A 57,671-nucleotide genomic window follows, 5' to 3' on the forward strand; every position below is an offset into this window, starting at 1 on the left:
GTCATCACCGGTTTATGGGCCTGCAAAAACAAGTATGATATTATCGGCATGGTCCTTCTTGACCCAGCTTTAGGCGATTGCGCCAGCTTTACCTTTATACCCGAAGAAATGCACAAATCACATACGAGAAAGATGATGCTTGAGGGCACACATGCAGAGTTTTCAAAAAGTCTGCAGGAGCTCAAAAAGCGGCAAGTCCACTTAGGAAACATGCCTCTCCTTGTGTTGTCATCAGGAGAACGGACTGAGAAATTCGCTGCTGAACAGGAGTGGCAAAACTTGCACAGCAGCATATTGTCTCTATCTAACCAAAGCGGCTGGATTCAAGCTAAAAACAGCTCCCACAACATCCATCATGATGAACCTCATATCGTTCACTTGGCTATTTATGACGTATGGTGCGCAGCGTGCCAGCAGGCCGCTCCTCTTTACCAGGCAGTCAATTAACGTAAAAAAAGACCGGGCCGTAAGGGATTCCCGGTCTTTAATATTATTTTGTTTCACGGTGAAGGGTATATTTCTTTAAACGCGGTGAATATTTTTTCAGCTCCAAACGGTCTGGATTGGTGCGTTTATTTTTTGTTGTGATGTAATTTCGGTCTCCCGTTTCAGTGCAGGCTAAAGTAACATTTACTCTCATAATTAACGTCTCCTTATAAAGCGTAATGATTACGTTTTATTATACAACATCATCACAAATTGTCAAATAAGAGCTCCGCCTTCAGCCTCGCGTGACATTTACCTCTAAGAAATCATATGCCGCCACGCTATTGGGGAAAACGTCAACCGCTTCTTTTTGAAGCTCCAAAGAAGCATCTCCCTGGTATCTTGCGCTGATATGGGTTAAAATGAGCTGCTTCGCTCTTGCTTCTTTCGCTGTTACAGCCGCTTGTTCCGTTGTACTGTGATAATAATCATAAGCAAGTTTACGGTCTTCCTTAGCAAAGGTTGCTTCATGAACAAGCACATCACAATCCCTCGCAAGCTCTTTTAGTTTGTCACTTACTCTCGTATCACCGGAGAACACAACAGATCTTCCCTTTTTGGGAGGCTCCAGAAAATCATTCCCATTGATGATTCGTCCGTCTTCAAGCGTTACCGTTTCGCCTTTTTTGATTTTCTGATATACAGGTCCGGGCGGGATGTTCATTTCTTTTAATACATCAGCCTTCAAGGAACCCGGTACGTCTTTTTCCTGCACACGGTACCCAAAGGCTTCCACTCCATGAATAACAGATACCGCTGTGACAATAAACTGATCGTCCTCAAACACGATTCCTTCTTCAATTTCCTGGATCGCAAGCGGATATGTCAAATGGGTCTTCGTGACGGCAAGGCTTGTTTCAATAAACGCCTTGATCCCTTTAGGTCCGTACACTGTCAGCTCGTCCTCTCCGCCTTGAAAGGAACGGCTCCCCAGAAGCCCCGGAAGTCCGTATACATGATCGCCGTGCATGTGTGTAATAAAGATTTTCTCTATTTTACGAGGTTTAATCGTTGTATGTAAAATTTGATGCTGTGTGGCTTCCCCGCAGTCAAAAAGCCATACCGAACGCCTTTCTTCAAGCAATTTTAATGCCACCGACGTTACATTTCTCGCCTTGGCGGGAATGCCGGCTCCCGTCCCTAAAAAAAGTAATTCCACGTTTCCTTCCTCCTACTAGAACCAGATACCTACAAGAATACAGGATCAAGCTCAAAATGTGAATCTTGCCTCTGAAAAGAACAATCCTTTCGTGCTAGAAACATTTTTTCAGCATTCTGCTTAAAAAAGGGCTTAAATGTTTGCTTTCGTTGAATTTTAGATTTAAAATGAAGGAAATATACGGGGTGTACTAAAATAAAGCTTCGAATAAAGTGAGGTACTTTTAGTGAAAACAAACCAACAACCAAAAGCAGTAATTGTCATATTCGGTGCAACTGGAGATTTAGCAAAACGAAAATTGTATCCGTCTATTCACCGTTTATATCAAAACGGACAAATCGGAGAAGAGTTTGCAGTAGTAGGAGTTGGAAGAAGACCTTGGTCTAATGAGGATCTTCGCCAAACTGTTAAAACATCCATTTCCTCATCTGCAGATAAGCATATAGATGATTTCACGTCTCATTTTTACTATCACCCGTTTGACGTGACAAACCCTGGTTCTTATCAAGAGCTTAACGTATTGCTTAACCAGCTGGAAGATACATATCAAATTCCTAACAACAGAATGTTCTACTTGGCAATGGCTCCTGAATTCTTCGGAACAATTGCAAAAACATTAAAATCAGAGGGTGTAACAGCTACAACCGGCTGGTCCCGCCTTGTCATCGAAAAACCGTTCGGCCATGATCTGCCAAGCGCACAGGCATTGAATAAAGAAATCCGCGAAGCATTTACGGAAGATCAAATTTACAGAATCGACCATTATCTAGGCAAACAAATGGTTCAGAACATTGAAGTGATTCGATTTGCCAATGCGATTTTCGAACCGCTTTGGACAAACCGTTACATTTCAAACATTCAAATCACATCTAGCGAATCACTAGGCGTTGAAGACCGCGCAAGATATTACGAAAAATCAGGCGCCCTTCGCGACATGGTGCAAAACCATATTATGCAGATGGTTGCCCTTCTTGCAATGGAGCCGCCTATCAAATTGAACACAGAAGAAATCCGCAGCGAAAAAGTGAAGGTGCTGAGAGCACTGCGTCCTATAGCAAAAGACGAAGTGGATGAATACTTTGTTCGCGGACAATATCAAGCTGGTGAAATTGACGGTGTACCGGTTCCTGCTTATAACGATGAGGATAATGTCGCTCCTGACTCCAATACAGAAACCTTTGTTGCCGGCAAGCTCTTGATCGACAACTTCAGATGGGCTGGTGTTCCATTCTACATCAGAACCGGAAAACGAATGAAAGAAAAGTCCACAAAAATTGTCGTTCAATTTAAGGACATTCCGATGAACCTGTACTACGGTAATGAAAACAACATGAATCCGAACTTGCTTGTCATTCATATTCAGCCTGACGAAGGCATTACGCTTTACTTAAATGCTAAAAAGCTTGGCGGAGCAGCACACGCACAGCCAATCAAACTCGATTATTGCAGCAATTGCAATGACGAGTTGAACACCCCTGAAGCATATGAAAAACTAATTCACGACTGTCTTCTTGGCGATGCAACAAACTTTGCACACTGGGATGAAGTTGCCCTTTCTTGGAGCTTTGTCGACTCTATTTCTGAAACATGGGCAGCAAACAAAACCTTATCTCCTAACTACGAATCAGGCTCGATGGGACCGAAAGAATCTGATGATCTTTTGGCGAAAGACGGCTTACACTGGTGGAATATATAAGAAAAAAAGCCGAAAATGCTTGTAAGCATTTTCGGCTTTTTTGCAGTTGCCACAAAGGTATAACAATCTTTTTAATAACAAAACCCCCAAAGCTCTAGAGCTTCGGGGGTTTCTATTGATTACTTCATCCATTCAGTGTGGAAGATGCCTTCTTTGTCAGTACGCTCATAAGTATGAGCACCAAAGTAGTCGCGCTGTGCTTGGATTAAGTTTGCAGGCAGTACGGCTGTGCGGTAGCTGTCATAGTAGGCTAATGCGCTTGAGAATGATGGCACCGGCACACCTTGGGCAACTGCAAGTGAAATCACTTGGCGAAGCGCTCCTTGGTAGCTTTCTACAATATTCTTGAAATAGCTGTCAAGAAGCAGGTTGTCAAGCTCAGGCTCGCGATCGTAAGCTTCTTTGATCTTCTGAAGGAATGCCGCGCGAATGATGCAGCCACCGCGGAAGATCATAGCGATTTCACCATATTTCAGATCCCAGTTGTATTCTTCAGAAGCAGCTTTCATTTGGGCAAATCCTTGCGCGTATGAGCAGATTTTACTCATGAACAACGCTTTTCTGACCGCTTCAATCAGCTCTTCTTTATTTTCTGTAACAGGCTTCACTTCTGGTCCTGAAAGAAGTCCGCTCGCTTTCACACGCTCTTCCTTCATAGCTGAGATAAAGCGTGCGAATACAGATTCAGTAATAATCGGAAGCGGAACGCCTAAGTCAAGTGCGCTTTGGCTAGTCCATTTTCCTGTTCCTTTTTGCCCTGCTTTATCAAGAATCACATCAACAAGCGGCTTGCCTGTCTCTTCGTCTTTTTTTGTGAAGATGTCAGCCGTAATCTCAATCAGGTAGCTGTCAAGCTCGCCTTTATTCCATTCAGCGAAAACTTCATGAAGCTCATCAGCAGAAAGGCCCAGCACCTGTTTCAGAATGAAATATGATTCAGAGATCAGCTGCATATCTCCGTATTCAATTCCGTTGTGCACCATTTTTACGTAATGGCCGGCGCCGTCCGGACCGATATATGTCGTACAAGGTTCTCCGTCAACTTTTGCAGAAATGGCTTCAAGAATCGGTTTTACAAGCTCATGTGCTTCTTTTTGTCCGCCAGGCATGATAGAAGGCCCTTTAAGCGCCCCTTCTTCTCCGCCGGAAACGCCTGTTCCGATAAAATGAATGCCGCTTTCAGCGAGTTCTTTGTTACGGCGCTGTGTATCTTTATAGTATGTATTACCGCCGTCAATTAAAATATCATCCTTCTCTAGATGAGGAAGAAGAGATTGAATTGTCGCATCTGTTGCAGTTCCCGCTTTAACCATTAATAAGATTTTGCGCGGTGTTTCCAAGGATTGGACAAATTCTTCAATGCTGTATGTGCCAACAACATTTTTTCCTTTTGCCTCCTGTAAAAACTCCTCAGTTTTACTGCTTGATCTGTTGTAAACAGAAACAGAAAATCCCCGGCTTTCGATATTTAAAGCCAGATTTTTACCCATGACCGCAAGTCCGATAACGCCGATTTGTTGTTTTGACATATTCTAACGTCCCTTCTGCAAACGTTTAATCATTTTAAAATTTAAATTAAAATAAAATGATATTTATAATAAAGAAATTACCATACATTCACCCTTTTTTTCAAGCGATTCAGCTTTTCTTTTCATCTTGAAAAAAATCTTTATTAAAGCTTGTTCCCTTTGTTTTGCTCTCCTCTTTTTTTAACGTTGCCCCTTTTCTGATCAGTTTGGTACCGTACTTTTTATTCAGCTTTTCCATCATCTGCTGAATGGGCTCATCCTTCGCATCTTCATTAAAGCTGAACAAATCGAGCTGTTTATAGGCCTGCTCTTTTTCTACTAAATCCGTTCCGGTAATGCCAAGCAGCCTGACAGGATTTTTATTCCAATGTTTAAAAAAGAGGTGCTCCGCTTCTTTCAAAATGTCATTTTTTTGATCAATCGGGTTTCTCAGCGTGGTGCTTCTTGTGATGGTTTTCCAATCCGCATATCTAATCATAATAAAAAGCTTCGAAGCCATGACTTCCTTGCGCTGTAAACGGGCACTCACAGAAGCGGCAAGCTTTCTAAAGACGCCCAACAGCTCTTCTTCATCACTGGAATCATGGGAAAGTGTCGATGAGTTGCCGACGCTTTTAAATTCGTAAATGCGCTCCGGGTCAACCGGCGCATGGTGAATGCCATTTGCTTTATTTTTAAGGCGCGGACCGTTGATGCCAAGCAGGCGTTTCAGCGAGTGTTCATCAGCTGCAGCAAGCTCTCCGATTGTATGGATGCCGAGTCCCTTCAGTTTTTCCGCTGTCTTTTTGCCGACTCCGTGCATCTCTCCAACAGGAAGCGGCCACAGGATATCAGGCACTTGCCTCTTTCTTAAAATCGTAATTCCAAGCGGTTTTTTCATATCAGACGCCATCTTAGCGAGAAATTTATTCGGTGCGATCCCTATGCTTGACGGGAGCAGCAGCTCTTTTTGCAGCCTGCTTTGGATTTCTTTTGCCGTCTCTAGAGCGCGGCTGCTGTATGGTGTATCGGTCATGTCCATATAGCCTTCGTCGATGGAGACAGGCTCTACCAGGTCAGTATATTCACGAAGAATGGTAAACATCGCTCGTGAAGAGTTTCTATAGCGGTCAAAGTTCGGCGGAAGAACGATGAGCTCAGGGCAATGGCGCTTCGCTTGCCAAACCGGCATCGTTGTTTTGACGCCGCGCGCTCTTGCTTCGTAGCTGCATGTTACCACAATGCCCTTTCGCTCCTTTACGTTTCCGGCAACTGCGACCGGCTTTCCCCGGAGAGCCGGATCATATGCCATTTCAACCGACGCATAAAAGCTATTCATATCAATATGGAAAATAATTCGGCTCTTTCCCGGCATAAACAAATCTCCTTTTCGGTCATTAGACAACAGCTTGTACATATAGTAAAATGAAGCTATTGAATGGATGTGATGACAATGTTTGTGGAATCGATAAATGACGTTTTATTCTTAGTCGATTTTTTCACAATTATTCTTCCTGCTCTAACGGCAATCGGGATTGCATTCCTCTTACGAGAGTGCCGTGCCGGCGAGCACTGGAAATCTAAACGAACAGATGAACATCAGACGGTCTTTCACATTAACCGAACAGACTTTCTTATTATTATATATCATCGCATTACAACTTGGATACGTAAAGTCTTCCGCATGAATTCGCCTGTGAACGATGAGGAAGACGCCGGTTCTCTTCTTTTATAAACCGCATTTATAAAAAGGAGGAGAACAAAATTGTTAAAAACATATCAAAAACTTTTGGCTATGGGTATCTTTTTGATCGTATTATGCTCGGGCAATGCTGCATTTGCAGCGACTAATCAGGTGGGAGGCCTCAGCAACGTAGGTTTTTTCCACGATTATTTAATCGAACCGTTTTCCGCTCTGCTTAAGGGTGTTGCCGGGCTGTTTCACGGAGAATACGGACTCTCTATTATCCTCGTAACCATTATTGTGCGTATGGTTGTACTGCCTTTGTTTGTTAATCAGTTCAAAAAACAGCGCGTGTTCCAAGAGAAAATGGCCGTTATTAAACCTCAGGTTGACAGCATTCAGGCCAAATTGAAAAAAACGAAGGACCCTGAAAAACAAAAAGAACTGCAAATGGAAATGATGAAGCTGTATCAAGAGAACAACATCAATCCGCTTGCTATGGGATGCCTCCCAATGCTGATTCAGTTTCCTATTGTGATTGGGTTTTATTACGCGATTCGCTCTACACCTGAAATTGCGTCACACTCGTTTTTATGGTTCAGTTTAGGACAATCTGACATTCTCGTGTCTCTTAGCGCGGGAGCAATGTACTTTATCCAGGCCTATGTCGCTCAAAAACTGAGCGCGAAATATTCCGCTGTCCCGCAAAACCCTGCGGCACAGCAATCCGCAAAATTGATGGTGTTCATCTTCCCTGTGATGATGACGATTTTCTCGCTTAATGTTCCGGCAGCCCTTCCGCTGTACTGGTTTACAAGCGGACTGTTTTTGACAGTGCAAAACATCGTCCTTCAGATGACGCATCATAAAAGTAAAAAAACAGCCGCTCTTACTGAGTCTGTGAAATAAAAAAGCAACCCCGCGCGAAAAGCCGGGGTTGTTTTTTTGTTACTTGCAAAGCATACCGCACCAAACAGTCTTGTTTATCATGGCTGAAGCAGAAATGGCTATCCTAAAAAAACAGCCGTACCGTTTAAAAAGAAGGAGATCGGGAATACCTTTACTCACCTCCATATGAAAGGAGCATGTACGTTGACGGAACGCTTTCAGCAAAAAAATATTTCTGTACCTGAAGGAATCTGGATTATGAGACAAACCTGGAATGATGTCTTATTTGCCCACTGGCCTGTTGATGTTTCTATCCTTCGCGCTTTGGTACCGTCCGTTTTAGAATTAGATACATATAACGGGCAAGCTTGGATCAGCATGCTTCCCTTTATGCTCACGAACCTGAGGGCGCGTTATCTTCCTGCCATTCCCGGTGCGCGTGCATTTCCTGAGCTTAACCTCCGCACCTATGTCACGTATAAAGGCAAGCCCGGCATTTATTTTTTTAGCTTAGATGCCGATCATCGGCTGGCCGTCCTTGGCGCTCGCACATTCTTTCATCTGCCTTATTTTTACGCGGATATGAAAGCCGAAAAAAACGGTGATGGCATTGACTATGTCAGCAAGCGGAAAGATGACAAAGAAGCAGCATTCCACGCCGCATACCGGCCCGTTTCAGCTCCTTTTACAGCAGAAAAGGATTCGCTCGATTACTGGCTGACAGAACGGTATAGACTCTATACTACCAATCAAAACAAACTCTATTACGAAGACATCCATCATCATCCATGGCTGCTGCAAAACGCTGAAGCGGAAATTTCAGTCAATACGGTGACTGATGCTCACGGCATTACATTGCCAAAGTCAGACCCCTTGCTTCATTACGCTAAAAAACAGGACGTGTTATTTTGGCCGCTTAGGAAATGGAGCTAAAAAAACCCGATGCGGGAAATCGCACTCGGGTTTTCTTTTTTTATTTTGCCGCCTCTTCAATAATGGCAACAACCATTTCTGCCGTTTTAACGAGCTCTTCGATCGGCATTTTTTCATTTTTTGTATGGATTTGCTCATAACCGACAGCAAGATTGACCGTCGGGATGCCATGACCAGCGATTACGTTCGCGTCGCTTCCGCCGCCGCTCGTTTGCAGCTCGCTTGGACGTCCGATTTTAGCAACCGCTTTTTTCGCGATTTCAACAACTTGGTCGCCGTCTTGATATTTAAAGCCCGGATACATAACCTCAATTTCGACTTCTGCGCGTCCGCCCATATCAGCAGCTGCCTCTTCAAAAGCAGCTTTCATTTTTTGAACCTGAGCTTCCATTTTCTCAGGAACTAAAGAGCGCGCTTCAGCAAGAATATGAACTTCGTCGCACACAATATTTGTTTGTGTGCCGCCTTCAAACCGGCCGATATTAGCTGTTGTTTCTTCATCGATACGGCCCAATGGCATTTTTGAAATGGCTTTGCTAGCGATTGTAATCGCTGAAATGCCTTTTTCAGGTTCAACCCCGGCGTGCGCGGTTTTCCCGAAAATTGCCGCTCTTACCTTCGCCTGTGTCGGCGCGGCCACAATAATATTTCCGACTTTTCCGTCTGAATCAAGAGCATAGCCGTAGGATGCAGTGATCATAGAACGGTCAAGAGCCTTCGCTCCGATCAGACCCGATTCTTCCCCTACTGTGATGATGAATTCAATCGTGCCGTGTTCAATGTTTTCTTCTTTCAGCACCTTAATCGCCTCAAACATTGCAGCCAGCCCCGCTTTATCATCAGCGCCTAAAATCGTCGTGCCGTCAGTTTTGACGTAACCGTTCTCTACAAGTGGTTTTACGCCGTTTCCGGGTACAACTGTGTCCATATGAGATGTAAAATAGATCGTATCTGTTTGTTTTGTCCCTTTTAGCGTGCAAATCAGGTTACCGGCTCCGTGGCCCGTGATATCCATTGTATCGTCTTCTTTAACGTCCACACCTAAATCAGAAAATTTTCGTTTCAGCACTTTGCAGATTTCAGCTTCGTGCTTTGTTTCTGAGTCAATTTGGACAAGCTCTAAAAATTCTTCCAGCAGGCGTTTTTCATTCACCATTTGTAAGTCCCTCCATATTAAAGCGGTATGTTACCGTGCTTTTTTTTCGGTCTCTCTTCTGTCTTATGTGTAAGCATATGAAAAGCTTGAATCAGTCTTCCCCTTGATTCTTCCGGCAAAATGATGTCATCGACCATTCCACAAGCGGCCGCTTTGTATGGGCCGGCGTTTTGCTTTTTGTATTCAGCTGTTTTTTCGCGTTTCGTCTTTTGCGGGTCAGCTGAAGCTTTGATTTCCTTTTCATACAAAATCGATGCCGCACCTTCTGGACCCATCACTGCGATTTCAGCATTCGGCCATGCAAACACAAGGTCCGCTCCGATCGCTTTGCTGTTCATGGCCACATAGGCGCCGCCGTACGCTTTTCTAATGATGAGTGTGACTTTTGGGACAGTCGCTTCAGCATAAGCAAACAATAATTTTGCTCCATGCCTGATGATTCCGTTGTGCTCTTGCTGAATACCCGGCAGAAACCCCGGGACATCTTCGACAGTCAACAGCGGGATATCAAATGCGTCACAAAAACGGATGAACCTTGCTGCTTTATCAGCAGCGTCAATCGTCAGGCTTCCCGCCAGATGCTTCGGCTGGCTCGCCACGATGCCGATTGCTTTTTCACCCAGCCTTGCAAACCCAATGACAATGTTCTTCGCAAAAAATGGCTGAATCTCAAAAAAAGACTGCGGGTCGGCCAGCTCCCTGATCACCTTCCGAACATCATAAGGCTTTGTCGTGTCAGCAGGGACAAGACGGTTTAATAACGGTCTGGACGCCTCTTTCTCTGGCTTCGGCTCTGTTGTCCGGCCATTCAGCGGCAAATAAGACAGCAGTTTTCTCACCCCTGTCAGAACCTCCTTCTCCGTATGTCCGGAAAAGTGCGCGTTTCCGCTGACGGCATTATGTATCCCCGCTCCGCCTAAGCTCTCCGCATCAACCTGTTCCCCTGTCACTTTTTCAATCACCTTCGGGCCGGTAATAAACATCCGGCCGGTCTGTTCAGCCATAAATATAAAATCTGTGAGTGCCGGAGAATATACAGCGCCTCCAGCGCACGGCCCTAAAATAACCGATATTTGCGGAATGACTCCGGAATATAAGACGTTTCGGTAAAATATGTGACCGTATCCATCTAATGATACCACACCCTCTTGAATTCTCGCACCACCTGAGTCATTCAGCCCGATAATCGGCGCCTTATTTTTTGCTGCCAGATCCATCAAAGCGCAGATTTTCCTGGCATGGGTTTCGCCAAGCGCCCCTCCGAACACTGTGAAGTCTTGCGCAAATACATAAACTGAGCGGCCGTCAATTGTGCCGTACCCTGTCACGACCCCATCCCCTAACATGCGCTGTTCTCTTGTTAACACTTGACTTTCCATGAAGGGGTGTAATTCGATAAAGCTGTCCTGATCTAGAAGAAATATGATCCTTTCCCGAGCAGTGAGCTTGCCCTTTTGCCGCTGCTGAGCCAGCTTTTCCCGTCCTCCGCCTTCTTCTGCCTGCTTGCGTTTCGTGTATAAATGATCTATGTGCTCATTCATATTCATTGTGTTGGTCTCCTTTCGGTTCACAAAGCTCTACAAGAACACCGTTTGTTTCCCGAGGGGAAATAAACGCGATCTTTTTCCCGTTCGCTCCCTGTCTTGGAAACCTGTCAATCAATTGAACATGCCGGTCAGACAAGGCTTGAAGCTGTTCAGATAGGCCGTTGCACAAAAACGCAATATGATGCAGTCCCTGCCCTTTCTTCTCCAAAAATAAACGGACGGGGCTGTCAGCTGTCAACGGCTCTATCAGCTCAAGTTTGACGCTACCCGCTTGAAAAAAAGCAACATTCACCTTTTGCTCTTCAACCGTTTCTTGATGAAGAAATGCAAGCCCCAATACATTTTCATAAAAGCTTCTTGCATCTTTTATCGAAAAAACGGCTATCCCGATATGGTCAAGCCTATTCATTTGCATCCCTGCTTTCGCTAATAGATATCGCTTGTCCGCCCATTCAAAACACGCTAAAATATAGACAGATTGTTTAAGGAGTGAAAATCATGTCTCAAAAACTGATGAAAAGCGTTTTGATCGTGATTTTGGGAGTTTTTATTCTTTCAACTGTACTCTCAGGAATCGTCATGTTTTTATAACGATAAAAAAGCAGGCGCCTTATTCATTGGGAATATCCTGCTTTTTTATCAGAGCTTTATGCTCGATGGCAATCTCCTCAAAAGAGCGGTTGTCGTCCGTGATCAGCACTCTCGTTCCTACTGGTATCGTTTGAAACAAATGAACGACCTCATCGTTATACATACGTATACAGCCGTTAGACACAAATTTTCCTACTGATTCTTCTCGGTTTGTCCCATGAATTCCATAAATCCGCCCGTCCGTTCCTTTCGCGTCAAATCCGATCCATCTTGCCCCAAGCGGGTTATCAGGAGATCCCCCTTCAATATTTTTCTTTCTGTAGTAAGGATTTTCCGCTTTTACCGTTACCGAAAACTCTCCTTCAGGCGTCAAATCATCTGTTTTTCCAGTCGCCACACTATACACGCCTTCTACTTTGTTGTCGAGGATAACAGCAAGTTCATTTGTTCGCTTGTTGACAATAACATATGGATCACCCGGCAGCGGATTTTCGCCGAGAGGCCAAATCGGTGAAATCATCATAAAAATCGAACATAAGAAAAAACGCATAAGCTCCTCCTTTTTCATTAGGTTGACCAATGAAGGAAGAGCTCATGCGAATCATCCGAGTGATTTTTGCGCTTTTATTCCTTTAAAATAACTTTTAATCACTAAATATTGTTCCATTTCGCCGAGAAGGTGGAAGAGAGCGGCCCTCGCTTCAAATTCCTCTCTAGTCGCCGGAAGCGGCATCTCCTCAAATTCTTTTCTCATGTCAGCAAGTCTTTTCAGAAATTTGTACGCTGTATTCCCAGGGTGTATCGCCTCCCGCAAATCATGAATAAATTCAGCGATCATTTTTCCCTGATCTACCGTGATGGAGATCGATGTCACTTTAGGGAGAAGGCGTTCGATAATTTCAAATTGCTTTTCTCTCATTTTAAAATAATGATAATGCAGATTTTCGTAACGCAAAATGTGGTTTTGCACATCTCGATATGCCAGGTTTTTAGCCTCCGTAATGAGCTGGTGCGTTTCCGGAATTTCTTTTCCTGACCAATCTTGCTCACCAGTTAACAAATACCGTTCGATTTCTGCAAAAATGACAGCAAAGTTATCCTCTATCTTTTTGCGGTAGGCAATCAGTTTCCGATCAAGACTAGGCATATACAAGTTCATCAATAGAGCGACGCCGATGCCAACCGTAATCAGCTGAACTTCATTCCAGATGAAAGCAAGCGTAATGCCGCCGGACATGTATAAATGAAGGATAATAACGGAACTGGTGACGATACCCTCGTTAATTTTTAACAGAACCGTTATCGGAATGAATATCAAAAGAAGCGCTCCGATCACAAACGGGTGGTAGCCAATAAGCTCGAAAAAGAGATAAGAAAAAACAATTGCCAGACAGCATGCCGCAAAGCGGGCCCATGAGGCCTGAAGCGACCGTTTTTGTGTGATTTGTATGCACAAAATGGTGATGATTCCTGCTGATGCGAAGTTTTGCAAATGCAATAACTGGCTTATATAAATAGCCAAAGCTGTTCCAAGAGCGGTCTTTATTGTGCGGTAACCAATTTTAAACATGTCGGACTCCATTTCTATTTGTTTCTTCAATAAAAAAGAAGAGGCGGCCAGCCTTCTTCTTTTTTATATTCTATAATATTTTCTCTAAAAAGTCCTGCGCTCTTTTGGATTTTGGCGACATAAAAAATTCCTTCGGATTGCCGTCTTCGACAATCATTCCTTGGTCCATAAACAGCACACGGTCTGCCACTTCTTTTGCGAAGCCCATTTCATGTGTGACAATCACCATGGTCATGCCGGTTTCGACCAGCTCTTTCATCACCTGTAGCACTTCTTTGACCATCTCTGGATCAAGGGCGGAGGTCGGCTCGTCAAACAGCATGATGTCCGGATTCATCGCAAGAGCCCTGGCAATCGCGACACGCTGTTTTTGTCCGCCAGACAAACGGTTTGGATAGTCATTTCGCTTTTCAAACAAACCGACTTTGCGGAGCAGGTCCTCAGCTTTCTCCTGTGCAGCCTGTTTTGATTCTTTTTTTACATTGACAGGCGCGTACATGATGTTTTCGAGAACCGTTTTGTGCGGAAAGAGATGAAAATGCTGAAAAACCATCCCGATGTTTTCCCGGACCTTTAATGTGTTGGTTTTCGGCTTCGTAATCTCTGTGTCTTTTATTGTAATGGTTCCGCCGTTAGGCTTTTCCAACAGGTTTAAACAGCGTAGGAACGTTGATTTGCCTGAGCCTGAAGGGCCGATCACGGCAACAACCTCACCCTCAGCGATTGTTGTTGAAATGTTTTTTAATACTTCGTGTTTCCCAAATGATTTTGACAGCTTTTCAACCTTAATCATTGGATTTCAGCTTCCTTTCTACAGCCTTGCCGATAAACGTTAAAATCAGGACAAGCACATAATAAATCAATCCCGCGATAATGAGCGGCTCAAGGTAATTGTAAGTGGCGGCGCCAGCTTGATATGCGCGTCTCATGACATCACCAAGCCCGATGACGGTGACGATCGCCGATTCTTTTGTTAACGTAATTAATTCATTCACAATTGCAGGTGATATATTTTTGAAGGCCTGCGGCAGCAGCAGATCCTTCATCATTTTTCCATACGGGACACCGAGTGCAACAGCAGCTTCTTTTTGCCCTTTATCAATGGCATTGATTCCGGCTCTGATAATTTCCGATACATAAGCGGCGGAATTCAAAGACAATGCGACAACTGCAGCCCAAAACTGGTCAATTTGAAATCCGAGCAGCTGAGGAAGGCCAAAATAGACAATCATAAGCTGCAGCACTAAAGGCGTGCCTCGGAACACTGATGTATAAAAATCAGCGATCCAGATAAACGGGCGGAATGTGCTGATCTTGCATAAGCTTAGCACAATACCGAGTATAAGTCCGATAATAGCAGATACAACAACAATTTTTAATGTAATTGCCAAGCCTTCTAATATAAAAGGAATTTGGGGGATCGTTGCTGAAAAATCCAAATTCATAGCCTTTGTCTCCTTTTCTTACAGGAAAAAAGATTTCCTATTCAATAAAAAGGCTCAACGAAAAAGTTGAGCCGCTTTTTTACTTCTCGAACCATTTTTTCTTCAATTTCTCAAGCTCTCCGTTATCTTCCATTTCCTTGAGCGCTTTATTGAATTTGTCTGTCAGTTCACTGTCCTTTCTAAAAGCAATTGCTGAACCGGCTTCTTCCGCTTTCGCATCAGGAATCACAAAGCCTTGCAGGTCATCATTTGATTTGAAATACCCTTCTGCAACAATGTCTTCAATAATCGCGGCATCGAAGCGGTCAGATTTGATTTCCTGCACCAAATCAGAAATTCTGTTGCGGTCTTCTGTTTTAAAACCATATTCTGGAGAAAGCTCTTTCCCCTTCTCTTCCTGAATAGAGCCAAGCTGAACGCCAACTGTTTTTCCTTTCAGGTCTTTCAAAGATTGAATGCCGCTGTCTTTTTTGCTGACAATCATATGGTTCGCTGTGTAATACACATCGGAAAAATCAACTTGTTTTTTACGCTCAGGCGTTGGTGTCATTCCTGACAGAACGAGATCCACCTGTTTTGATTTGAGCGCTGTAATTAAGCTGTTGAAGTCCATATCCTGCACTTCAATTTCATAGCCTGCCTTCTTTGCCAGAGCTTTTGCCAACTCTACATCAAAGCCGACAATATTATCGCCTTCTTTATATTCAAACGGTTTGTAATCCGCCGAAGTACCCATAATTAATTTTTTCTTGCCGCCTTCTGAACCTGAATTGCTTGAGCCGCAAGCAGATAATGCAAAGGTAATGCAGGCAGCTACAAGTAATAAGAGCCATTTTTTCATGATCCATTTCCCCCGTATTCATTACTTTTGGTGTATTTGAATATTTATTCGTTAATTTGTATTTTAAACAGTTTCTTATTTTTATGCAATACTATTTTTAAAAATTATCTTCAAGCTTATCTTTCCAGTGATCTCTTTTTGATATTACTAGATAAAAATAAAATCACTGTACAATCCGATTGAATAATCCCTTAATATTTATTCATATACCCTTGGAAATTTATGCACAAAAAAACCCGGGCCGCTTGGGCATCCGGGTTGTTCGTCTTATACTTCTTCACAATATTCTTCAAAGGCTTCCTGCAGCTTTGCCACTACAGCCATCGGCTCGTGGCCTTCAATTTCATGGCGCTCTACCATTTTCATGATCTTTCCGTCTTTCAAAATCGCAAAGGACGGAGAAGATGGCGGATAACCTTCAAAATAGTCACGCGCACGCGCTGTCGCTTCTTTATCCTGTCCGGCAAAAACGGTGACGAGCTGATCAGGTCTTTTATCATAGTGAACGGAATGGTAGGCTGCCGGTCTTGCAATTCCTCCGGCGCATCCGCAAACAGAGTTTACCATGACGAGCGTCGTTCCTTTTTTCGTAAGTGCCTCATCCACCTCTTCGGCTGTTTTAAGCTCGGTGTATCCGGCAGCTGTTATTTCTTGTCTCGCTTGGCGGACAATATCATTCATAAATAAATTAAAGTCCATGTTCAATGAAGACCTCTCCTTTTTCATCATCTGTTCTTATGATAGCAAGGAAACGTCCATATCGGCAAATGACTTTGCTTCGCCGTGCACTTTTTTTGCTCTTCGTTTACTGCTTACAGAAAAAGGGGATTATATAACCAGAAGTAAAATAAAGGAGCAGTTGTATATGAGCCACCGGAAAGCGTTACTGATTCATAACGGAAATGCCGGCAACAAAAATATAGAAAAAGCACTTGGTGCTGTGGTGCCGGTTTTATCTCACCATTTAGATGAGGTGATTATTAAACAGACAAAGAAAAAGGATGATGCGTATCATTTTTGCCGATCCATTGATGATTCTGTCGACACCGTCTTCATTCTCGGCGGCGACGGCACGATCCATCAATGCATAAATGCTATCAGCGCTCTAGAAAGAAAACCCGCTGTCGGAATTTTGCCCGGCGGCACGTGCAACGACTTTTCAAGAGTGCTTGGCATCCCTCAAAATCTTGCAAAGGCTGCGGAAGCACTTATGGCAGGAAAAAAAACCAGCGTAGACGTATGTCAGATGAATGACCGTTATTTTTTGAATTTCTGGGGGATCGGCTTAATTGCAGAAACGTCGAATCAAATCAACGAAACGGAAAAAGCATTATTGGGAAAAATCAGCTATTTTACAAGTGCCTTGCGAACCGTCTCATCCGCTGCATCGTTTCCGATGACATTAAAAATTGATGGAGAAGAAATTAAAGAAGAAGCCGTTATGCTGCTTGTGATGAATGGCCAATACATTGGAACGAATCGAATTCCTCTGCCCGATGCCAGTATTGAAGACGGCTTACTTGATGTTCTCATATGCCGCAACACCAACCTCACCGCGCTGCGGGAGCTGATGAGCATGGAACAGGGCTCAATTGATCGTTTTACCGGAGAGCTGTCCTATGTCCAGGCCTCCCGTATCGAGATTGAAACAGACACTGCCAAAAAGGCGGATATGGATGGAGAAGTTTATACACATACACCCGCAGTCATTCAGGTCCTGCCGCAGCATATCGACATGCTTGTTCCCGCAAATGAATAACTGTCATAAGGCTTTAGAAAGATTTTGCAAATCCGTTGACTCTCCCCTAGGAGGAGGTCTTACAGTATAAGGGATACACACTTGAAAAAGGGGAAGTCATATGGAGAAGAAAAATATTACCTTAACTATATTATTAACCAATTTATTTATTGCTTTTTTGGGGATCGGGCTTGTGATTCCAGTAACGCCGACCATTATGAATGAATTGCATTTATCAGGGACTGCGGTCGGCTATATGGTTGCCTGCTTCGCTATTACACAGCTCATTGTCTCACCAATAGCCGGACGATGGGTTGATCGCTTCGGGCGCAAGATCATGATCGTGATCGGCCTATTGTTCTTTAGTGTGTCGGAGTTTTTATTCGGCATTGGAAAAACAGTTGAGATGTTATTTATCTCCCGTATGCTGGGCGGTATCAGCGCAGCCTTCATTATGCCTGGGGTCACGGCTTTTATCGCAGATATCACGACCATTAAAACACGGCCGAAAGCGCTCGGTTATATGTCAGCCGCTATTTCAACAGGATTTATTATCGGTCCCGGCATCGGGGGATTTTTAGCAGAAGTCCATTCCCGGCTGCCTTTTTTCTTTGCGGCAGCTTTTGCACTGTTAGCAGCCATTTTATCAATCCTCACGCTGCGCGAGCCGGAACGAAACCCTGAAAATCAGGAAATAAAAGGACAGAAGACAGGCTTTAAACGGATTTTTGCCCCCATGTATTTCATAGCTTTTCTCATTATCTTAATTTCGTCTTTTGGTTTAGCATCATTTGAATCTTTATTTGCATTATTCGTGGATCATAAATTCGGTTTTACGGCCAGCGACATTGCCATTATGATTACAGGAGGAGCGATTGTTGGCGCCATTACGCAAGTCGTCTTATTCGACCGCTTCACAAGATGGTTTGGCGAAATCCATTTAATTCGGTACAGCTTAATTCTCTCGACGAGTCTGGTATTCTTGCTGACAACGGTAAATTCATATGTTGCGATTTTGCTGGTGACAGTCACCGTATTTGTCGGATTTGATCTCATGCGGCCTGCGGTAACGACTTACCTGTCAAAGATTGCGGGAAATGAGCAGGGGTTTGCCGGCGGTATGAATTCAATGTTTACAAGTATCGGCAATGTATTCGGGCCTATTATCGGCGGAATGCTGTTCGATATAGATGTAAACTATCCTTTCTACTTTGCAACGGTCACCTTGGCTATAGGGATTGCACTGACCATTGCTTGGAAAGCGCCTGCACATCTTAAAGCCAGCACGTGATAAGAAGCGTATTCTTTGTGTACTGTAAAGAATGCGCTTCTTCTTTATACTGATGATAGAAGGAGTGATGGCATGAAGGAATCGTATTACTCAATTGGGGAAGTTTCAAAACTGGCAAATGTATCGATTAAAGCGCTCCGTTATTACGATAAAATTGATTTATTTAAACCCGCCTACGTCGACCCGGATACCAGCTACCGCTATTATACAGATTCTCAGCTCATTCATCTGGATTTGATCAAATCATTGAAATATATCGGCACACCTTTAGAAGAGATGAAAAAAGCACAGGACTTAGAGATGGAAGAACTGTTTGCTTTTTATACAGAGCAGGAGAGGCAAATCAGGGAGAAATTAGACTTTTTATCAGCACTGGAGCAAACCATTTCATTGGTGAAAAAGCGGATGAAACGGCAGATGGAATATCCCGCGCTCGGTGAGGTTTTTGTTTTAGATGAAGAAGAAATACGGATTATTCAGACAGAGGCAGAAGGAATCGGGCCTGAAAACGTGCTCAACGCCTCCTACAGCAAATTAAAAAAATTTATCGAGTCAGCAGATGGATTTACGAACAATAGCTACGGCGCTACTTTCTCTTTTCAGCCCTACACCAGCATTGATGAAATGACTTACCGTCATATTTTCACGCCTGTATTGACGAATAAACAGATTTCATCAATTACGCCGGATATGGAAATCACAACAATCCCTAAAGGGAGGTATGCGTGTATCGCGTATAATTTTTCGCCTGAACATTATTTTCTCAACTTACAGAAGCTTATCAAGTATATCGCAGACCGCCAATTAACAGTTGTCAGTGATGTATACGAGTTAATCATACCGATTCATTACTCCCCGAAAAAACAAGAAGAATATCGTGTCGAAATGAAAATACGAATCGCTGAATAATAGAAAAAGAGCATTTTTTGAAACAAAACTTCAAAAAATGCTCTTTTTGCTTATTTAGTAAACAGATGTCTTCTCATCAATCGATTCTAAAATTTGTTTCACACGTCCCAGGAATCGTCCGCACACGAGACCGTCAAGCACTCTGTGATCTAAGGACAGACACAGATTAACCATGTCTCTGACAGCAATCATGCCATTGTCCATGACAACCGGGCGTTTGACGATGGATTCTACTTGAAGTATCGCAGCCTGAGGGTAGTTGATAATGCCCATCGACTGAACAGAGCCGAACGAACCTGTGTTGTTGACGGTAAACGTGCCTCCCTGCATGTCATCTGCAGTGAGTTTTCCGTCTCTTACTTTTTTAGCTAGGCCGGTAATGTCTTTCGCAATGCCTTTAATTGTTTTTTCATCAGCGTTTTTAATCACCGGAACAAATAAAGAATCCTCTGTGGCAACTGCAATTGAAATATTGATATCCTTTTTCTGAATAATTTTGTCGCCCGCCCACATGCTATTCATTTGTGGGAATTCTTTTAACGCCTGAGCGACCGCTTTTACAAAAAAGGCGAAGAACGTTAAATTAAAGCCCTCTGTCTTCTTAAAGGAATCTTTTATACTGTTGCGATATGCAACCATATTTGTGACGTCGACTTCCATCATCGTCCAAGCATGCGGAATTTCTGTTTTGCTTCGCTTCATATTGGAAGCAATTGCTTTTCTTACACCTGTGACAGGGATTTCTTTATCACCGGCTGCAGACGCAGGATATGACGTCTCTTCTTTTGGCTCAGGTTTTGATGCAGACTTCGGTGCAGGAGCTGCTGTTTTCGGCTCCTCAGCCTTCTGTTCTTGTACGCCGCCTGTTTCAATTAAACGCTGAATATCTTTTCGTGTGATGCGCCCGCCAGCACCTGTTCCTGTTACTTGATCGAGGTCAATGCCGTGCTCTCCGGCCAAACGGAGTACAGCTGGCGAGTAGCGCTTTTTATTGGGCTGATCAGCTGCTTCGGCACTTTTTGCAGCAGGCGTCTCAGCGGCTTTTGAAGCAGCTGGCTGTTCTTGTTTTTGTTCAGCCGGATTCGCGCCTTCTGTTTCAATTTTGCAAATCACTTCTCCGACTTGCAAGGTTTGGCCTTCTTCTCCCACAAGCTCTGTTATCGTACCAGTAAAAGAAGACGGAACCTCTGCATTTACCTTATCTGTCATGACTTCCGCGATTGGATCGTATTTGTTCACTTTATCACCGGGGGCGACAAGCCATTTGCTGATCGTCCCCTCTGTTACGCTTTCTCCAAGCTGCGGCATCGTCATTTGTTCAATTGCCATGATTTTATCCTCCCTTACGTCTTTAAAACTCCGCTAATTCTCTCATCGCCGCTTCCACTTTATCAGGGTTGACCATAAAGTATTTTTCCATTGTCGGCGCATAAGGCATAGCCGGAATATCAGGACCTGCAAGCCGTTTGATTGGCGCGTCTAAGTCGAACAGACAATGCTCGGATATAATTGCGGCTACTTCGCTCATGATGCTGCCTTCTTTTGTATCTTCTGTGACCAAAAGAACCTTTCCAGTTTTGGACGCAGCTTCGATGATGGCTTCTTTATCAAGCGGGTAAACTGTTCTTAAATCCACCACATGCGCTGAAATGCCATCTTTTTCGAGACGTTCTGCAGCTTGTAAGGCGAAGTGGACACACAGACCGTATGTGATCACTGTGATGTCGTCGCCTTCCCTTTTTACGTCCGCCTTGCCGATTGGCAGGACATAATCATCAGCCGGAACCTCTCCCTTTATCAGACGGTACGCCCGCTTGTGCTCAAAAAACAGCACTGGGTCTTCGTCACGAACTGCGGCTTTTAAAAGCCCTTTCGCGTCATATGGTGTTGATGGCATGACAATTTTCAGTCCGGGCTGGTTGGCGAAAATTGCTTCGACTGATTGAGAATGATACAGGGCTCCGTGCACGCCTCCGCCGTATGGCGCTCTGACGACAATCGGACAGCTCCAGTCATTGTTGCTGCGGTAGCGGATTTTAGCCGCTTCAGAAATAATTTGGTTGACTGCCGGCATAATGAAATCAGCAAACTGCATTTCAGCAATCGGTCTCATTCCGTACATTGCCGCTCCGATACCGACTCCTGCGATCGCAGATTCAGCAAGCGGCGTATCCATAACGCGCTCTTCCCCAAATTGTTCATAGAGTCCCGCTGTCGCTTTAAACACACCGCCTTTTCTTCCTACATCTTCCCCAAGGACGAAAACGCGAGAATCTCGTTCCATTTCTTCTTTCATCGCCAAATTGATTGCATCAATATATGACATTACTGACATTTGTTCTTCCTCCCTACTTCGCATACACATAATCAAGCGCTGACTCAGGAGCTGCATATGGGGCGTTCTCCGCTTCATCCGTCGCTTCATTTACGATTGCCATAATTTCATCCAGCATGGTTTGTTCTATCTCATCGGACAACAGGCCTGTTTCCTTTAAGTAAGCTTGATAAGTAAGCAGGGGATCACTTTTTTTCGCTTCCTCTACTTCTTCACGGCCTCTGTAGCTGCTGTCATCGTCATCACTGGAATGTGGTGTAAGGCGGTAAGAAATCGTTTCAATTAATGTCGGGCCTTCTCCTCTGCGTGCTCTTTCGCGTGCTTCTTTAACCGCTTGATAAACTTCCAGCGGATCATTTCCATTCACAGTTACGCCAGGCATCCCATAGCCTATGGCACGGTCGGAAATGTTCTCACATGCGACTTGCTTATCGTAAGGCACTGAGATTGCGTATTTGTTGTTTTCACACATAAAAATAACCGGCAGCTTATGGACAGCGGCAAAGTTTGCCCCTTCATGGAAATCGCCTTGGTTTGAAGACCCTTCCCCGAATGTAACAAAGGCTGCGATATCCTTTTTCTCCATACGTCCCGCAAGCGCAATACCGACTGCGTGCGGCACTTGCGTTGTAACCGGAGATGATCCCGTCACAATGCGGTTTTTCTTTTGTCCGAAATGTCCTGGCATCTGGCGGCCTCCTGAGTTCGGATCTGCTGCTTTTGCAAACCCGGACATCATTAAGTCCTTTGCTGTCATGCCAAACGCGAGCACGACACCCATGTCTCTGTAGTACGGCAATACATAATCCATTTCACGGTCAAGTGCGAAAGCCGCTCCTACCTGTGCTGCCTCCTGTCCTTGACAAGAGATTACAAATGGAATTTTGCCAGAACGGTTTAACAGCCACATTCTTTCATCGATTTTTCTTGCTAACAGCATGGTTCTATACATATCAACGGCTTCCTGATCAGTCAGCCCTAGTGCTTGATGTCGGTTTGTACTCATTCAAGCCCCTCCTTTATGCTTTTAAAAATGAATGGCTTTGCCATCTGCGGCAAGCGCTGCTTCTCCAATTGCTTCAGAAAGCGTTGGATGCGGGTGAATCGTTTGCCCGACCTCCCACGGCGTTGCGTCCAGCACTTTGGCAAGACCCGCTTCAGAAATCATGTCGGTGACATGCGGGCCGATCATATGAACGCCGAGAATATCATCTGTATCTCGGTCCGCCACGATTTTGACAAAACCGTCGCTTTCACCGTATACAAGCGCTTTTCCAATCGCCATAAATGGGAACTTGCCGATTTTGACATTATGCCCGTTCGCCTTTGCTTCGTCTTCGGTTAAGCCGACACTGGCAGCTTCAGGGCTTGAGTAAATGCACTTCGGCACAAGCGTCGGATCAAGCGGATGCGGATTGAGACCTGCAAAATGCTCAACAGCAATAATTCCCTCATGTGAAGCAACATGAGCTAACTGCAGGCCACCGATTACGTCTCCGATTGCATAAATATGAGATTCCTTCGTTTGGCAGCTTTCATTGACTGAAATCATGCCATTTTCAGTAACAATATCGGTGTTCTCTAGGCCGATGCCTTCGATATTTGCCTGTCTGCCGATGGAAACAAGCATTTTCTCAGCAGAGTAGGTAACGGTTTCTCCGTCTTTTTCCGCTTGTATGCTGATATCGTCTGATGTTTTTGTCACTGTGTCAGGCAGCACTTTTGCCCCTGTTATGAACTGGATGCCTTTTTTCTTAAGAAGACTTTCCATTTCTTTTGAAATCTCTAGATCTTCAGTCGGCAATATGCGATCCGCGTATTCAATAACTGTTACCTTCACGCCAAAATCATGGAGCATAGACGCCCATTCGATACCGATAACCCCTCCGCCGACAATGATGATTGATTGTGGCAGCTCCTCCATTTGGAGCGCCTCATCTGAAGTCAGTACAGACTTACCGTCCGCTTCAAGACCCGGAAGCATTCTCGGTCTTGATCCTGTTGCAATGATCACTTGTTTCGGGATCAGCATGTCATTTTCTTCGCCATTTCCCCGCTCAACCGAAATTGTTCCCGGCAGCGGAGAGAAGATTGACGGTCCAAGGATACGTCCATATCCGGTGTACACGTCAATTTTTCCTTTTTTCATTAAATGATTTACACCCGCTGCAAGCTTATCAACAACGGCTTGCTTACGCTGCTGCACTTTTTCAAAGTTGAGGGACACGCCAGCCGTTTCCACTCCGAATTGATCGGCTTCACGAGCTGTCCGGTATACCTCTGCGCTTCTAAGCAGCGCTTTACTCGGGATACAGCCTTTATGCAGACATGTTCCCCCGAGTTTTTCCTTTTCCACAACGGCTGTTTTTAAGCCGAGCTGAGCGGCTCTGATGGCCGCAACATAACCGCCGGTACCGCCGCCCAGAATGACTACGTCATACTCAGTTGCCATGGTGACTCACTCCTGTCTGTCTATTCAATACGATATTGTTTGGATTGCTCTTCGCCCTGCAATACTCTTAGCGCCCCTTGGGCAAGAGACTGCAGTTCATTTTCACCCGGATAGACTAAAACGTCTGAAATCCAATCTATGTATGATCTGATAGCAGAAACAAAGCTTTTTCCGTACGCAAGGCCTCCCGTCAGCACAATCGCTTCAACTTCGCCTTTTAACGCCGCGCTGGCTGCCCCGATTTCCTTTGCTACCTGATATGCCATGGCATCATAAATGAAGCGGGCTTTTTCATCGCCCCCTTGAATCATCTGTTCCACTTTTACTGCATCATTTGTACCGAGATAGCCTAAAAGTCCGCCGGTGCCAACAAGCTTTTTCATGATTTCTTCTTTTGTATATTCCCCTGAAAAACATAGATCAACAAGATCTCCCGCAGGCACTGTTCCTGCTCGTTCAGGACTGAATGGTCCCTCGCCGTGCAGGCCGTTATTGACATCCACCACTCGCCCGCGGTCATGGACGCCAATTGTAATACCTCCGCCCATATGGGTAATAATCATTTTCATGTTCTCATATCGTTTGCCAAGAGAGGCTGCCGCTTTACGAGCGACAGCTTTTTGGTTTAACGCATGGAAAATGCTTTTCCGTTCAATTTCAGGCATGCCTGAAACTTTCGCAAGCACTGACATTTCGTCTACGACAACAGGGTCGACGATATACGAAGGGATATTCAGGCCGTCAGCGATTTCCCGCGCGATAATGCCGCCGAGATTAGAAGCATGCTGACCGGCGTAGCCGCTTTTCAAATCCTCAATCATCTCATCATTCACTACGTAGGTCCCGCCTTCAATTGGCCGGAGAAGGCCGCCTCTTGCGCAGACTGCATCAAACTTTGAAATATTGATTCCCTGTTCATGAAGCGTTTCGAGAATATGGTTTTTACGAAATTCATACTGATCAATAATTCGGTCAAATCGCTGCAGCTCTTCTATGTTGTGTCTCAATGTTTTTTCAAAAATGCTTCTTTCGTTATGAAAAACACCGATTTTCGTTGAAGTTGAGCCTGGATTAATTGTGAGAATGCGTTTTTCGTCATGTAGCACTTTCATAACCTCCAGATCAATTTCTTAACGTCTGCTTAATACACTGTGGCCGTTTTGCAAAAACTGGCTTCTTGAGCGGCGCATGCGTTCAATCCGTTCCTCTGCTAAGCGGTCAGCCGCTAAATATGCAGGAATGCCGTCACGCTGAGAAATCTCAAGTACACGCTCGATATTGCCGTAAATGCCTTCAACTTTTTTCAATGCACGTTCTGCATTATAGCCGTAAAGCTCATCTGCCACGTTGATGACACCGCCCGCGTTAATCACGTAATCCGGTGCATAAACGATGCCCATTTCGTGAATTTGATCACCATGGCGTGTCTCTTTTAATTGGTTGTTAGCCGCACCTGCGATCACTTTCGCCTTCAGCTGTTTAATGGTATCGTCGTTAATAGTCGCACCAAGGGCACACGGCGCATAAATATCGCAGTCTTGTGAATAAATGTCATCAGGATCTACCGCACGGGCGCCAAAATCTTCAACTGCACGCTGTACAGATTGTTTGTTGATATCCGTAACGATTAAGTTTGCTCCTTCTTCATGCAGGTGGCGGCAAAGGTTATAGGCTACGTTCCCAACACCCTGTACAGCAATGGTTTTCCCTTCAAGAGAGTCGGTTCCGAAAGCAGCTTTAGCTGCTGCCTTCATTCCTCTGTACACCCCGTACGCTGTGACTGGGGACGGATTTCCAGAAGAGCCGAAAGCAGGAGAAATCCCTGTGACATAGTCTGTCTCATCATGAATGATATCCATATCCTCGACCGTTGTACCCACATCTTCAGCCGTGATGTATCTGCCATTCAGCCCTTGAATATAGCGGCCAAACGCGCGGAACATTTCCTCATTTTTGTCTTTGCGCGGATCGCCGATAATGACTGTTTTTCCGCCGCCAAGGTTTAAGCCTGCCGCCGCGTTCTTATAGGTCATGCCTCTTGCCAATCTGAGCGCATCTTCAATTGCCGCTTCTTCATTTTCATATGTCCACATTCTCGTTCCGCCAAGCGCCGGACCAAGCGTTGTATCATGAATCGCGATAATCGCTTTTAATCCAGATTGTTCATCCTGGCAGAATACCAATTGTTCGTAATCGTATTTCTCCATATATTTAAAAAGTTCCATGTTCGTTCCTCCTAATGTGTGTATTCTTCAGATGCGCATATTGCCAGCGCAATGGAATACAGTTTATTTTCAGCAGAGTCCGCTCTGCTTGTTAAGGCAATCGGTGCTTTGGCTCCTGTAATGACAGCCGCCACGCTGGCCTTGGCAAAATAAATCAGTGATTTATATAAAATATTGCCGGCCTCAATTGTTGGGACGAGAAGGATATCAGCGTTGCCCGCTACGTCTCCCGAAATTTTTTTCTGGGCCGCGGCAATTTGTGAAACTGCGTTATCCAAAGCAAGCGGTCCATCAACAATGCAGCCTTTGATCTGGCCCCTTTTGTACATTTGAGCTAAAGCAGCTGCATTCACGGTCGCTTCCATTTTAGGGTTCACCGTTTCGACCGCTGCAAGGGCAGCTGCTTTTGGCATATTGTTCCCCACTGCATGGGCCACATGAACGGCATTTTGCAAAATCTGCCGGAGCTCTTCCAGCGAAGGAGCAATATTCATTGCCGAATCTGTCACAAACATCAGCCGGTCAAAATCCGGTATATCGAAGACAGCCACGTGGGAAAGGACACTTGCTGACCGAAGCCCCTCCTGTCTGTTCAATACCGCTTTAAGCAAAACAGAAGTCGGCACATTGCCTTTCATTAAAACGTCCGCTGTTTTATGATGCACAGCACGAACCGCTAATTTCGCCGATTCCTCAGGAGTATCGGCATGGACGATTTCCACTTGATGCCCTTGCATGGATGATGTCAGCTCGTTCAGTTTTGTGCTGTCGCCCGTTAACAAGAAACGGGCGGATAGGTGCTCGGCTGCCAGCTTTACAGCCCGGATCACTTCCTCATCCTCAGCATGAGCAACCGCAATGGTCTTATTTTTGTGTATCGACGCTTTGCCGATTAAATCTTTCAGCTTCATCTGTTACCACCTTTCTTGTTTCGACTCCGCCTTTTATTATGCAAGTTCCATGCCAGCTCTTAAGGGTGCTGTCATACCAGGTATATTGAAACATTCGTGCAGATGTTTGCGTTTATTCTGCAAATTATTGCATGCCTTCATTTGCAAGGCCATATTTATCCATTTTGTAATATAAGTTCCGAATGCTGACACCGAGAGCTTTTGCTGTTTTTGTCCGGTTAAAATGATGCTTTTCAAGCGTTTGCTGGATCAAATGTGCTTCAAATTTTTCTACTGCGACAGACAGCTTTTCGCCTTCAATATCCGGAAAATCAAAACCTGTTCCCTGGTCTGTGTCATTTTCTTTTTGCTCAAGTTCGAATACAGGCAAGTGATCTTTTTCAATCCATTCCATATGCGGATTCAGAAAAATCATGGCTCGTCCAAGGACATTTTCAAGCTCCCGGACATTCCCAGGCCAATGGTAGGCAGATAAGGCGCGCAAGGCTTGCTGTGAGAGCCCTTTTACATTCCTGCCGTAATCCCGGTTGATCTTTTGGATAAGTCTGACGCTCAGTGCTTCAATGTCCTCCAACCGCTGACGCAAAGGCGGGATGGAGATCGGATAGCGGTTGATCCGGTAATACAGGTCTTCCCGGAACGTTCCGTCCGCCATCGCCTTTTCAATATTTACATTTGTCGCCGCGATCACTCTGACGTTGACAGGGATCGCTTTCGTGCCGCCCACTCTGACGATTTCCTTTTCTTGAAGGACGCGTAGCAATTTGGCCTGCATATTTTGTGTCAGCTCACCGATTTCATCTAAGAAAATACTGCCGTTATTTGCTTCCTCAAATAAACCCTTTTTACCGCCGCGCTTCGCTCCTGAAAACGCGCCATCCTCATAGCCGAACAATTCTGATTCGAGCAGGTTTTCAGAAAGGGCTGCACAATTCACGCGAATAAATTTATTGTATTTCCGGTCACTTTCGTTATGGATGGCATGGGCGAACAGTTCTTTTCCTGTTCCTGATTCCCCGCGCAGCAAGATGGTTGCCGGTGTTTTCGCACCGAGCTTCGCCTGCTCAAGCGCAACCAGCATTTGCTCGCTTTTGCCGATAATGTCGTCAAACGTGTATTTCGCTTCAAGCGTGCGAATAATTTGTCTGGCGCGATTAAGCTCCGCTGTCAGCATTTTAATTTCGGAAACATCGTGAATCACGCCGACGCTGCCTTTCAAAATCCCGTCCACAATCACCGGTGCTACATTAACGATGACCTCTTTTTCATTCGGGCCGACCTTCATTCTGACACCGCGAACAGGACGTCTTGTTTCAAGCACCTTTAAATGCATGCTTTCGCCTTCGGAAATATCAGTGTTTGCAGGCTTGCCGATGACTTCTTTTTCAGAAAGCCCCGTCATTTTCGTATACGCTTTATTGATTAGCAGGCCGATGCCGTTTTCATCAACGACAGAAATCGCCTCATCGGAGGATTGAATAATTGCCTCCAGCATCGTACGGACCTGCTTTAAGTTGGTCACTTCCTCTGCCAGCTCGACCGCATCAGTGATATCTTTAAACACACAAAGAGCCCCGAGCAGACGTCCGCCTTCATCAATAATCGGCAGCCTTGTAGTCACAATTTGCAAATGATCGCCTAACAGCTGCTTCTGGTTGTATTCAGGCACTCTTGTTTTTAAGATCCGCGGCATCTTAGTGCTCGGAATCACTTCTTTTATTGGGCGCCCAATGACTTCCTCACGTTTTTTCCCAACCATTTTTTCGGCCATATGGTTAAAGAGAATGATTTCTTCATTGATATCAATAAAAATCATTCCATCATGGGTCGAATTAAAAATTCTGTCATATTTATAGGTTTGCTCTTTTAGCATTTGAATCAGGTGCTGCTTTTCTTCCATCAGCTGAAAAACGATGTATGCCATTTTTCCCGGCATGACAATGGTATCTTCATGCTTTCTTTGAAGGAGCTCGTCAAACACGGCTTGATCGCCGGTGGTATGAATGACGATATCCGGTTGTTGTTGTATGTAAGGTTTCCAATCAGATGAAACGGCAATCCCATACTGTTCTGCTTCTTTCAATCCCGGCGCCTCGGGGTCTTTGTCAACTACGGCAATGATATCTATGATGGCTGTTTTAATCAGAATATGTAATAACGCCGTTCCCCTTTTGCCGGCACCTACTATCAGTACCTTTTGCATCCCGATACCCCTTTGTATGAAAAAATTTGCACACCTATTTATTCCGTTGCAATAATTTGCACAACCCTATGTTACCACGTTTTCTTCTCTTGACAAAATATTTTTTCCGCTGGACAATAAAGGAAATGAAAAGATAAAGGGGTTTTCTGAAGATGAGCCGACTTCTTGCGCTTTTAATATTAGTCATCCCCGGGGCTATTTCTGCTTTAGGCATTAAACTGATGAGAGATACACTTTTCGGCCATACAATCAAGCCATTTTCAGCTCTTTGGCTCCAAGGGTTGTCAGGATTCATCTTTTTTGCGATCGGCCTCTATGTGCTGGCCGGGTTCATTTTATACAGAGACAGAAAACGCAATCAAGTCAGCCCGCGATTCAGAAAACGATAGCTGCAAAAAAGCCGGAGAATGCTCCGGCTTTTTTTTGTTGCATTATTCGTCAGGCAAAACGGTCTTGGCAATCGTTTTGTCTAACGCTTCATAGTCATAATAAGAAATCGTATCGTACAGTTCTTTTCGTGTCTGCATATCATGAAGTCCTTCTTTTTGTGAGCCGTGCTCCTTTATCAAACCAAACATCCGCTCATAAGCTTTTGCCGCCGCTCGAAGCGAGGTGACAGGATATATCACCATGTGAAACCCCATATCTTCGAATTCATCGGCACGATAATATGGCGTTTTCCCAAATTCAGTCATATTCGCAAGGAGCGGAACGGAGATACGCTCAGCAAACTGGCGGAATTCATTCTCCGCCTGTAGCGCTTCCGGGAAAATTGCGTCCGCCCCCGCCTCAATGTAAGCCTCTGAACGTTTTATTGCGGCATCAAGCCCTTCCTGCGCCCTGGCATCAGAACGGGCAACAACAATAAGGGAGGGAGCCGCTTGTTTAATGGCTTTTATTTTTTGCGCCATTTCCTTTATCGGAACTAGCTGTTTGCCATTTAAATGTCCGCATTTTTTTGGGAGCTGCTGGTCTTCTATTTGAACGGCTGCTACCCTGGCTTCAAGCATCTCCCGGGCTGTTCGGGCGGCATTTAAGACACCGCCAAATCCCGTATCGATATCCACAAGCAGAGGCAGATCAGCTGCACGCACAAGATCTTTGGCCCGTTCAGCTATCTCTGCCGATGTGATGATCCCTAGATCAGGCAGCCCCCTGCTAGCTGTATAGGCAGCACCGGACAAATAAATAGCAGAAAAACCGGCTTCTTTCGCAAGCAAAGCGGCCATCCCGTCATGGGCGCCGGGAATTTGAAGAATGTCCGGTGCTGACATCAGCTTGCGGAAACGCCCGGCAAGCTCCTCTTGTGACGATTGCTTATTGACGATCCACGACATGAAACAAATCCCCCTTTTACATGCAGAACATGTCTACGAATTCATTTACGCGCATCGTTTGTAATGTCTCATAGCTGGTACAGCGCTCATAAATGTGTTTGTGCTGTTTATCAGGAAAATGGGTTTTGAGATTGTCAGAAAACTTTTCAAGCAGTTTCGGCACTGCTTCCTCTCTTCGAAAACGATGGCCGAGGGGAAACTCACATTCCACCATTTCCGTGCTCGTTCCGTCTTTAAAATGAACCTGAACGGCATTTGAGATGGAACGTTTATCAGGTTTCAAATAATCCTCGGTATATGTTTTATTTTCAGTCACTTCCATTTTATCACGAAGTTTATCTATTCTCGGATCACTCGCTGTTTCAGCTTCATAATGCTGTGCGGTGATATCACCAAAAAGCAAACCGATTGCTGTAATGTATTGGAGACAGTGATCACGGTCTGCCGGATTATGGAGCGGGCCTTTTTTATCAATGATTCGGATAGCGGATTCATGCGTTCTGATGACAACACGGTCAATCTCGTCAATCCGGTTCTTTACCTGCGGGTGAAGAATGACGGCGCACTCCGCCGCTGTCTGGGCGTGAAATTCCGCAGGATAAGACACTTTAAATAACACATTTTCCATGACATAAGCGTCGAGCGGACGGGCAAGCTTGATCTCTTTCTTATTGAATAAAACGTCTTGGAACCCCCAACCCGGTGCACTCAGGGCTGTCGGATAACCCATTTCCCCTTTTAACGACATCAGCGCCAAATGAACACCTCTGCTCGTTGCATCTCCTGCCGCCCATGATTTGCGTGAGCCCGTATTCGGTGAATGGCGGTATGTCCTCAATGCTGCATTGTCAATCCATGCATTCGAAAGCGCATTTTTGATTTCTTCTCTTCCGCCGCCCAAAAGCTTTGCCGCAACAGCAGTAGTCGCAACTTTGACAAACAGCACATGGTCAAGGCCAACTCGATTTAAGCTGTTTTCTAACGCCAGCACACCTTGGATCTCGTGTGCTTTGATCATCATCTCAAGTACGTCGCGTACTGTTAACGGCTCTTTTCCTTCAGACAGCCTCACTCTTGATACATAATCAGCAGCGGCAAGGATTCCTCCCAAGTTATCGGATGGATGCCCCCACTCCGCCGCCAGCCACGTATCGTTGTAATCGAGCCAGCGAATCATGCAGCCGATATTAAACGCTGCCCTCACAGGATCGAGAACATATGACGTTCCCGGCACTTTGCTTCCATTCGGCACAGTCGTTCCTGGAACAATCGGGCCAAGCAGCTTTGTGCATTCCGGATACCGCAGCGCCAAGATCCCGCAGCCCAGGGTATCCAGCAATACATGCCCCGCTGTTGTATACGCTTCGGCACTTGTAATCTCTTTTTCAAGCACATAGTCTGTGATTTCTTCGATAACACGATCTGTTTTCGGCATTCTACCAGCTCCTTTCATGATTTTGTTTGATATCGCGGGCCCATGTAACTGACACGGGGACGGAAGAGCCGATTATTGGCATGCTGTTCGATCACATGGGCGCATAAACCGGACGTTCTTGCGCTGAAAAAGATCGGCGTATATAAAGGAATCGGTATGCCGAGCATCCAATACACTGGGGCAGCATAGTAATCCAAATTCGGGTAAAGCCCTTTTTCCTTCTCCATCAGCCGCTCACCCGCTTCGCACATCTCATATAAACGATGGTCACCGGCTTTATCGCATAATTGCTGCAGTGCCTCTTTCATCATGAGTGCTCTCGGGTCCATTTTTTTCATATACACCCGGTGGCCGAAGCCCATGATTTTTTCTTTTCTTTTCAGTTTTGTTTGCAGAAGCTGCTCAAAATCAGATGTCGTTTTTGCCTCCAAAAGCAAATACATTACAGCTTCGTTTGCTCCTCCGTGAAGATTCCCTTTCAGGGAAGCGACAGCACCAGTCAAAGCCCCATAAAGATCTGAATGTGTAGATGCAATGACCCTGGCCGCAAAGGTTGAATTCGGCATCTCATGCTCACTGTACAGGACGAGCGACCGGTCAAAAATCTGTTCTTCCAATGAAGACGGCAATTTCCCTGTCATCATGTAGAGAAAATTCGCACTATAGGATAGGGTTTGAAGCGGAAGAATCGGTTCTTTCTTATTAATAATCCTGTAGCTGGCAGCAGTGAGGGCAGGCATTTTCCCAAGAAGCTGATAGGCGCGTTCTTTGTTTGCGGAAGGAGACCGATCATCAATTTGCCGATCATAGCCAGCAAGTGCCGACAGGCCGGTACGCAGGCTATCCATTGGATGAGTGCCCTCAGGGAGCAGCTCAAGCAGACGGAGATGATCAGCAGGCAGGCTTGAGGCACTGTTTATTTTACGTTCCAGCGTCTCCATTTCACTTTCTTCTGGCAGCCTGCCCTCCAGCAATAAATGGACAAGCTCCAGATAGCTTTTTGTTTCAGAAAGTTCTATTAAATCATAGCCTCGTATCAAAATCTGGCTGGACTGGGTGTCAAGATAAGAAATATGAGTTTCTGCCGCAATCACACCGTCCAACCCTGGAGAATATTGCTGTTTCTCCTCCATATCCTCAACCTCCGTTTTTGCGTTTTTTGTCTATCAGGTTCCGCCAAGCAAATACTTGGAAATAATCAGTCTTTGAATCTCATTCGTCCCTTCATAGATTTGCGTCACCTTTGCATCGCGAAGCAAGCGCTCAACCGGATAATCCTTCATATAGCCATATCCTCCATAAATTTGAACGGCGTCTAACGCCGCCTTCACGGCTGCATCGGAAGCAAATTGTTTAGCCATAGACGCTTCTTTTCCACAATTTAGGCCGCGGTTATGAAGGTCTGCGGCGTGGTAGACAAGATGCCTTGCCGCCTCTGCCCTAGTCGCCATGTCAGCCAGCTTAAATGATATGCCTTGATTGGCTGCAATCGGCCTTCCAAATTGCACTCGCTGCTTCGCATAATTAACGGCATGCTCAAGAGCCGCCTCTGCAATTCCAAGGGCCTGTGCCGCAATGCCGATCCGGCCGACATTTAAATTCGCCATCGCAATGTGAAAGCCATCACCCTCTTTGCCAAGCAAATTGGCTTCAGGCACTTCTGCATTATCAAAAATCAGTTCCGTAGTATTGGAGCCATAAAGCCCCAGCTTTCTTTCTTTTTTTCCAACGGTAAAACCGGGTGTGTTTTTTTCAACAATAAAAGCCGAAATCCCGTGCCTGCCTTGATCTGGAGCTGTTAAAGCAAATGTGATATAGATATCAGCTGCTCCGCCATTCGTTATGAATATTTTCGATCCGTTTAATAGATATTTGCCGTTCTTTTTGATTGCTGTTGTGCGGAGGCTCCCGGCATCCGACCCCGAGTGAGGCTCCGTTAGTGCAAATGCGCCCAAATGGTCTCCTGACGCGAGCTTTGGTATATATTTCATCTTCTGTTCTTCGTTGCCGAAATACAGAATCGGATTTGTGCCGACTGAGGTATGAACGGAGAGAATCACGCCGACAGCCGCGCTGATTCTAGAAATCTCATGAATTGCCAAAATATAAGAAACAACGTCCGCTCCGGCACCGCCGTATTGTTCCGGCACCGGTATTCCCATCAGGCCGTGTTCACCCATTTTTTTGATCAGCTGAAAGGGAAATTCGTCCGTTTTCTCCATGATTTCCGCAGCGGGAGCAATTTCTTTTCGTGCAAAATCACGCACCATTTTTCGCATCATGACTTGCTCTTGGGTTACATGCAACTCGGCCACCCCCGGATGGAATAGACTTCAGGAAGTCCTCTCCTCATAGTCATAAAAACCGCGTCCGCTCTTTTTGCCAAGCCAGCCTGCTTTGACATACTTGCGGAGCAGCGGGCATGGACGGTATTTGGAATCGCCAAGGCCTGAGTGAAGGACTTCCATAATTGATAAACACGTATCCAGTCCGATAAAATCCGCTAATGCAAGCGGACCCATCGGATGATTCATGCCCAGCTTCATCACTTCGTCTATTGCCTCCGGCTTCGCCACTCCCTCATACACGCAATAGATGGCTTCATTAATCATTGGAAGAAGCACACGGTTGGAAACAAACCCAGGAAAATCATTGACTTCTACCGCTGTTTTCCCCATCTTTTCCGCTAATGCCATAACATCTAAGGCCGTTTCTTCTGATGTAGCCAAGCCGGGAATCACTTCAACCAGCTTCATTACAGGGACGGGATTCATAAAATGCATGCCAATAACCCGTTGAGGCCGGTTTGTTACAGCAGCGATTTCTGTAATAGGCAAAGAAGATGTATTGCTGGCCAAAATCGTATGAGGCGGGCAAATGCGATCAAGTGTTTTAAACATCTCAGTTTTTGCCGCCATGTTTTCTGCGATAGCCTCAATCACAATGTCCGCATGCTCTGCCTCCTCAAGCGTTTGAGAAATCGAAATGCGGTTGATTACGCTCTTCACTTCCGTCTCGGTCCTTTTTCCTTTCTCAGCATCACGGGCCAGCTGTTTCTTCAGCCGTTTCAATCCTGCCTCCGCGGCCTCTGGATTCATATCATACATCCGCACATAAAAGCCCGCGTCGGCGGCTGTTTGAGCAATTCCGCTTCCCATCTGACCTGCGCCAGCTACCATGATTTGTTTGATTTCCATTCAAATCCCCTTTTTCATCATGTTTTAATGAACCTGCACTAAGACGGCGTCTCCCTGTGCTGCCCCGCTGCAAATAGCGGCAACGCCCAGACCCCCTCCCCGGCGCTTTAATTCATAAACAAGCGTCATGAGAATTCTCGCCCCGCTCGCGCCGATCGGGTGGCCGAGCGCGATCGCACCGCCATTCACATTTACTTTTTCAAGATCGAAACCTACGATTTTTTCACATGTCAAAACAACTGAAGCAAAAGCTTCATTTACTTCAAACAAGTCAATATCTTGGACAGTTAAACCGTTCTTTTTCAGGAGCTTGTTAATGGCAAACCCCGGCGCTGCCGCCAGCTCGTGCGCTGGCATTCCCGTAGTTGAAAAACCAAGAATTGTAGCCAGAGGCCGTTTGCCAAGCTCAGCAGCTTTTTCCTCAGACATCAGCACGAACGCGCCGGCTCCGTCATTGACCCCAGGAGCATTGCCGGCTGTGATAGAACCGTCACTTGCATAAATCGGAGCAAGTTTCGCGAGCTGATCCAGACTTGTGTCACGGCGAATCGCTTCATCTTTATCAACAACGTTTGGTTTTCCTTTTCGACCGATCCAGTTGACGGGAACAATTTCATCCTGAAACTTCCCTTCATCGGCTGCCTTAGCTGCCCTTGCATGACTTCTCAACGCCCATTCGTCCTGCTCTCTTCGTGAGACTGCATATTCCTTGGCAGCTGTATTTCCGTGAACAGCCATGTGCACCTCGTCAAATGCGCACGTTAATCCGTCATACACCATTAAGTCCCTAAGCTCGCCGTCCCCCATCCGTGCTCCCCAGCGCCCGGCGGGAACGGCATACGGAATATTGCTCATGCTTTCCATTCCCCCCGCAACAAGTATGTCCGCATCCTGCGCCCGAATCATTTGATCACATAAAGTGACAGCGCGAAGGCCGGAAGCACAGACTTTATTCAGTGTTTCTGACGGCACACTCCAAGGCATTCCCGCCAGACGGGCAGCTTGACGGGAAGGTATCTGCCCTGAGCCGGCCTGGACAACCATGCCCATGACGTTTCCTTCTACATCATCTCCGGAGACTCCAGCCCGTTGCAGCGCCTCCTTCATCACAATGCCCCCAAGCTCAGCAGCTTTCACCTCTTTCAATACTCCGCCAAATTTGCCAAATGGCGTTCTTGCAGCACTTACAATGACTGTTTTCCTCATGGTTTCACCTCATTCAGAAGATAGACAGCGCTTACAATTTCTAGTTGTCTTCTATGAATGTATGCTTTGAAACGGGCATGAATGAATGAAAAAAGAAGGCTGCGTCAAACAGCCTCCTTCTAACAACTATCATTTTTCAGCAATGCCACAGCCTTTGCAGGAAAGTCGGTAAACATGCCGTCCGCTCCCGCTTCAATGAGACGCTTCATATCTTCCGGACGATTGACTGTATACGGCCTTACCTTAATCGAACTGTTCCTCATTTTCTTCAGCACTTCATCTGTGACCCCTGGGCTGTTTAGCTTCGGGTGATAGCCGGAAGCCGGAATAGACGCGATATATCGATCTGCCTGATAAAGCACATCTGAAGTTAATACTGCCCGTTCAATATGCGGCGCAAGCCGGGCGCATAGCGCCAAGCTGTCATGATTAAAGGTGGATAGGATGACTCTCTCCTCTACATTGAATCGCTTCACTGCCTCCAGCACTTTTTCTTCCATTCCCTCATAGCGGATCACGCTGTTTTTTAATTCAATGTTGATGAGAAAATCCTTTTTTACCGCCCACGAGAGCACATCTTCTAGCAGCGGCACTTTTATATCGCTGTACGCTTGATCGTGACCAGCGGCCGCATTCGCAGTCTTTACCTCATCATAGGTTGTATCCTTCACGAATCCTTTAAGTGATGTCGTGCGATTAAGTCTTTCATCATGAATCACAACAATGCGTCCGTCTTTCGTCAGCTGTACATCAAGCTCTATCCCATCCGCTCCGGCTTCAATTCCTTTTTCAAATGCAAGCATTGTATTTTCGGGAAATTGACCTGATGCCCCCCGGTGGGCAAAAATCTTTGTCATCGTTTCACCTCAAACCCTAAAGTTTTCTCCATTATACTTATTTTGTCGGCTCCACTCTAGGATTAAGGCTGTATCAATCTACTGATCATAATAAGAATCAATGCCGTTGACAATCGCATCTGCGGCCTTTTGCTGGTATTCTTCACTTCCCAGCTTGTCCGCATCAGAACTGTTAGTGATAAACCCAAGCTCCGCCAACACACTTGGCATTTGTGAATATGTAATGACGTAAAAGTCTGATTCTTTCACGCCCCTGTCTCTCGTTTGTAAGGATGAAACGAGCTGTGACTGAATATCGGATGCCAGACGCCGGCTGTTCTCCCCTTCATAATCAGATTGAAAATACGTTTCTGTTCCTGAAGCTGAAGCAACCCCTGAATTCACATGAATGCTGACAAAAAGGTCAGCCTGATTGGCACTTGCCTTAGCCACTCTTTCCTCCAAGGTCAGAAAATGATCGTCAGACCGGGATGCAACAGGATTGGCTCCCTCCTCTTTTAGTTTGTCTGTCACATGCTCTGAGACAGCCAAATTAATATCCTTTTCAAAGAGCCCGTTTCCGACCGCTCCACTGTCTTCACCGCCGTGTCCGGCATCAATATACACTGTTTTCCCTTCTATCGGCTCTGCTGCCTGTGCACAAGGCGCGAGCGTCAAAGCCAATCCGCACAGCGCCAAGCTCCTCCATAACATTCTCAACTTACTCCCTCCGGTCTTTTTATGACGAGTTCTTTCGCAGCTGAATATCTTCCAGCTGTAAAGTTCCATTATCCTTCTTTGTATATTTCACCAGGACATGTGTCTGATCTGGCAGTGATTCACATTCATCACGTTTATCCTTCGGAACTTGTATCATGGTTTCTTCTCCATTAAGAGACACCGCAATCGTATGAGGATCAGCCGAGCCAATGTATTTTCCCTCTTCGGTAAACCTTGGCACTGAGTCATCCGCACTTGCAACACTGCACCCCGAAAGAAAGAGCGCAGTAAACAGCAAAAGAACCGTTTGTTTCACATGACCACCTCTTCCTGATGTTTGGCTTTTATCTTTGACCAGAATGGCGAATTTGTAAAGACAACGCGAATGCAGGCGAGTAAGTTCCATGATTTTCAAAAGGGCTATACGACCCGATCATTTCCTGTTGTTAGAAAGATAACGAGCAGATTTGTCTATGAGGATGGCTCTAATTGAGGCGCCAATTAGAAAAAATTAGCGGAAAGAAGCAACTTTTTATTCATTTTAAAAAATTTGAGAATAGGGTGAGCAAATCGTTTGACGGGTGGGGCAGCCAAGCGTAACCTTTTAAAGGATATTTACTTTATTGAAAGAAGTTAAAGCCATGAAAAAATTCGTTCTGCTGCTGGCGGCAGCTGTCATCACATGCTCCATCGGCCACCAAATCAGCGGTGGCTACAAAGGCCCCGAAAAAGAGCGGCGAAAACATCACTCTGCACTCAAGATATTCAGTCGGTAAAGCAGATCAATTGCATTAATTTTTACATATAGGCTAGAATATGTGCGAATCCAAACGAAAGAAGATGATCAAATGAATCCTAAGTATAAGCCACTTTTTGAACCATTTACGTTTAAAAGCGGCGTCACAATTGACAACCGGATCGCAGTAGCACCAATGACTCATTACGCTTCTAATGAAGACGGTACAATATCTGAAGCGGAGCTTGACTACATCATCCCCCGTTCAAAAGAGATGGGAATGGTGATTACAGCCTGCGCAAATGTTACACCGGACGGAAAAGCATTCCCCGGGCAGCCGGCCATCCATGACGATTCCAACATTCCAGGTTTAAAAAAGTTAGCACAAGCCATTCAGGCACAAGGCGCTAAAGCCGTTGTGCAAATTCATCACGGCGGTATTGAGTGCCCGTCTGAGCTCGTTCCTCAACAGGATGTTGTGGGGCCAAGTGACGTGTTTGATAACGGCAAACAAATTGCTCGCGCATTAAAAGAAGAAGAAGTGGAAAACATTGTGAAGGCTTTTGGAGAAGCGACAAGACGCGCCATTGAAGCCGGCTTTGACGGTGTCGAAATTCACGGTGCAAACGGCTACTTAATTCAGCAGTTTTATTCTCCGAAAACCAATCAGCGCACGGATCGCTGGGGAGGAAGCGATGAAAAACGATTAGCCTTCCCGCTCGCTATTGTCGATGAAGTGAAAAAAGCCGCTTCAGAACATGCGAAGGGTGCGTTCTTAGTCGGCTACCGTCTGTCTCCGGAAGAACCTGAGACACCGGGATTGACAATGACTGAAACTTATACGCTTGTTGATGCTTTAGGGGATAAAGAATTGGATTATCTTCATATCTCACTGATGGACGTGAACTCAAAAGCGCGCCGCGGTGCAGATCCGACTCGCACACGCATGGACTTATTGAATGAACGTGTCGGAAACAAAGTGCCGCTGATCGCCGTCGGTTCCATCCATTCCGCTGATGACGCGCTTGCCGTCATCGAAAACGGTATTCCGCTAGTCGCTATGGGACGCGAAATTCTAGTTGACCCTGACTGGACGGTAAAAGTAAAAGAAGGCCGTGAAAAGCAAATCGAAACAGTGATCAAAGGCACAGATAAAGAAAAATATCATTTGCCTGAACCGCTATGGCAAGCAATTGTGAACACGCCAGGCTGGGTGCCTTATAAAGATTAATGTGCAAAGACTGCCGAAACGATTCGGCAGTCTTTTTTCCCTTTATATAAATAGTTTGTGTACACATCTAAACAGCAAAAGAAAGAGCTCCCCACCTACTTCGAAAAGAAAATCCAGGAAAAACCCCTCACGCTTTCTTGCTTTTTTCTTTTTCATTCGTACGTCTCCTTTTTACATGAATACGCCTTACTTACGATTTTGCAGGAGAAAGGTTTCATTTTATAACGGACACATCTAGAGGATCATGCTTCGTGATCCTATAAGATGTATGAATGGACCAAGAATGCAGGTAATAACGCCATTAGCTTTCCTTACTTTTCAAACCTATCCTTTACTATACGCGGATACTTAATATTCTTCTCCCATACTAACAAATGTCCCCAAAACAAAACGCCTCCTATTTATCAGCGCAAACTAATAAATAAAAGACGTTTGATTTAATGACCACTTAATAAGCTCATGTTTAAGAAGCCTTATGTTCTAATCTCAGCTTATCCGCAACCATTGCAATGAATTCCGAATTTGTCGGTTTAGCTTTTGTCATGCTGACAGTATAGCCGAACAGCGAGGAAATGGAATCAATGTTTCCTCTGCTCCATGCCACTTCAATTGCATGGCGGATCGCTCTTTCTACACGGCTTGCGGTTGTGTTGAATTTTTTGGCGATGTCCGGATAGAGGACTTTTGTAATGCTGCCGAGCAATTCGATGTCATTGTATACCATTGAGATTGCTTCGCGCAGATAGAGATAGCCTTTAATATGGGCTGGGACGCCGATTTCATGGATAATGCTTGTGATGCTCGCGTCGAGATTTTTCTTCTTTGGTTCAGGCTGGCTGCTGCGTATAATACTGCTTTGCGATGATGGCGCACGATGCGTCACACTGCTGGCATTTCCGCTGACCTGGCGGATATGGCCGACAAGGTTTTCCATATCAAACGGTTTGAGAATAAAGTAGGACGCGCCTAAATCGACGGCCTTTTTCGTGACATCTTCCTGTCCAAAGGCTGTCAGCATAATGACATTCGGCTGTTTTTTCAGATCTGATTCCCTCAGCCTCTCTAAAACCGCAAGTCCGTCTAAATGCGGCATAATAATATCTAATACGAGCACATCGGGATCTTTTTCTTTAAACAGCGACAGGCATTCCTGTCCGTTATAAGCAACGCCGATCACTTCCATGTCTTCCTGTCCTTCTATATATTCACTTAACAGGCTTACCAGCTCTCGATTATCATCAGCAACACAAACTTTAATTTTCTCCACGTTTCTTCCTCCCCAAATGTAGTTAACAGGATTCACCCTTGCTACATGTTTACATTCGACAAAACCGCTATATACCCTCTAAAAAAATCATAATCACCAATATTAGTGGCATATCTTTGTTATTCTATGTTTTTCTCTGTTTTTCGACTAAAAATGAAATTTGACAAACAAGGAAACGTGAATTTGTCGAAAAATCTTCTTTTGTATATTTTACCGTATGTATTCTGAGAAGTGAAGAGGGATCAAAATAAAAAAACTGCCGGAAACTCCGGCAGTCAGCTTGCTTTTTCTTTTCCGTAAATATCGATTCCTGCTTCTGACAGCATCCATTCAATATGAACACCGTAGCCGCTTGTCGGGTCATTTACAAATACATGGGTGACAGCACCGATCACTTTTCCGTTTTGAATAATCGGGCTTCCGCTCATCCCCTGTACGATGCCTCCTGTTTCTTTCAACAGCCTTGGATCGGTAATTTTCAACACCATTCCTTTTGTCGCAGGGAATTTTTGCGGCGTTGTGCTGACGATTTCAATATCGAATTTTTCTACTTTGTCATCATCAATAACGGTTAAAATTTCAGCCGGCCCTTTTTTGACTTCGGTAGAAAACGCAACCGGCAATGCTTGATCTGATATGTTGTTTTGAATCGGCTGATGCAGCGTGCCGAAAATCCCAAACGGGCTGTTTCTGTTAATATCCCCGATCGTTTTGCGTTCTGAGGAAAATCGCGCCAGTTTTTCTCCCGGATTACCGCCTGTCCCTTTTTCAATTGATGTTACAGTGGATTTAACGATTTCTCCATTCTCCACTACAATTGGTTTCTTTGTGTCCATATCGGAAATCACGTGGCCAAGTGCTCCGTATTTTTTTGTTTTCGGTTCATAAAAGGTCATAGTGCCGATGCCGGCAGCAGAATCTCTGATATATAACCCGATTCTGTATTTGCCTTCTCCTTCATCCTTTTCTGGGATCAGCTTCGTTTTGATTTTCTGTTTGTCACGTTTGATCAGTAAGTCTAAAGATTCACCAGTTTTCCCAGCCTTTTGAATAAATGGGGCTACATCATTCATTTTTTCAATTTTCTGTCCATTCATCTCAATAATGATGTCGCCCGCTTCAATTCCTGCCGTTTCTCCCGGAGATTTTTTGCCTTCACTTGTATTGATTTGATGAAATCCGACGACAAGAACACCGACGGAATGAAGTTTTACACCGATTGATTGTCCGCCAGGTATAACCTTTAAATCAGGAAGAACATGCACTTTTGTTTTTTTAATTGGAAATCCGGCAAGATCATATACTAATTCTGACTCACCTGATTTTTTGCCCGTCACCTTGATTTCATGCGGATCTTTCTTTACTGTAAACGCTTCTGAGGATTCTGATGTCTGAGCGTTTACCGATAAACTCGTTTCAATCGCTTGTGTTTGGGTTTCAAATACTCTCATTTGCGTTGGAATCAGTAAATATTCTTTTAGCGGTTTGCATAAACCTACACTTAATAACGAAACAAGGAGAATTAAACCTACTGCTTTTCTGATATTATCGGGCATTCACTACTTCACTCTCCTCGCTCCTATCCCACACCTTCTTTATGACTTGCTGCTACATCATTTAATTTTGCCTTCTGACGGCTTATTTATAACTGTCATATGAAGAAAAACATTGGATATACTGATGAACGAATGGATGTGCACGAAAAAAATAAGCTGCGCTTCTCGCGCAGCTTACCCAGTTGTTTTGACTTGATCCGCTTGTTTTAAAAGTTCTTTCGCATGGCGTTTCGTTAAGTCGGTTACTTCGACACCTGCAATCATGCGTCCGATTTCCGCTACCTTTTCCTGCTTAGAGAGCGGCTTGACACGTGTTGTCGTTCTGCCGTCTTTTAACTCCTTCGCAATATAAAGATGCGTATCGGCCATGGCAGCCACCTGAGGCAGGTGTGTAATGCACAGCACTTGTGAACCTATTGACACCTTATGGATCTTCTCAGCGATTGCCTGTGCGACCCTGCCGCTTACACCGGTATCAACCTCATCAAAAATGATCGATGTCACATCTTGTTGTGAGGAAAAAATGCTTTTTATGGCAAGCATCACCCGTGACAGCTCTCCACCTGAAGCGACTTTTGAAAGGGATTTCAGCGGCTCGCCTGTATTGGTTGAAATTAAAAACTTCACCAGGTCAATCCCTTGTTCAGTCAGCTGAACGGGCTGGCCGTTTACAAGCGGCGCCTCTTCATTGCGTGACGCTGTTCTGACCTTAAATTCCGTATCAAAAGTTGATTTTTCCATGTACAGGCTTTTTAATTCCCGATGAATCTCATCAGCCAGCTTTTTCGCCCATGTTTTTCGGATTTGTGACACATTTGCCGCTTCCACTGCGACATCTTTGCCGACGGAGTCAAGCTCCTTTTTCAAGCTTTGAAGGTGGCTGTCCCTGTTTTCAATTTGGTCAATCTCTTCTTCAATTTTAGAAGCATATTCCAAAATGTCTTCAACAGTGGCACCGTATTTTCGTTTCAGCTGTTTGATTTCATTAAGTCGCATCTCAATATAGTTCAGGCGTTCCGGATCAAATTCAAGCTCATCCAGCATATTTCTCATCTGAAATGTGGCATCCTCAAGCAAATAGTAGGAGTTCGAAACACTTTCAGACAGTTTTTTTAGCGGTTCATTAATATCAGATATATCTTCAAGCTGCGCTGATGCCATTCCAACCCAGTCCAATCCGCCCTGCTCACTGCGAAGCGCGTTATATGCATTTTGCAGCGACTCATATATCTTCTCAAAGTTTGAAATTTGCTGGCGCTCTTCTTGGAGCTGTTCATCTTCGTTAAGCTCAAGCTTTGCCGATTCGATTTCTTCGAGCTGAAATTGAATAAGATCAAGACGATGGGCCATTTCCTGTTCGCTTTCAGAAAGCTGCTTAAGCTTTTTGAGCAGCTTCATATACCGCTGGTACCCTTCCTGATACGTTTTAAGCGCGCTTTCCACTTCGGCCCCGGCAAACTTGTCCAAAAGCTGGAGATGATTTTCGTCTTCCATTAACAGCTGGTTATCGTGCTGCCCATGAATATCTAATAAAAGCCTGCCGATCTCTCTTAGCGAAGCAATCGTGACAAGCTTGCCATTGACACGGCAAACGCTTTTCCCGCTCGTGCTGATATCCCTTCTCATGACGATCATTTCGTCTGAAACGTCGATTCCCTGCTCAGCGCATACATCTAAAACAGGATGGCCGCTCTCCAACAGAAACAGCCCTTCAAGTTCGGCTTTTGCTTCCCCATATCTAACAAATTCAGATGATCCGCGGCCTCCGACTAAAAGAGAAATGGCATCTATGATAATGGATTTGCCGGCTCCGGTTTCTCCTGTTAAAACCGTAAGCCCGCGTTCAAAAGAAACCGTCAGTTCCTCAATAATGGCAAAGTTTTTAATCGATAGTTCAGCTAACAAACAGCATTACACCTCTTATCTTTGTTAGATTTTCTGTTACAGCAGTTCAAGGAGCCTGTTTTTTACACCGTCTGTATCTCCAGGAGTCCGGCAAATAATTAAAATCGTGTCATCTCCGCAAATGGTCCCCATAATTTCATCCCAGTCCAAATTGTCCATCAGCGCCCCGATTGCCTGAGCATTGCCCGGCATCGTTTTCAGTACGATCATATGGCTTGCTGAGTCTATTTTCACAAATGCGTCCATCAATGCCCGCTTTAGCTTAGACAGCGGATTGAAACGCTGGTCCGCCGGAAGACTGTATTTGTAAGAACCATTGTTTGTAGGCACTTTTACAAGGTGAAGTTCTTTAATATCCCGTGATACCGTGGCTTGCGTTACTTTGTATCCATCCTGCTTTAGCATGTCGACCAATTCATCCTGGGTTTCGATTTCATTGCTTGTAATGATCTCTCTGATTTTAATATGCCTCTGGCCTTTGTTCATGTAAGCACCTCTATTTCCAAGCTTATCTGTTCTTTTATGTTATATGATTCTCTGCACATTGTACATGAATGCAGAAAAAAGGAATAATAGCGCCCTATTATTCCGGTACATCTGCTTTTTTTTCTTTTAACGTCTTATGTGCTTCTTCTACAACGCGCATGATCTCTTCTTCCGGCAGCTCCTGGCCTTCATGTCCCTCTCCTGGCCAATGCAAATGAAGGAGAAACTCAATATTTCCGTCTCCTCCCGTGATTGGAGAAAATGACAAGCCTTTACAGATATAGCCTTCAGCGGCAGAAAAACTGATCATTCGCTTGAGCACATCAGCATGCACTTTAGGATCTCTGACAATCCCTTTTTTGCCGACGGATTCCCGTCCCGCTTCAAACTGAGGCTTAACTAGAGCCATGCAGTCGCTGCCCGGTACGAGTAAAGTCCTTAGGACAGGCAGGATGAGCCGCAGTGAAATAAAGGACACATCAATTGTGGCAAACTCCGGCATGCCCTTTGTAAAGTCTGCCGGTGTTGCATAACGAAAGTTCGTCCGTTCCATCACGACGACCCGTTCATCCTGTCTGAGCTTCCACGCAAGCTGATTATAGCCTACATCCACAGCGTATGACTGTTTAGCTCCATTTTGCAAAGCGCAGTCCGTAAAACCGCCGGTGGAGGAGCCAATATCAATCATAATTTTATCTTTGACAGAGACGGGAAACTCTTTCAACGCTTTTTCGAGCTTTAAGCCGCCCCTGCTCACATACCTCAGCGGGTTTCCTTTGACGGTTAACGGAAGGTCGCGGTCAATTTTTTCTCCAGGCTTGTCCAAGCGGTTTTCGTTTGAGTAGACGATCCCCGCCATAATGGCTCTTTTGGCTTTTTCACGCGTTTCCGCCAGCCCTCTTTCCACTAATAATACATCTAATCGTTCTTTCTTTGACGTCATGATCCAATTCCTTTGTGTGTCTTTGGCGGCATCAGTAATCTAATACGATTTGCCACCTGCTGTTTTGTCAGTCCAATTTCCTCAAGAAGCGCCGTTACGCTTCCGTGTTCAATAAACCGATCAGGTATACCCATTCTGTCGATCGGAGTATGATATTCACCTTGATCATGAGCGAATTCTAAAATCGAGCTTCCGAAACCGCCTTCTAAGACCGCTTCTTCAATTGTTAAAATTGGCAAGCCTTCTTTTAGGATACTCTTCATCATCTTTTCATCAATCGGCTTAATAAAACGCGCATTCACAACGCGCACGGAAAGGCCTTCTTTCTGCAGCTCTTCGGCTGCTTCAATCGCCATTTCGATTGTTGTGCCGAATGTTAAGATGACAGCATCGTTCCCTGGACGCAGCACCTCCCACGTACCGATCGGAATCGTTTTCAACTGTTCATCCATTTTTACGCCGAGTCCGTTTCCGCGCGGAAAACGCATCGCTATCGGGCCTTCGTCATAGCTAAGTGCTGTATGAACCATGTGCTGGCCTTCATTTTCGTCTTTCGGCATCATTAAGACCATGTTTGGAATGTGGCGCATAAACGCAATATCAAACACGCCTTGATGTGTCTCTCCATCAGCGCCGACGAGTCCTGCACGGTCAATTCCAATAAACACATTGGCGTTTTGGCGGCAGATGTCATGAACAACTTGGTCATATGCCCTTTGCAGGAAGGTTGAGTAAATCGCCAAAAACGGCTTCATACCCTGCATTGCCATAGCTGCCGCCATCGTTGCGGCATGCTGTTCTGCGATTCCTACGTCGAACATCCGGTCAGGGAATTCCTTTGCGAAGCCTTCAAGCTTTGAACCGACAGGCATAGCCGGCGTAATGGCTACAATGCGTCCGTCCTCGCGCGCCATTCGCTGCACAGTTCCGCTGACAAGACCGCTCCACGAAGGAGCTGCGGCTTTCGGCTTTACAAAGTCACCGGTATTAATTTTATATGGTCCGGTACCATGCCATGTCCCAATCGTATCGGTCTCAGCCGGTTTGTACCCCTTCCCTTTTTTCGTGATGACGTGCAGAAGAACAGGGCCTTTCGTTTTTTTGGCGTATTGAAGATTCTCAATCAGCTCATGATAAGAATGTCCGTCCACCGGGCCCAAATACGTAAAACCGAGCTCCTCGAAAAACATTCCGGAGACGAGCATGTATTTCAGGCTGTCTTTGACCCGTTCCGCCGTGGCGGCAAGCTTGCCCCCAACTGCCGGAATCTTTTTAAATAAGTATTCAAGCTCATCTTTCACCCACTGGTATTTCCCCGCAGTACGGAGCCGTCCGAGCATAGAGTGAATGGCACCGACATTTGGCGCAATACTCATTTCATTATCATTAAGGATGACAATCATGTCTTTTTTCTCGTCGCCGATGTGGTTAAGGGCTTCGAGCGCCATACCGCCGGTCAGCGCGCCGTCACCAATGATCGGAATAATATATTCATCCGTTCCTTTAATATCACGGGCAGCTGCCATTCCCATCGCGCCTGACAGAGAAGTCGAGCTGTGCCCGGTTTCCCAAACATCGTGCTCGCTTTCACTTCGCTTTGGAAATCCGCAAAGCCCTTTGTACTGGCGAAGCGTCGCAAATTCTTTTCCGCGTCCTGTCAGCAGCTTATGGACATACGACTGATGGCCTACATCCCATAAAAATTTGTCTTTCGGGCTGTTAAATTCCTTATGCAGGGCAACAGTAAGCTCTACGACACCTAAGTTTGGGCCGATGTGGCCGCCGGAAGCGGATAAACTGGTAATTAAAAACTGACGGATTTCATCACTTAATTTCTCTAATTCATCAATGGACATGTTTTTTAAAAACGACGGGTCCTGTATTGATAAAAGATCCAAAGCGGATCAACTCACTTTCAGCATGAATTTCTGCAATGATACATGTCTTTTGCATGCCGAGCTGACAATAATCTCAGACATAAAAAAAGACAAACGCGCTTTTCCTTTTCATTTTTCATATAAACTGCTTACATTTTACCATATCTCGTGCAGCCGCTTCAAATTAGGATCGTTTTAGTGATCTCTTGCCGCAATTAAATCACAAAGCTCAAATAAAAGGTCTTTTTGAAGAGAGAGTCCGCCGATCAATCGCTTCGCCTCTTTTATATGAACATCCAATTTATGTTTGGCCCCTTCCAATGAAAGAAGTGACGGGTATGTCGATTTGTCATTTGTGGTATCCGAGCCGACACGTTTGCCGATTTTCTCTTCACTGCCTTCTAAATCTAAAATATCGTCTCTGATTTGAAATCCGATTCCAATGTGGCTGCTGAAGGTACGCAGTGTTTCAATTTCTTCCTCAGGCGCATCAGCCAAAATAGCACCGGCGATTACACAAAAGCCAAGAAGCTTGGCAGTTTTCCGTTCATGAATGGATTCGAGCTCTTCAAGCGTGACTTGTCGGTTTTCCGCTTCCATATCAGCTACTTGCCCCCCGACCATGCCTTCGGTGCCTGCCGCTGAAATCAGTTCATTCACAAGCCGCAGGCGCTTTTCTGCTGACACCTCGTCTGACACGTGGGAGGTAATCAGCTTAAAGCTTTCTGTGAGTAGCCCGTCACCCGCTAATACTGCCGTCGCTTCACCAAACACTTTATGGTTTGTCGGCTTCCCGCGGCGCAAATCGTCATCATCCATGCATGGAAGATCATCATGAATTAACGAATACGTGTGAATCATTTCGACAGCACAGCCCACCGGAATGCCGTCTTTTTCGCTTTTTCCATATGCGTTTAAAACAGCCAGTACAATCAGAGGCCGCAACCGCTTTCCGCCGGCCTCTAGAGAATACAGCATAGATTTCTTTAATGAGTCCGGCATATCAAGCTTTTCAGTATAGACAGAAAGCTGATTTTCAATTATTTTTTTCCGGTCCGCCAGAAAGCTCGTTAAGTTATTTGTCACCTTCGTCTTCCTCCTGAACACTGAAAGGTGCCAGTTCGCCATCTTCTTTTAAAATGAAGTCCATTTGCTTTTCGACTTTTTGCAGCTTTTCATGGCACATTTTTGACAGAGCCATGCCTTCTTGGAAATAGTTAATGGCTTGCTCTAGAGGCACATCTCCCTCTTCAAGCTTTGATACAATGCTCTCAAGCCCTTTCATCGCTTCTTCAAATGTCATATTTTCATTTTTTTTCACGTCTGTCATTTTTCTTCCCCTCTCTTTTCTAATACTTCACAGGTCAGCACGCCATCCTTCAGCTTGACTTCAAGCCGGTCCTGCTCTTCTATCTGACTGACACTTTTAATGAGTTTATCTTCTTTATAAGCCAAGCTGTATCCTCTTTCCATCACTTGAAGAGGGCTTAGTGCATTCAGCTTGCCAAGAACGGTTTGAAATTGGGAATGCAGCTGCTTCATTTGGATATTCATATTTTTTCTCAGCTGATTTGTTTGTTCCTGGTATCGTGTTCTCGCTTGTTTTAGCTGTTCATGAGGATGCAGTGCCTCTAATCTGTACGTTTCACGCTCCAGCTGTCTGCTTTTCCGATCTAAAAGAGCGGTCAGCTGTGCTTGAAACTGCTGGTACGCGAGGTCAAACTGCTGCTCTTTTTGCGCATACAAACGCTTTGGAAAACGAAAGGCATAAGACGATTGCAGCGTTTGGATCCGTTCTTTTTTCTGGCCGAGATGCTGCTGCATTGCTCTTGTCATTCTGACTTCCGCTGTTTTTGTCCGTTCGATTAAATCAGTGGTATGAGGCACAGCAATCTCAGCTGCTCCTGTCGGCGTCGCGGCTCTGATATCGGCGACAAAATCACTGATCGTAAAATCCGTCTCATGTCCGACTGCCGATATAATCGGAATATTGGAAGCAAAGATGGCGCGTGCTACAATTTCTTCATTGAATGCCCACAGTTCTTCTATCGAACCGCCGCCTCTCCCGACAATTAATACGTCGCAAATCTCTTTTTCATTTGCCTCTTCAATGCGCGTAACGATGGATCTGCTCGCATTTTCACCTTGTACGAGCGCTGGAAGAACAATGACTTTTACAAGGGGATATCTTCTTTTTAGAGTTGTAATAACGTCTCTGACAGCGGCACCCGTTGGAGATGTCACAACCCCGATTGTGGCTGGAAATGCGGGGATTTGTTTTTTGTAGCGGTCGTCAAATAAACCTTCTCCGGCAAGCTTCTTTTTTAATTCTTCGTACGCTAAATAAAGCGCTCCAACCCCGTCAGGCTGCATTTCTTTGGCATATAATTGATAGTTTCCGCTCGGTTCATATACGGAAATTCCGCCTCTTACCAGCACTTTCATTCCGTTTTCAGGTTTAAAAGGCAGACGCTCGCTTTGTCTCGCGAACATCACCGACTGCATTCTTGCGTTTTCGTCTTTTAAAGTGAAATAAATATGCCCTCGTGTGTGTATCTTTACATTCGACAATTCGCCTTTAATCCAAATATTTTCAAGGTGAGGATCTACATCGAATTTTCGTTTTATATACTTTGTCAGCGCTGAGACGGTCACATACGCTGCTTCACCCATGTCTAAAAACTCCTCTCCTAAGCATTCCTGCACCATAACTAAAGAAAACCCGCCCTGGCTTTAGGAGCCTGAAGAAGCGGGTATCGTGCTCATATTCAAGGCGGGCAAACATTTCGCCTGTGAATATCTCCAATTATCTATGATAACGTACGTTTCGCAGATTTAACAGTATTATGCGCAAGCATCGTGATGGTCATCGGACCTACTCCGCCCGGAACCGGCGTGATGAAGGACGCTTTTTCCTTTGCCCCTTCAAATTCAACGTCTCCGCAAAGCTTTCCGTTTTCCAGACGGTTAACGCCGACGTCAATGACAACAGCGCCCTCTTTGATCTGGTCTGCACTGATGAAGTTGGCTCTGCCGACTGCCACCACCAGGATGTCCGCTTTTTTCGTATGTTCAGTAATATTTTCTGTTCTTGAATGACAGTAAGTAACCGTCGCGTTTTCATTTAATAAAAGCTGGCCGACAGGTTTGCCGACAATGTTGCTTCGGCCGACTACAACAACCTCTTTACCGGAAAGGTCAATATTGGTTTTCTTCAAAAGCTCAACAATTCCATGAGGCGTGCAAGGAAGAAACGTATCTTCGCCAAGCAGCATTTTCCCTACGTTTAACGGATGAAAACCGTCTACATCTTTATCAGGAGAGATACGTTCGATCACCGCTTTTTCAGAAATATGGTCTGGGAGCGGAAGCTGAACGAGAATGCCATGAAACTCAGGGTCTTGGTTATATTGATCAATAATGGAAAGCAGTTCAGCTTCTGTGAGGCTGCTGTCAAATTGATCGAGCTTGAAATTCATTCCCATTGTTTCTGCCGCTTTTTTCTTTCCTCGCACGTAAGAGTGAGAAGCAGGATCATCTCCAATCAAAATAACCGCCAGTCCGGGAGTGACGCCTTGCTTTTTAAGCTCTTCTACCTCTTTTGCCAATTGTTCGCGTTTTTCTCTAGCCGTTTCTTTTCCGTCGATGATTGTTGCAGTCATTTTCTTTCCTCCTATGATTGTTCAATATCAGATTTAATGTTAGAAAGAACCCCGTTTACAAACTTTGTCGCTTTGTCATCACCAAACCGTTTTGCCAGCTCAATCGCTTCGTTCATGGAGACATTCACCGGAATGTCTTCGGCATATGCCATTTCATATGCTGCCAGGCGCAAAATCGCACGGTCAACATTGGCAATCCGATCGAGCTTCCAATTCACCAGATGCTTGGAGATCATTTCATCCAGCTGGTCTTGGTGTTCCAATACCCCGTGTACAAGCTGTTCAAAGAAAGGATCTGTTTTTTCTTCATCCAGTGCGTGTTCTATGGCTTCATTCACTGCAATATCGCTGACATCAATTTGAAATAGTGCCTGCAAAGCTTTTTCTCTTGCTGTTCTTCTTTTCATTTTCTTTCTCCTTTGATCCTCTTTATCCGCTTGTCGTTAAGCCACAAAGAGATCATAACATATTTTTTTCGTATCCGCATATTGAAATCAAGGTTTTTTACCCTATTGCCGAATATTTTCACACACCTTAATATGATTATTCGGATTTCACGTTCATGAAGAAACTCGGCTATGTAAGCCGGCTTTCTTCATGCTTTGAAATAAAGGGTAACGTGTAAAAAAACCAAAGGGCCGCCCTCCCCTTGGTTTCGTGTTAAGCCATTTACATTTCTTCGTCGATTTGGACTTCTTGGGCTTTTGTGTCAAATTGAATGCCGACGATGTGAATATTGATCTCGTTAATCGAAAGAGACGTCATATTTAATAAGGTTTGACGAATGTTTTCCTGAACGGATGCTGCAACTTTCGGAATCGAAACGCCAAATGTAACGACACAGTATACATCGATCGTAATTCCGTCATCCGCCAGGTCGACTTTGACACCTTTGCCATGATTCACTTTGCCAAAGCGCTCAACGACGCCTGTCGCAAAGTTTCCGCGCATTTCGGCAACTCCATCAACTTCTGATGCTGCAATGCCGGCAATGACCTCAATGACCTCCGGTGCAATCTCAACCTTACCCAAATGCGTATCTTCGTGATCCATTTTAAGCAAGCTGTTGTCTTTCATTCAATTCACCTCCGTAAAAATTATGAGCCCATTACATCATATGTTTCTAAAAATTTCGTATTAAACTCTCCGCTCACAAATGTTTCGTGTTCAAGCAGTTTTAAATGGAAAGGGATTGTTGTCTCAATGCCTTCGATGACGAATTCGCTCAATGCGCGCTTCATGCGGGCAATCGCTTCATCCCTCGTTTTTCCGTATGTGATTACCTTTGCAATCATGCTGTCATAGTACGGTGGGATGGAATAGCCAGGGTACGCAGCTGAATCGACACGGACACCAAGACCGCCAGGAGGCAGGTACATTTTAATTTCACCAGGTGACGGCATGAAATTTTTGCTTGGGTTTTCTGCGTTGATTCGGCATTCGATGGCCCAGCCTTCAAATTCAACATCTTCTTGCTTGAGGCTCAGTTCCATTCCTGAAGCCACTTTGATTTGTTCCTTGATCAGGTCAGTTCCCGTCACCATTTCTGTGACTGGGTGCTCCACCTGGATTCTCGTGTTCATTTCCATGAAGTAATAGCGCTGTTCATTGTAGTCATAGATAAATTCAACTGTTCCAGCACCTGTATAGCCAACCGCTTTTGCAGCCTTTACCGCTGCATCTCCCATTTGCTCCCTGATTTCTGAATCAAGGGCAGGAGATGGTGATTCTTCCAAAAGCTTTTGCAGGCGTCTTTGGATCGAGCAGTCGCGTTCGCCCAAATGGATCGTATTTCCGTAGTTATCAGCAAGCACTTGGATCTCAACGTGGCGAAAATCTTCTATGTATTTTTCGATGTATACACCTGGATTCCCAAATGCAGTTGCCGCTTCCTGCTGTGTAATCTTAATGCCATTAATCAGTTCCTCTTCAGTGCGGGCAACCCTAATTCCTTTTCCGCCTCCGCCTGCGGTGGCTTTTATAATTACAGGATACCCAATTTCATTAGCAAGCGAAACCGCTTCTTCCACATTTTCTATAATTCCCTGTGAACCCGGTACGATTGGCACGCCGGCCTGTTTCATCGTTTCCCGCGCAACGTCTTTTGTTCCCATTTTTGAAATGGCGTCAGCGCTCGGGCCGACAAACGTGACATTAACTTCTTCACATAATTCAGCGAAATCAGCATTTTCAGCTAAAAATCCGTATCCCGGATGAATGGCGTCCGTGCCAGTCAGCTTTGCAACACTCACAATATTTGTAACATTTAAATAGCTGTCTTTTGATGCTTTCGGTCCGATACAAAAAGCTTCATCGGCCATTTGAACATGAAGGGCATCTTTATCAGCTTCTGAATAAACAGCGACAGTCTCAATTCCGAGCTCTCTGCAGGCTCTGATGATTCTGACAGCAATTTCTCCTCTGTTGGCGATCAATAGCTTTTTAATCATGTTAAGTCTCCTTACTCCGCTTTTACAAGAAATAGAGGTTGTCCGTATTCGACCAGCTGGCCGTTTTCTACTAATACTTCAACGATTTCGCCTTTCACTTCTGCTTCGATTTCGTTGAAAAGCTTCATCGCTTCTACAATGCAGACAACTGTGTTTTCATTTACTTTTGAACCGGCTGTTACATACGGGCCAGCTTCCGGTGATGAAGAAGCATAAAATGTTCCTACCATTGGTGAAGTGATTTTATGCAGATTCTCATCTTGCTTTGGTGCTTCTTGGGCAGGTGCTGCTTGCTGCGCTTGCGGCTGGACTGCCTGCGGAGCCTGTGCTTGTACAGGTGCTGCCGGTGCCTGCTGCATGACTTGAACCGTGCCTGCTTCGTGTTTTTTCAGTTTTAAGGATACACCTTCATTTTCATATACGAATTCGTCAATTGTAGACTCGTCAATTGCTTTAATCAGCTCGTGGATTTCTTTGATATTTAACATTCAATCGCACTCCTATGTATGAAATTTCTTTTTTTATAGGTTACTACTAAAAGTACATACTATGTTCATCTTACAGGAGCGGACTTTTGAATTCAACTCTAATATGACAGCAACGCAAAAAGCCCGCTTGTTTAGCGGGCTTTTTTCCCTCATTCTTATTTAGAGGGTTCAAATGTGACAGCGACATCTTTCATTGTTTTGATTTCTTTTGCCACAAGGTCTATAATGGCTGTCGCCTTCGATTTAGAGTGTTTGTCTGATTTGACTGTAATATTGATTTTATCTCCTTCAGCATTAACAAGCGCATCCTCGTAACCTTGTGTTTTAATCAGCGTTTCCAGCTGTTTTTCTGTTCCTTCCACTTCACTGAGAGCCGTCATTTTATCGTATGCTTCGCTTTTCTCCTTGGCTGTTGCATCATCGCTTGATACAATGGCATTCAGCTCTTCTCTTTCTTTGCTTCTGGCATCTTCTAAATCAAGACGGTACGTTGTAAACAAATCATCATCGGCTGTTTCCGTAACAACAGTTCCTTTTTCACTGGCTTCAGCGGATGTTTCCTTGTCTGCTGATGAATCTTTCGTTCCCTTTGTTCCATCTTCTTTTCCTTTTTCAGTTTCTGTACCGCTTTTTTCCTTCGTGTCTTGCTTGGCAGGCGCTTTTTCAGTTGCGACCTCTCCGCTGTCAGACGCGCTTTTTTCACTTTGCATCTGCACGGCGTTTTTGCTTTCCGGCGACATGATATAGTAGACGCTTAACACCACGACAAGACTGAGCATTGTTAATAGCCAAACGGTTTGTTTTTTAAGCATTTATGAATCCTCCTTTATTTTTTTAGGGGCAACCGCAACCCGGTGGCTTGGAACATCCAGGACCCGTGTCACCGCTTCGATAATGGTTTGTTTTATTTGAACGTTGTCCACTCCTTGAGCAACAACGAGTACACCGCGTATATCAGGTTTTTTCGTTTGGACGACGACAGGTGTTTCTTTATCGCCGTTTTTGATCATGACGATTTCTTCCTCCGATGTTTGGTCTGTAACGCTTCTTGTTCCGCCTTCTTTGTCAGTTTCTTCAGTGGTTGTATTTTTGTTTGATTTGTTTTTTTCGTATACTTTCAGCGACGTTGCATCTACATTCACGACAACCGAGACATCGTCCACACCAATGATTGTTTCAAGGATTTCTTTCAGCTGATTTTCGTATTCTTTTTCATAGTCATCGATCGAGTCTTTAGGTTTATCAGATTTTGAGGCTTTAAACACTTCGGCTGTTTTCTCTTTGCTGTCTGCGGAATGTTGCGATGATACGGCCGTTATCGTTTTGGCGTTTTCAGTTTTCTCAGGTGAAGAAAACAGCTGGCTGACAAGCATAAAGGAAACTCCGAGAACAAAAACGAATAGAAAGTAATGATATTTGGTCAGCTTCGGCTTTTCGCCGTCCTTCGTTTGTCCCGGAAGAAACTGCTTTTTCAATACATTCCATAATCCGTTTTTATTCATTGCCGACACTCTCCCCGCCTTCCATATGAACCGTAATTTTCTCACTTCCGATTTCCCAAATGTCCGCGAGCCGCGTTTGTATCTGTTTGGCTTCTTTTTGTTCGGCTGCTTCTTTTGTTACGTATGCATGATCTGTATCAATGTGGACCGGCGCGACCGTTTGGACCGTTTTTTCAGAAGACGGGGCCATATACACGCTGATTGTTTTAATATCCTCTTCTGAATCTACCTTTTCTCCTGCCGTGAGTTTGATGCGGCCTACTTTATATTCATCATGACTGAATCTCTCCTCCGCTTTCTTTTTTAGTTGGACAGCCATTTCTTCTAGAATATATGCGCGCTGGGAAGCTTGTATTTCTATTTTTTTTGAATTGATTTGATTTTTTATGTCGGCAGACTCTGACTGCCCGTTTTTTGTGAGATATTCAAAGATGATTTCGGGGTCTGTCTTGAAAAGTTTAAAAATCGGCGTAAGCATGACGACAATCAAGAGCAGGCTGACTACCATTTTTGCGTACTTTTGCATGCTGGAGCTCGGCAGCAGCATATCAATCACAATTGCAAATAGGATAAACAACACGATAGTGGTAAGCCATTCCGTTAAAAAACTCATTCGCCTGCCTCCTTCATTTCATCATCATCGTGAGGTTTCCGGCTGTGATTATGACAGTAAGGCTTAAAAAAAACATGAGAGACACAATAGCGAGAGCTGCAAAAATATAAATGACGCTTTTGCTGATGACGTCGAGGCAGGTGATGACGGGTCCGCCTCCAAGCGGCTGAAGAATCGCGGCTGCCAGCTTATAAATAAAAGCGAGGGAAAGCACTTTGATTGCCGGAAATGCCGCGATACAGATCAAAATAGCGACACCGAGAATCCCTACCGTATTTTTCAGCAGTAAAGAGGCGCTGATTACTGTATCTGTTGCGTCTGTAAACATTCGGCCAAGCACAGGAATAAAATTTCCGGTTATAAATTTAGCCGTCCTGAGCGTAATGCCGTCTGTCACTGCAGCTGAGGCTCCCTGAACAGAGATGACGCCGAGAAAGATGGTAAGAAAAACAGCCAGCGCTCCGATGGCGATATTTCTGAGCAGGTTAGCCAGCTGCGTTACTTTGTATTGTTCGGTCATGGTGCTGACAATGCTCAGAATCGCTGATAAGAAAATCAGCGGCATGACGATATTCTGAATCAAGAGACCGCTCGTGTTCATCAGGAAGAGGATAACAGGATGAAAGAAGGCAGCAGATACAGCTCCGCCTGAGGAA

At 45.0% G+C, this 57,671-nt stretch carries 60 protein-coding genes (2 of these 60 running past the window's edge); 12 read left to right on the top strand and 48 right to left on the bottom strand.

Going from position 1 to position 57,671, the window contains the following annotated elements; all coding sequences use genetic code 11:
- On the top strand, nt 1–447 hold the 3' portion of the coding sequence (locus tag AC07VD_RS15335; protein WP_014477266.1) for an alpha/beta fold hydrolase. It extends 315 nt beyond the left edge of the window; the window shows 447 of its 762 coding nt (coding positions 316–762); the start codon falls outside the window, past its left edge; the stop codon is at nt 445–447.
- A 43-nt stretch (nt 448–490) separates the two neighbouring features.
- Here AC07VD_RS15335 and rpmG read toward each other — a convergent pair whose 3' ends face one another.
- Both rpmG and rnz read right to left on the bottom strand, forming a co-directional pair.
- Nucleotides 491–640 (bottom strand): 50S ribosomal protein L33, encoded by a 150-nt coding sequence (gene rpmG, locus AC07VD_RS15340; protein ID WP_003226511.1) that lies wholly within the window; start codon nt 638–640, stop codon nt 491–493.
- Nucleotides 641–721: 81 nt separating this feature from the next.
- Nucleotides 722–1,645, bottom strand: a complete 924-nt coding sequence (gene rnz, locus AC07VD_RS15345) for a ribonuclease Z (protein WP_494721815.1) — start codon at nt 1,643–1,645, stop codon at nt 722–724.
- A gap of 226 nt (nt 1,646–1,871) precedes the next feature.
- Here rnz and zwf point away from each other — a divergent pair, with 226 nt between their 5' ends.
- Complete coding sequence (gene zwf, locus AC07VD_RS15350; RefSeq protein WP_086344049.1) at nt 1,872–3,341, top strand: glucose-6-phosphate dehydrogenase; 1,470 nt, start codon at nt 1,872–1,874, stop codon at nt 3,339–3,341.
- Between the two features lie 119 nt (nt 3,342–3,460).
- Here the strand turns inward: zwf and gnd are convergent, their stop codons facing one another.
- Complete coding sequence (gene gnd, locus AC07VD_RS15355; protein WP_003230365.1) at nt 3,461–4,870, bottom strand: NADP-dependent phosphogluconate dehydrogenase; 1,410 nt, start codon at nt 4,868–4,870, stop codon at nt 3,461–3,463.
- A 109-nt stretch (nt 4,871–4,979) separates the two neighbouring features.
- Nucleotides 4,980–6,224 carry a DNA polymerase IV gene (locus AC07VD_RS15360; RefSeq protein ID WP_129092509.1) on the bottom strand — a complete coding sequence of 415 codons (1,245 nt, stop codon included), beginning with the start codon at nt 6,222–6,224 and terminating at the stop codon, nt 4,980–4,982.
- A gap of 72 nt (nt 6,225–6,296) precedes the next feature.
- Here AC07VD_RS15360 and mifM point away from each other — a divergent pair, with 72 nt between their 5' ends.
- From mifM to AC07VD_RS15375, 3 genes are all read left to right on the top strand, one after another.
- Nucleotides 6,297–6,584 carry a membrane protein insertion/folding monitor MifM gene (gene mifM / locus AC07VD_RS15365; RefSeq protein WP_129092867.1) on the top strand — a complete coding sequence of 96 codons (288 nt, stop codon included), beginning with the start codon at nt 6,297–6,299 and terminating at the stop codon, nt 6,582–6,584.
- A 30-nt stretch (nt 6,585–6,614) separates the two neighbouring features.
- Entirely contained in the window at nt 6,615–7,442 is an 828-nt protein-coding gene (locus AC07VD_RS15370) for a membrane protein insertase YidC (protein WP_017697660.1), read from the top strand.
- Nucleotides 7,443–7,625: 183 nt separating this feature from the next.
- Complete coding sequence (locus tag AC07VD_RS15375; RefSeq protein WP_494721814.1) at nt 7,626–8,354, top strand: YqjF family protein; 729 nt, start codon at nt 7,626–7,628, stop codon at nt 8,352–8,354.
- Nucleotides 8,355–8,394: 40 nt separating this feature from the next.
- Here the strand turns inward: AC07VD_RS15375 and AC07VD_RS15380 are convergent, their stop codons facing one another.
- The 3 genes from AC07VD_RS15380 to mce are packed head-to-tail and all read right to left on the bottom strand — an operon-like array spanning nt 8,395 to nt 11,466.
- The gene (locus AC07VD_RS15380; RefSeq protein WP_326248275.1) at nt 8,395–9,510 is read right to left on the bottom strand and encodes a tripeptidase T; all 1,116 of its coding nucleotides are present in this window, start codon (nt 9,508–9,510) and stop codon (nt 8,395–8,397) included.
- 17 nt (nt 9,511–9,527) lie between these two features.
- Complete coding sequence (locus AC07VD_RS15385) at nt 9,528–11,051, bottom strand: acyl-CoA carboxylase subunit beta (RefSeq protein ID WP_326248478.1); 1,524 nt, start codon at nt 11,049–11,051, stop codon at nt 9,528–9,530.
- Nucleotides 11,044–11,466, bottom strand: coding sequence for a methylmalonyl-CoA epimerase (mce, locus tag AC07VD_RS15390; RefSeq protein ID WP_129092513.1), 423 nt, complete (start codon nt 11,464–11,466; stop codon nt 11,044–11,046). The genes AC07VD_RS15385 and mce overlap by 8 nt, the downstream gene beginning before the upstream one ends.
- Before the next feature lie 89 nt (nt 11,467–11,555).
- Here mce and prli42 point away from each other — a divergent pair, with 89 nt between their 5' ends.
- Nucleotides 11,556–11,648 (top strand): stressosome-associated protein Prli42, encoded by a 93-nt coding sequence (gene prli42 / locus AC07VD_RS15395; RefSeq protein WP_003226489.1) that lies wholly within the window; start codon nt 11,556–11,558, stop codon nt 11,646–11,648.
- Between the two features lie 19 nt (nt 11,649–11,667).
- On the opposite strand, the gene AC07VD_RS15400 is transcribed toward prli42, so the two are convergent.
- From AC07VD_RS15400 to brxB, 6 genes are all read right to left on the bottom strand, one after another.
- Nucleotides 11,668–12,198, bottom strand: coding sequence for a L,D-transpeptidase (locus AC07VD_RS15400; protein WP_014477276.1), 531 nt, complete (start codon nt 12,196–12,198; stop codon nt 11,668–11,670).
- A gap of 51 nt (nt 12,199–12,249) precedes the next feature.
- Complete coding sequence (locus tag AC07VD_RS15405; RefSeq protein ID WP_014480207.1) at nt 12,250–13,218, bottom strand: aromatic acid exporter family protein; 969 nt, start codon at nt 13,216–13,218, stop codon at nt 12,250–12,252.
- A gap of 70 nt (nt 13,219–13,288) precedes the next feature.
- Nucleotides 13,289–14,011, bottom strand: coding sequence for an arginine ABC transporter ATP-binding protein ArtM (artM, locus tag AC07VD_RS15410; protein WP_004398740.1), 723 nt, complete (start codon nt 14,009–14,011; stop codon nt 13,289–13,291).
- Nucleotides 14,004–14,663 (bottom strand): arginine ABC transporter permease ArtQ, encoded by a 660-nt coding sequence (gene artQ / locus AC07VD_RS15415; protein WP_003230340.1) that lies wholly within the window; start codon nt 14,661–14,663, stop codon nt 14,004–14,006. The genes artM and artQ overlap by 8 nt, the downstream gene beginning before the upstream one ends.
- Nucleotides 14,664–14,742: 79 nt before the next feature.
- Complete coding sequence (artP, locus tag AC07VD_RS15420; protein WP_494721813.1) at nt 14,743–15,504, bottom strand: arginine ABC transporter substrate-binding protein ArtP; 762 nt, start codon at nt 15,502–15,504, stop codon at nt 14,743–14,745.
- Nucleotides 15,505–15,771: 267 nt separating this feature from the next.
- A complete protein-coding gene (gene brxB / locus AC07VD_RS15425; protein ID WP_003226477.1) occupies nt 15,772–16,209 on the bottom strand; it encodes a bacilliredoxin BrxB in 438 nt (145 codons plus the stop codon).
- 160 nt (nt 16,210–16,369) lie between these two features.
- Here brxB and AC07VD_RS15430 point away from each other — a divergent pair, with 160 nt between their 5' ends.
- From AC07VD_RS15430 to bmrR, 3 genes are all read left to right on the top strand, one after another.
- Entirely contained in the window at nt 16,370–17,263 is an 894-nt protein-coding gene (locus AC07VD_RS15430) for a diacylglycerol kinase family lipid kinase (RefSeq protein WP_003230330.1), read from the top strand.
- A 100-nt stretch (nt 17,264–17,363) separates the two neighbouring features.
- On the top strand, nt 17,364–18,533 hold the full coding sequence (gene bmr, locus AC07VD_RS15435) for a multidrug efflux MFS transporter Bmr (protein WP_024573463.1): 1,170 nt from the start codon (nt 17,364–17,366) through the stop codon (nt 18,531–18,533).
- Nucleotides 18,534–18,605: 72 nt separating this feature from the next.
- A complete protein-coding gene (bmrR, locus tag AC07VD_RS15440; RefSeq protein WP_003230325.1) occupies nt 18,606–19,442 on the top strand; it encodes a multidrug efflux transcriptional regulator BmrR in 837 nt (278 codons plus the stop codon).
- A gap of 54 nt (nt 19,443–19,496) precedes the next feature.
- Here the strand turns inward: bmrR and bfmBB are convergent, their stop codons facing one another.
- The 8 genes from bfmBB to AC07VD_RS15480 form a co-directional block, all read right to left on the bottom strand.
- Nucleotides 19,497–20,771: a branched-chain alpha-keto dehydrogenase complex dihydrolipoyllysine-residue (2-methylpropanoyl)transferase gene (gene bfmBB, locus AC07VD_RS15445; protein WP_014480211.1), complete on the bottom strand. Its 1,275-nt coding sequence runs from the start codon at nt 20,769–20,771 to the stop codon at nt 19,497–19,499.
- Nucleotides 20,772–20,793: 22 nt separating this feature from the next.
- Entirely contained in the window at nt 20,794–21,777 is a 984-nt protein-coding gene (gene bfmBAB / locus AC07VD_RS15450; protein WP_004398638.1) for a 3-methyl-2-oxobutanoate dehydrogenase subunit beta, read from the bottom strand.
- Nucleotides 21,778–21,790: 13 nt separating this feature from the next.
- Nucleotides 21,791–22,783, bottom strand: coding sequence for a 3-methyl-2-oxobutanoate dehydrogenase subunit alpha (bfmBAA, locus tag AC07VD_RS15455; protein WP_004398565.1), 993 nt, complete (start codon nt 22,781–22,783; stop codon nt 21,791–21,793).
- Nucleotides 22,784–22,804: 21 nt separating this feature from the next.
- Nucleotides 22,805–24,229: a dihydrolipoyl dehydrogenase gene (gene lpdA / locus AC07VD_RS15460; RefSeq protein WP_029726740.1), complete on the bottom strand. Its 1,425-nt coding sequence runs from the start codon at nt 24,227–24,229 to the stop codon at nt 22,805–22,807.
- A 20-nt stretch (nt 24,230–24,249) separates the two neighbouring features.
- Entirely contained in the window at nt 24,250–25,341 is a 1,092-nt protein-coding gene (gene buk / locus AC07VD_RS15465) for a butyrate kinase (protein ID WP_003230311.1), read from the bottom strand.
- 18 nt (nt 25,342–25,359) lie between these two features.
- Entirely contained in the window at nt 25,360–26,454 is a 1,095-nt protein-coding gene (gene bcd, locus AC07VD_RS15470; RefSeq protein ID WP_003230309.1) for a branched-chain amino acid dehydrogenase, read from the bottom strand.
- Nucleotides 26,455–26,465: 11 nt separating this feature from the next.
- Nucleotides 26,466–27,365, bottom strand: a complete 900-nt coding sequence (gene yqiS, locus AC07VD_RS15475) for a phosphate butyryltransferase (protein WP_017696446.1) — start codon at nt 27,363–27,365, stop codon at nt 26,466–26,468.
- Nucleotides 27,366–27,489: 124 nt separating this feature from the next.
- On the bottom strand, nt 27,490–29,568 hold the full coding sequence (locus AC07VD_RS15480) for a sigma-54 interaction domain-containing protein (protein ID WP_029946442.1): 2,079 nt from the start codon (nt 29,566–29,568) through the stop codon (nt 27,490–27,492).
- 152 nt (nt 29,569–29,720) lie between these two features.
- Here AC07VD_RS15480 and AC07VD_RS15485 point away from each other — a divergent pair, with 152 nt between their 5' ends.
- On the top strand, nt 29,721–29,957 hold the full coding sequence (locus AC07VD_RS15485) for a DUF2627 domain-containing protein (RefSeq protein WP_003230304.1): 237 nt from the start codon (nt 29,721–29,723) through the stop codon (nt 29,955–29,957).
- 42 nt (nt 29,958–29,999) lie between these two features.
- On the opposite strand, the gene prpB is transcribed toward AC07VD_RS15485, so the two are convergent.
- From prpB to yqiH, 9 genes are all read right to left on the bottom strand, one after another.
- A complete protein-coding gene (gene prpB, locus AC07VD_RS15490) occupies nt 30,000–30,905 on the bottom strand; it encodes a methylisocitrate lyase (RefSeq protein WP_128738007.1) in 906 nt (301 codons plus the stop codon).
- Nucleotides 30,906–30,921: 16 nt separating this feature from the next.
- Nucleotides 30,922–32,340, bottom strand: coding sequence for a bifunctional 2-methylcitrate dehydratase/aconitate hydratase (locus tag AC07VD_RS15495; RefSeq protein WP_015251743.1), 1,419 nt, complete (start codon nt 32,338–32,340; stop codon nt 30,922–30,924).
- A 14-nt stretch (nt 32,341–32,354) separates the two neighbouring features.
- Nucleotides 32,355–33,473 carry a citrate synthase gene (gene mmgD / locus AC07VD_RS15500; RefSeq protein ID WP_029946103.1) on the bottom strand — a complete coding sequence of 373 codons (1,119 nt, stop codon included), beginning with the start codon at nt 33,471–33,473 and terminating at the stop codon, nt 32,355–32,357.
- 33 nt (nt 33,474–33,506) lie between these two features.
- Nucleotides 33,507–34,646, bottom strand: coding sequence for an acyl-CoA dehydrogenase (locus tag AC07VD_RS15505; protein WP_029946102.1), 1,140 nt, complete (start codon nt 34,644–34,646; stop codon nt 33,507–33,509).
- 27 nt (nt 34,647–34,673) lie between these two features.
- A complete protein-coding gene (locus tag AC07VD_RS15510) occupies nt 34,674–35,537 on the bottom strand; it encodes a 3-hydroxybutyryl-CoA dehydrogenase (protein WP_130572547.1) in 864 nt (287 codons plus the stop codon).
- Between the two features lie 24 nt (nt 35,538–35,561).
- Nucleotides 35,562–36,743: an acetyl-CoA C-acetyltransferase gene (locus AC07VD_RS15515; RefSeq protein ID WP_160831733.1), complete on the bottom strand. Its 1,182-nt coding sequence runs from the start codon at nt 36,741–36,743 to the stop codon at nt 35,562–35,564.
- A gap of 119 nt (nt 36,744–36,862) precedes the next feature.
- On the bottom strand, nt 36,863–37,600 hold the full coding sequence (locus tag AC07VD_RS15520) for a glycerophosphodiester phosphodiesterase (protein WP_160831732.1): 738 nt from the start codon (nt 37,598–37,600) through the stop codon (nt 36,863–36,865).
- A 78-nt stretch (nt 37,601–37,678) separates the two neighbouring features.
- The gene (locus AC07VD_RS15525) at nt 37,679–38,299 is read right to left on the bottom strand and encodes an N-acetylmuramoyl-L-alanine amidase family protein (protein ID WP_010886565.1); all 621 of its coding nucleotides are present in this window, start codon (nt 38,297–38,299) and stop codon (nt 37,679–37,681) included.
- A 19-nt stretch (nt 38,300–38,318) separates the two neighbouring features.
- The gene (gene yqiH / locus AC07VD_RS15530; RefSeq protein ID WP_014480225.1) at nt 38,319–38,615 is read right to left on the bottom strand and encodes a lipoprotein YqiH; all 297 of its coding nucleotides are present in this window, start codon (nt 38,613–38,615) and stop codon (nt 38,319–38,321) included.
- 307 nt (nt 38,616–38,922) lie between these two features.
- Here yqiH and AC07VD_RS15535 point away from each other — a divergent pair, with 307 nt between their 5' ends.
- Nucleotides 38,923–39,075, top strand: coding sequence for a hypothetical protein (locus tag AC07VD_RS15535; protein WP_014480226.1), 153 nt, complete (start codon nt 38,923–38,925; stop codon nt 39,073–39,075).
- 72 nt (nt 39,076–39,147) lie between these two features.
- A complete protein-coding gene (locus AC07VD_RS15540) occupies nt 39,148–40,266 on the top strand; it encodes an NADH-dependent flavin oxidoreductase (RefSeq protein WP_017696437.1) in 1,119 nt (372 codons plus the stop codon).
- Between the two features lie 463 nt (nt 40,267–40,729).
- On the opposite strand, the gene spo0A is transcribed toward AC07VD_RS15540, so the two are convergent.
- The 18 genes from spo0A to spoIIIAE all read right to left on the bottom strand — a co-directional run.
- The gene (gene spo0A, locus AC07VD_RS15545; protein WP_003226427.1) at nt 40,730–41,533 is read right to left on the bottom strand and encodes a sporulation transcription factor Spo0A; all 804 of its coding nucleotides are present in this window, start codon (nt 41,531–41,533) and stop codon (nt 40,730–40,732) included.
- Nucleotides 41,534–41,808: 275 nt separating this feature from the next.
- Nucleotides 41,809–43,089, bottom strand: a complete 1,281-nt coding sequence (gene spoIVB / locus AC07VD_RS15550; RefSeq protein WP_004398697.1) for a SpoIVB peptidase — start codon at nt 43,087–43,089, stop codon at nt 41,809–41,811.
- 174 nt (nt 43,090–43,263) lie between these two features.
- Entirely contained in the window at nt 43,264–44,994 is a 1,731-nt protein-coding gene (gene recN / locus AC07VD_RS15555) for a DNA repair protein RecN (RefSeq protein WP_151870180.1), read from the bottom strand.
- Nucleotides 44,995–45,030: 36 nt separating this feature from the next.
- Nucleotides 45,031–45,480, bottom strand: coding sequence for an arginine repressor ArgR (argR, locus tag AC07VD_RS15560; RefSeq protein ID WP_015384067.1), 450 nt, complete (start codon nt 45,478–45,480; stop codon nt 45,031–45,033).
- Between the two features lie 97 nt (nt 45,481–45,577).
- Nucleotides 45,578–46,423 (bottom strand): TlyA family RNA methyltransferase, encoded by an 846-nt coding sequence (locus AC07VD_RS15565; RefSeq protein ID WP_014477301.1) that lies wholly within the window; start codon nt 46,421–46,423, stop codon nt 45,578–45,580.
- On the bottom strand, nt 46,420–48,321 hold the full coding sequence (dxs, locus tag AC07VD_RS15570) for a 1-deoxy-D-xylulose-5-phosphate synthase (protein WP_003245985.1): 1,902 nt from the start codon (nt 48,319–48,321) through the stop codon (nt 46,420–46,422). Before dxs ends, AC07VD_RS15565 begins: the two co-directional genes overlap by 4 nt.
- A 174-nt stretch (nt 48,322–48,495) precedes the next feature.
- The gene (locus tag AC07VD_RS15575; RefSeq protein ID WP_494721812.1) at nt 48,496–49,386 is read right to left on the bottom strand and encodes a polyprenyl synthetase family protein; all 891 of its coding nucleotides are present in this window, start codon (nt 49,384–49,386) and stop codon (nt 48,496–48,498) included.
- Nucleotides 49,376–49,630, bottom strand: a complete 255-nt coding sequence (locus AC07VD_RS15580) for an exodeoxyribonuclease VII small subunit (RefSeq protein ID WP_003226409.1) — start codon at nt 49,628–49,630, stop codon at nt 49,376–49,378. The genes AC07VD_RS15575 and AC07VD_RS15580 overlap by 11 nt, the downstream gene beginning before the upstream one ends.
- Complete coding sequence (xseA, locus tag AC07VD_RS15585; RefSeq protein WP_015251733.1) at nt 49,627–50,973, bottom strand: exodeoxyribonuclease VII large subunit; 1,347 nt, start codon at nt 50,971–50,973, stop codon at nt 49,627–49,629. Before xseA ends, AC07VD_RS15580 begins: the two co-directional genes overlap by 4 nt.
- 137 nt (nt 50,974–51,110) lie before the next feature.
- Nucleotides 51,111–51,962: a bifunctional methylenetetrahydrofolate dehydrogenase/methenyltetrahydrofolate cyclohydrolase FolD gene (gene folD / locus AC07VD_RS15590; RefSeq protein ID WP_003230259.1), complete on the bottom strand. Its 852-nt coding sequence runs from the start codon at nt 51,960–51,962 to the stop codon at nt 51,111–51,113.
- An 11-nt stretch (nt 51,963–51,973) separates the two neighbouring features.
- Nucleotides 51,974–52,369 carry a transcription antitermination factor NusB gene (gene nusB, locus AC07VD_RS15595; RefSeq protein WP_003230256.1) on the bottom strand — a complete coding sequence of 132 codons (396 nt, stop codon included), beginning with the start codon at nt 52,367–52,369 and terminating at the stop codon, nt 51,974–51,976.
- A 262-nt stretch (nt 52,370–52,631) separates the two neighbouring features.
- Entirely contained in the window at nt 52,632–53,039 is a 408-nt protein-coding gene (gene yqhY, locus AC07VD_RS15600) for a fatty acid biosynthesis protein YqhY (RefSeq protein ID WP_003230254.1), read from the bottom strand.
- Nucleotides 53,040–53,059: 20 nt separating this feature from the next.
- Nucleotides 53,060–54,412 carry an acetyl-CoA carboxylase biotin carboxylase subunit gene (gene accC / locus AC07VD_RS15605; protein ID WP_003230253.1) on the bottom strand — a complete coding sequence of 451 codons (1,353 nt, stop codon included), beginning with the start codon at nt 54,410–54,412 and terminating at the stop codon, nt 53,060–53,062.
- Between the two features lie 11 nt (nt 54,413–54,423).
- Nucleotides 54,424–54,900, bottom strand: a complete 477-nt coding sequence (accB, locus tag AC07VD_RS15610) for an acetyl-CoA carboxylase biotin carboxyl carrier protein (protein WP_024573250.1) — start codon at nt 54,898–54,900, stop codon at nt 54,424–54,426.
- Between the two features lie 155 nt (nt 54,901–55,055).
- Nucleotides 55,056–55,712: a stage III sporulation ratchet engulfment protein SpoIIIAH gene (gene spoIIIAH, locus AC07VD_RS15615; RefSeq protein ID WP_003230250.1), complete on the bottom strand. Its 657-nt coding sequence runs from the start codon at nt 55,710–55,712 to the stop codon at nt 55,056–55,058.
- Nucleotides 55,713–56,402, bottom strand: a complete 690-nt coding sequence (gene spoIIIAG / locus AC07VD_RS15620; RefSeq protein WP_014477307.1) for a stage III sporulation protein AG — start codon at nt 56,400–56,402, stop codon at nt 55,713–55,715.
- Nucleotides 56,395–57,015, bottom strand: coding sequence for a stage III sporulation protein AF (gene spoIIIAF / locus AC07VD_RS15625; protein ID WP_024573103.1), 621 nt, complete (start codon nt 57,013–57,015; stop codon nt 56,395–56,397). The genes spoIIIAG and spoIIIAF overlap by 8 nt, the downstream gene beginning before the upstream one ends.
- 13 nt (nt 57,016–57,028) lie before the next feature.
- A protein-coding gene (gene spoIIIAE, locus AC07VD_RS15630; RefSeq protein ID WP_017696428.1) for a stage III sporulation protein AE crosses the window boundary here: on the bottom strand, nt 57,029–57,671 show its 3' portion. It continues 557 nt past the right edge of the window; only the last 643 of its 1,200 coding nucleotides appear in the window; its start codon lies beyond the right edge, outside the window; its stop codon occupies nt 57,029–57,031.

It is taken from the genome of Bacillus sp. GW821-FHT01G09 (genome assembly GCF_059422205.1).

What these genes read in the sequence shown, in the direction of transcription:
- prpB (WP_128738007.1), bottom strand. Translation starts at nt 30,905, where the DNA reads ATGTCGTGGATCGTCAATAAGCAATCGTCACAAGAGGAGCTTGCCGGG.
- bcd (WP_003230309.1), bottom strand. Translation starts at nt 26,454, where the DNA reads ATGGAACTTTTTAAATATATGGAGAAATACGATTACGAACAATTGGTA.
- mifM (WP_129092867.1), top strand. Translation starts at nt 6,297, where the DNA reads ATGACAATGTTTGTGGAATCGATAAATGACGTTTTATTCTTAGTCGAT.
- yqhY (WP_003230254.1), bottom strand. Translation starts at nt 53,039, where the DNA reads ATGAAAGACAACAGCTTGCTTAAAATGGATCACGAAGATACGCATTTG.
- mmgD (WP_029946103.1), bottom strand. Translation starts at nt 33,473, where the DNA reads ATGGAGGAGAAACAGCAATATTCTCCAGGGTTGGACGGTGTGATTGCG.
- bmr (WP_024573463.1), top strand. Translation starts at nt 17,364, where the DNA reads ATGGAGAAGAAAAATATTACCTTAACTATATTATTAACCAATTTATTT.
- AC07VD_RS15495 (WP_015251743.1), bottom strand. Translation starts at nt 32,340, where the DNA reads ATGCCGAAAACAGATCGTGTTATCGAAGAAATCACAGACTATGTGCTT.
- rpmG (WP_003226511.1), bottom strand. Translation starts at nt 640, where the DNA reads ATGAGAGTAAATGTTACTTTAGCCTGCACTGAAACGGGAGACCGAAAT.
- AC07VD_RS15400 (WP_014477276.1), bottom strand. Translation starts at nt 12,198, where the DNA reads ATGCGTTTTTTCTTATGTTCGATTTTTATGATGATTTCACCGATTTGG.
- AC07VD_RS15520 (WP_160831732.1), bottom strand. Translation starts at nt 37,600, where the DNA reads ATGACAAAGATTTTTGCCCACCGGGGGGCATCAGGTCAATTTCCCGAA.
- prli42 (WP_003226489.1), top strand. Translation starts at nt 11,556, where the DNA reads ATGTCTCAAAAACTGATGAAAAGCGTTTTGATCGTGATTTTGGGAGTT.
- buk (WP_003230311.1), bottom strand. Translation starts at nt 25,341, where the DNA reads ATGAAAGTGCTACATGACGAAAAACGCATTCTCACAATTAATCCAGGC.
- AC07VD_RS15565 (WP_014477301.1), bottom strand. Translation starts at nt 46,423, where the DNA reads ATGACGTCAAAGAAAGAACGATTAGATGTATTATTAGTGGAAAGAGGG.
- bfmBB (WP_014480211.1), bottom strand. Translation starts at nt 20,771, where the DNA reads ATGGCAATTGAACAAATGACGATGCCGCAGCTTGGAGAAAGCGTAACA.
- artQ (WP_003230340.1), bottom strand. Translation starts at nt 14,663, where the DNA reads ATGAATTTGGATTTTTCAGCAACGATCCCCCAAATTCCTTTTATATTA.
- AC07VD_RS15380 (WP_326248275.1), bottom strand. Translation starts at nt 9,510, where the DNA reads ATGGTGAATGAAAAACGCCTGCTGGAAGAATTTTTAGAGCTTGTCCAA.
- nusB (WP_003230256.1), bottom strand. Translation starts at nt 52,369, where the DNA reads ATGAAAAGAAGAACAGCAAGAGAAAAAGCTTTGCAGGCACTATTTCAA.
- bfmBAA (WP_004398565.1), bottom strand. Translation starts at nt 22,783, where the DNA reads ATGAGTACAAACCGACATCAAGCACTAGGGCTGACTGATCAGGAAGCC.
- argR (WP_015384067.1), bottom strand. Translation starts at nt 45,480, where the DNA reads ATGAACAAAGGCCAGAGGCATATTAAAATCAGAGAGATCATTACAAGC.
- AC07VD_RS15515 (WP_160831733.1), bottom strand. Translation starts at nt 36,743, where the DNA reads ATGAGGAAAACAGTCATTGTAAGTGCTGCAAGAACGCCATTTGGCAAA.
- spoIVB (WP_004398697.1), bottom strand. Translation starts at nt 43,089, where the DNA reads ATGCCCGATAATATCAGAAAAGCAGTAGGTTTAATTCTCCTTGTTTCG.
- spoIIIAF (WP_024573103.1), bottom strand. Translation starts at nt 57,015, where the DNA reads ATGAGTTTTTTAACGGAATGGCTTACCACTATCGTGTTGTTTATCCTA.
- AC07VD_RS15580 (WP_003226409.1), bottom strand. Translation starts at nt 49,630, where the DNA reads ATGACAGACGTGAAAAAAAATGAAAATATGACATTTGAAGAAGCGATG.
- AC07VD_RS15385 (WP_326248478.1), bottom strand. Translation starts at nt 11,051, where the DNA reads ATGAATGAGCACATAGATCATTTATACACGAAACGCAAGCAGGCAGAA.
- artP (WP_494721813.1), bottom strand. Translation starts at nt 15,504, where the DNA reads ATGAAAAAATGGCTCTTATTACTTGTAGCTGCCTGCATTACCTTTGCA.
- gnd (WP_003230365.1), bottom strand. Translation starts at nt 4,870, where the DNA reads ATGTCAAAACAACAAATCGGCGTTATCGGACTTGCGGTCATGGGTAAA.
- spoIIIAG (WP_014477307.1), bottom strand. Translation starts at nt 56,402, where the DNA reads ATGAATAAAAACGGATTATGGAATGTATTGAAAAAGCAGTTTCTTCCG.
- AC07VD_RS15485 (WP_003230304.1), top strand. Translation starts at nt 29,721, where the DNA reads ATGAGCCGACTTCTTGCGCTTTTAATATTAGTCATCCCCGGGGCTATT.
- AC07VD_RS15480 (WP_029946442.1), bottom strand. Translation starts at nt 29,568, where the DNA reads ATGCAAAAGGTACTGATAGTAGGTGCCGGCAAAAGGGGAACGGCGTTA.
- artM (WP_004398740.1), bottom strand. Translation starts at nt 14,011, where the DNA reads ATGATTAAGGTTGAAAAGCTGTCAAAATCATTTGGGAAACACGAAGTA.
- accB (WP_024573250.1), bottom strand. Translation starts at nt 54,900, where the DNA reads ATGTTAAATATCAAAGAAATCCACGAGCTGATTAAAGCAATTGACGAG.
- mce (WP_129092513.1), bottom strand. Translation starts at nt 11,466, where the DNA reads ATGAATAGGCTTGACCATATCGGGATAGCCGTTTTTTCGATAAAAGAT.
- AC07VD_RS15510 (WP_130572547.1), bottom strand. Translation starts at nt 35,537, where the DNA reads ATGGAAATCAAACAAATCATGGTAGCTGGCGCAGGTCAGATGGGAAGC.
- accC (WP_003230253.1), bottom strand. Translation starts at nt 54,412, where the DNA reads ATGATTAAAAAGCTATTGATCGCCAACAGAGGAGAAATTGCTGTCAGA.
- AC07VD_RS15430 (WP_003230330.1), top strand. Translation starts at nt 16,370, where the DNA reads ATGAGCCACCGGAAAGCGTTACTGATTCATAACGGAAATGCCGGCAAC.
- yqiS (WP_017696446.1), bottom strand. Translation starts at nt 27,365, where the DNA reads ATGAAGCTGAAAGATTTAATCGGCAAAGCGTCGATACACAAAAATAAG.
- AC07VD_RS15540 (WP_017696437.1), top strand. Translation starts at nt 39,148, where the DNA reads ATGAATCCTAAGTATAAGCCACTTTTTGAACCATTTACGTTTAAAAGC.
- lpdA (WP_029726740.1), bottom strand. Translation starts at nt 24,229, where the DNA reads ATGGCAACTGAGTATGACGTAGTCATTCTGGGCGGCGGTACCGGCGGT.
- spoIIIAH (WP_003230250.1), bottom strand. Translation starts at nt 55,712, where the DNA reads ATGCTTAAAAAACAAACCGTTTGGCTATTAACAATGCTCAGTCTTGTC.
- xseA (WP_015251733.1), bottom strand. Translation starts at nt 50,973, where the DNA reads ATGGGTGAAGCAGCGTATGTGACCGTCTCAGCGCTGACAAAGTATATA.
- AC07VD_RS15360 (WP_129092509.1), bottom strand. Translation starts at nt 6,224, where the DNA reads ATGCCGGGAAAGAGCCGAATTATTTTCCATATTGATATGAATAGCTTT.
- folD (WP_003230259.1), bottom strand. Translation starts at nt 51,962, where the DNA reads ATGACTGCAACAATCATCGACGGAAAAGAAACGGCTAGAGAAAAACGC.
- AC07VD_RS15405 (WP_014480207.1), bottom strand. Translation starts at nt 13,218, where the DNA reads ATGTTTAAAATTGGTTACCGCACAATAAAGACCGCTCTTGGAACAGCT.
- bmrR (WP_003230325.1), top strand. Translation starts at nt 18,606, where the DNA reads ATGAAGGAATCGTATTACTCAATTGGGGAAGTTTCAAAACTGGCAAAT.
- bfmBAB (WP_004398638.1), bottom strand. Translation starts at nt 21,777, where the DNA reads ATGTCAGTAATGTCATATATTGATGCAATCAATTTGGCGATGAAAGAA.